The following is a 54,949-nucleotide window of genomic DNA, read 5'->3' as shown; positions in this document are numbered from 1 at the left end:
GTGACCCGGACCACGAGATCAGGCCCGGTCGGATTCGCGACCGGGATCCGGCTTCCCTCCTTGGAACGTGCCCGCGAAATGAGATGAGTCACATGTACGAGATGAACCGTGCCGAAGACCACCAGGACGAGGCCGCCGAGGCCGTTCAGATAGCGCTGGACCGCCGCGACAACGGCGGCGCCCCGCAGAACTCCGGCCGGTAGGGACTCCGGCCGGTAGGGACTCCGGACGCCGGACGAGCGGCCCCGCCGTGAGACGGGGCCGCTCCCGGTGCTCTCAGAGGGTGGCCGTGAGCGTCGTCGGCGCGGGCTCCCGGACCTCCTTGAGGTGCTTGGACCACTGGCGTACGCCCTTCGGGTCCGGCCGGACGGCGCCGACGAACGACTGCCGCCGCCAGCTCGATAGCTTCTCCTCCTTCACGACGTCGCCCGTGTGCGGCGCGTTCACCATGTAACCGGGCTTGGAGATCATCCCCACGTGGCCCAGGCCGCTGAAGAACACCAGGTCGCCGGGCTTGAGGTGGTTCCAGGCGATCTTTCTGGAGAACGCCCCGTACTGCTCGCTGGCGGTTCGCGGCAGTTCGATCCCCGCGGCCCCGTACGACCTGAGCATGAGCCCCGAGCAGTCGTAGCCGCTCTTGCTGGCCCCGCCCCATACGTACGGCGTGCCCTGCTTGTCCATGGCGTAGTGGAGTGCGACCTTCCAGGCGGGCTTGGGGGTCTGCTTGTCCTGGAGGCGCTTGATCTCGGCGCCGGTGAGAGTGGTGGTGTCGTCGTCGGTGGCGGCCTGCGCGGCCTGACCGGTCAGGATGAGCCCGGCGGCACCGGCCGCCAGGGCTATGGCAATGCGAGACAGAACGATGCGCGACAAAGCATTGTCCTTCCATACGGCCGGCCGGGTTAGCTGACGGGCTCGGGCCTGGAAGACGGCCCTACGGCGATGCCGATTCGCCCCAGAGGGAAAAGTGGGTCCCCGGCTCCACACAGCGGCTGTGTGGATTAGGCCCGATGGACTCTAACGAATCGGTCAAAAGGTCGCAAACACCACAAAATCGGACGTCCGAGAGGTGAGATGGTGTGTTCGTCAGTCGAGACGAGCCGGTAAGGTACCGCCCATGGAGTCGCGTAACATCCGCCTGGCCGTCATCCCTGGGGATGGAATCGGCACCGAGGTCGTCGCCGAAGGACTCAAGGTCCTGGAGGCAGTAGGCACGAAGATCGAGCCCACACACTACGATCTGGGCGCCGCACGCTATCACCGCACCGGCGAGACCCTGCCGGACTCGGTGCTGGAGGAGCTGCGCGGCTATGACGCGATCCTGCTCGGCGCCGTGGGCGACCCCAGCGTGCCGCCCGGCATCCTTGAGCGCGACCTGCTGCTGCGGCTGCGGTTCGCGTTCGACCACTACGTGAACCTGCGGCCCGTCAAGCTGTTCCCCGGGGTCGAGACCCCGCTGGCCGACACCTCGCCCGAGGACATCGACATGATCGTCGTCCGCGAGGGCACCGAGGGCCTCTACGCCGGCACCGGCGGCGCCATGCGGCGCGGCACGCCGCACGAGATCGCCACCCAGGAGTCGCTCAACACCGCCTACGGCGTCGAGCGCGTGGTGCGCTACGCGTTCGAGAAGGCCAAGGCGCGCCCGCGCAAGAAGCTGACCCTCGTCCACAAGACGAACGTCCTCACCTTCGCCGGCGACCTGTGGCAGCGCACGGTCGACCAGGTGGCCGCCGACTACCCCGAGGTCACCACCGACTACTGCCACATCGACGCGGCCTCGATGTACTTCGTCAGCCAGCCCGAGCGCTTCGACGTGGTCGTCACCGACAACCTGTTCGGCGACATCATCACCGACCTCGGCGCCGCCATCGCCGGCGGCATCGGCCTGGCCGCCAGCGGCAACATCAACCCGGAGCGGTCGGCGCCCAGCATGTTCGAGCCGGTGCACGGCAGCGCCCCCGACATCGCCGGTCAGGGCAAGGCCGACCCCACCGCGACCATCCTGTCCGTCGCCATGCTCCTCGACCACCTCGGCCTGCACGCCGAGTCGGCCAGGGTCGAGCAGGCGGTCGCCGACGACATCGTGGAGCGCCTGGCCGGTTTCTCCGCCCGCACGACCGGCCAGGTCGGCGACGACATCACCACGCGAGTAGCCGGCTAGGACCGCCTAGCCCGGAAGCGTCTGGCGGTCCGAGGAGGACTGTCAGGCGCTTTTTCGCGTCCAGGCGGACTTATCCCCCCATTGACCGCTTGCCATCCCATATGGCGAGACAATAGGAAGTACGGACTGCCCTCGCTGGGCGCTGCCACAGGTTCGCGAATCCGCGAGCACTGGACAGGTTCCGGTAGATTTCGGTAGATCGCAGAGAGAAGGACCGCCGTCATGACCATCGCTCAGAAGCTCAGCTTCGACGTGCAGCTATCCGACCACGCTCGCACCGCGGCCGAGCGGGAGCAGGTACTGGCGAACCCCGGTTTCGGGCAGACCTTCACGGATCACATGATCTCGATCGACTACACCGAGGGCCAGGGCTGGCACGACGCCAGGCTCACGCCGTACGGGCCGCTCTCGCTCGACCCCGCCACCTCGGTCTTCCACTACGCGCAGGAGCTGTTCGAGGGCCTGAAGGCCTATCGCCAGGCCAGCGGCTCGATCGTGACGTTCCGCCCGTACGCGAACGCCGCCCGCTTCAACCGCTCGGCCCTGCGCATGGCCATGCCCGAACTGCCCGAGGAGACGTTCGTCGACTCGCTCGAGATCCTCGTCGAGACCGACAAGGACTGGGTGCCCACCACCGAGGGGCACAGCCTCTACCTGCGGCCCTTCATGATCGCCACTCAGGCGGGGCTGGGCGTCAACTACCCGTCGAAGTCGTACAGATACATGGTCATCGCCTCGCCGGCGGCCTCCTACTTCACCGGCGGCATCAAGCCCGTCTCCGTCTGGTTGTCCACCGAGTACACCCGCGCCGCCCCCGGCGGCACCGGCTTCGCCAAGTGCGGCGGCAACTACGCCGCGGCGTTCGTCGCGCAGCGGCAGGCCGTGGAGCACGGCTGCGACCAGGTGGTGTGGCTGGACGCCCACGAGCACCGCTACGTCGAGGAGATGGGCGGGATGAACCTGTTCTTCGTCTTCGGCGACAAGCTCGTCACCCCGGCGCTCACCGGCACCCTGCTGCCCGGCATCACCAGGGAGTCCATCCTCGAACTGGCCGGTGACCTGGGCCTGGAGACCGAGGAGCGGCTCATCACGGTGGACGAGTGGCAGGCCGGCTGCGAGTCGGGGGAGCTCACGGAGGTGTTCGCGTGCGGCACGGCCGCCGTGGTGACGCCGGTCGGCACGGTCAAGGGCGCCGACCGCTCCTGGAGCGTCGCCGACGGCACGCCGGGCCCCGTGACGATGCGGGTGCGCGAGGAGCTCGTGGGCATCCAGTACGGCGCCCGCCCCGACGCCCACAACTGGATCCACAAGATCGTCTGATGCCGGCCCCGTACGTCTCGTTCGCCTGAGCGCCTAAGCGCCGGCTCGCCCATCGGGGCCGAGCCGGCGCGGGCCCTTGATGCGGCCCGGTTTTGCGCGTCGGGTAAGGTCTGCGCGATCAATGACGCGAGAGTGGGCTGATGATGAAGCGGTTGATGGCGGTCGTGGCGGCATGCGTGGCGATCGCCGTGCTCGGGGTGCTGGCGTACGCGGAGCCTGGCGCGTCGTCCGACGGGGTGACGCTGACCCGGCAGGCGGACGGCTCGATGATCCTGGCCGACCTGGGGAGCGAGGCTCCCGTGCTCGACGTGTTCGAGGACTTCGACTGTCCCGTGTGCAAGGACATGCACACCAAGACCGACGCCACGATCCAGCGGCTGGCCAGGGAGGGGAAGGTCAAGGTCGTCTTCCACACCGTGACGATCTTCCAGGACGAGCCCATGCACTCCAACTCCATCCGCGCCGCCGCGGCCGCCCGCTGCGTCCCCGAGGCGAACTGGCTGGCCTTCAGGGACGCGGTGTACGCCATGCAGCCCGCCCCGCACGGCGTGGCCTCAGGCTTCACCGTCGAGGAGCTGGTCCAGGCCGCCAGGAAGGCGGGGGCGTCGGTGGACTCGTGTGTCACCTCGCAGTCGTACGCGAAGACGCACCTGGCCGAGACCGCGAAGATCCACCTTGAGGGCACGCCGACCGTGGTGCTGGACGGGCAGATGCTGGGCAACGAGGTGTTCGACCCCGCGGCGCTGGAGCAGGCCATCGCGGGCGGCGGCGGCGTACAGGTGTGACAGGCCGTGCGTCCCAAGAGGTGAGACCGGTGTGCCGACTGGTGAAATCATGTGGCAGACTGGGCGGCACCATGTTCTACGGTCTGCTCATTATCGGCAGGCGCGCTGGCTGACACTAGGGACACCGCCAGCGCGCAGACCTCTCACGTCCGTGAGGGGTCTTTTTGTTTTCCTGACACCGACCTTCCTCAGAGACGAGAGACTCATGGCCGACGACCGCTTCCACGTATACGACACGACGCTTCGTGACGGCGCGCAACAGGAGGGGCTCAACCTCACCGTCGCCGACAAGATCGCCGTAGCGCGCCACCTGGACGGCCTGGGCGTCGGCTTCATCGAGGGGGGATGGCCGGGCGCCAACCCCAAGGACACAGAGTTCTTCAGGCTGGCTCGAACAGAGCTCGACCTGAAGCACGCGCAACTCGCCGCGTTCGGCGCGACCCGCCGGGCAGGTGTGAAGGCAGCCGACGACCCATTGGTGGCCGCATTGCGCGAATCCGGCGCGCCGGTCGTGACCCTTGTCGCCAAGAGCCACGACCGGCACGTGGAGCTGGCCCTCCGCACGACTCTCCAGGAGAACCTCGCGATGATCCGCGACACGGTCTCCCACCTTCGTGCGGGGGGACAGCGAGTCTTCCTCGACGCCGAGCACTTCTTCGACGGTTACAAGTCCAACCCAGCCTACGCGCTGGAGGTCCTGCGGACCGCCGCCGAGGCCGGGGCCGACGTCATCGCCCTGTGCGACACGAACGGCGGCATGCTCCCCGACGAACTGGCCGAGATCGTCCTCGACGCGGCGGGCACCGGCGCCCGCGTCGGCATCCACTGCCACGACGACACGGGCTGCGCCGTGGCCAACACCCTGGCCGCGGTCAAGGCGGGGGCCACGCACGTGCAGGGCTGCGCCAACGGCTACGGCGAGCGCTCCGGCAACGCCAACCTCTTCACGGTCGTGGCGAACCTGCAGCTCAAGCGCGGCTTCGACCTGGTGCCCCAGGACGCGCTCGCCGACATGACCCGCATCGCGCACGCGATCACCGAGGTCACCAACGTCACCCCCAACTCCCACGCGCCCTACGTCGGCACCTCCGCCTTCGCCCACAAGGCCGGCCTGCACGCCAGCGCCATCAAGGTGGACCCCAACCTCTACCAGCACATCGAGCCCGCCCAGGTGGGCAACGACATGCGCATGCTCGTCTCCGACATGGCGGGCCGCGCGTCGGTGGAGCTCAAGGGCCGCGAGCTGGGCTACGAGCTGACCCCCGAGCACACCAAGTCGCTCGTGGAGCGGGTCAAGGACCTGGAGTCGAAGGGCTACACGTTCGAGGCCGCCGACGCCTCCTTCGAACTCCTGCTGCGCGACACCGTGGAAGGGACGCGCAAGCGCCACTTCGAGGTCGAGTCCTGGCGCGTCATCGTCGAGCGCACCAAGGGCGGCGAACTGGTCAGCGAGGCCACGGTCAAGCTGCACGCCAAGGGCGAGCGCATCGTGGCCACCGGCGAGGGCAACGGCCCCGTGAACGCCCTGGACAAGGCCGTGCGGCTGGCGCTCGAGCAGCTCTACCCCGAGCTGGCCAACCTGGAGCTGGTGGACTTCAAGGTCCGCATACTGGAGGGCACCCACGGCTCGGACGCCATCACCCGGGTGCTCATCACCTCCAGCGACGACACGGCGGAGTGGGCCACGGTGGGGGTGGCCGAGAACATCATCGACGCCTCGTGGCAGGCCCTTGAGCAGGCGGTCACGTACGGCCTCCTGCGCGCGGGCCACGACTTCTCGTAGGAAGCCCGTCCTGGACGGGGGGTCTCAGAGCAGTCCGGCCGAGAACGACACCCCGTCCACCGAGACCTTCCCCCCGGAACACGACACCTTGGGGGAGTCGGTCCCCGGCACGATCACCGTCAGCAGCGACTTCGCCGCCGGGGACACCACCACGTTCGTCGCCGTCTTCGACAGGTACGTCGGCGACACCCACCCGAGCTTGCCGCCCCGCGACACCTTCTGCCCGCCGACCTTGTCGCACGACGACAGCTGCAGCAGCGTGACCTTGAACTTCCCGTCGGCCAGCACCACCTTGCCCCCGCTCTTGGAGACGACCTTGAGCGAGGGGGCGAAGCGCCAGATGTTGCTGACCTTCTTCCCGCCCGACGCCGTGTCCAGCACCGCCATCAGGTCCTGGCCGTGGTTCACCAGCACCGACCGGGTGCGGCTCACCCCGTAGGCCTTGTCGGTCAGCCTGAACGCCTGGCGGTCCTTGCCGTAGGAGGTCTTGATGAGCTTGCTGGCCGTGCGCGGCCGGAATTTGGCGCCCACCACGGTCGGCACGTTGTGCGCCTCGGGCGAGAGCGTCCAGTAGCGGTAGGAGCTCTTCTCGTAGGAGTGGAAGCCGCCGTCCATCAGGATGTCGTGCCCCTGTGCGTAGTACGTCACGCCCAGGTGGTCCTCGTGGCCGTGGAACTTCGTTCCGGGGCCGTACCTGATCGAGTAGTACGCCGACTCCGGCTTGTCCCAGGCGGTCCGCCCGAACACGTAGCCCGCCCGGTACGCCTTGACCTCCTGCTTCGGCGTGCCCGTCTCGATCTTGGGCTCGGTCTCCGCGCTGCCGTCGCCGATGGGCACCATGTAGCCGTTCGGCATGGTGGAGTGGGCGACGAAGTCCTTCAGGGCCGCGGCGCGCCTGGCGATCTCGCCGGGCACCTTGCGGCCGCACTCCTTCATGTTGGTCATGGCGACCTGGAGGCGGTCGTACACGTAGACCGCGTAGCGGGGCGCCTGCTCCATCAGCGCGCCCTGCGCGTCCACGTCGAGCTTCACCGTGCCCGTGAGGCGGCCGGTGGCCAGGCTGACCCAGTCCTTGCGGCCGTACCTGCAGCCGATGCCCATGAGCGCGATGTCCTGGTCGATGCCGTGGTTGTGGCCCTTCTTGTACAGGCGCGCGTTCGACAGGAGCTTGGCGTGCGTGGCCAGGCTGTCCTTGAGCCAGCTCGCGTTGACGTGCTTGCTCAGGCAGAGCAGCGGCTGGGTGCGCAGGGAGACCGGGTGGTCCTTCCAGACGTAGGAGGGGGTGCCGCGGGCGCCGTACTTGTTGCTCGCCACCCAGTCCTTGGCGATCTCGGTGGCGCGGTCCAGGTAGCGCTGCTCGCCGGTGTTCTCGTACTCGACGACGAGCGACCCCATCCAGCGCAGCGACTGGAAGACGAACTCCCACGACCGGTTTTTGTACGGGCTCGCGGCCCAGTTGACGTCCTTGCCCAGCTTGTACGCCGGCAGCCCCACCAGCGAGATCTCGCCGTTCATGACGTCCGTGACCGTCGGCGTGCCGGGCAGCCAGTCACCCTGGCACTCCGCGGAACGGGTCACCTTGTCGGCGGCCTGCGCCGGGCTTCCCAAAGCTCCGAGTGCGAGCATGAGGGCAAGAGGGATCGCGAGCCGGCGCACGCCAGTTCCTTCCGGACAAAAAGATGAGGGCGGGACATGCTTTCGGAATCGCGATCAACTGGTCAAGTCGAATGTTCGATTCGTGATACTGGTGAATGTGAACTTCGACGACCTGGTGATCCCCGACACACCCGCCTGCCGAGGCGCGCTGGAGGTGGCCGCCCGCTACCACACGCCCTCGCTGCTCAACCACTCGATCCGGGCCTACCTGTGGGCGGCGGCCTACGCCCGGGGCAACGGCATCGCGTTCGACGCCGAGCTCCTGTACGTGTCGGCCATGCTGCACGACATCGGGCTGGTGGCCGAGTTCGACAGCCACACGTTCCCGTACGAGGAGGCCGGCGGGCACGTGGCCTGGGCCTTCTGCGCCGGCGCCGGCTGGTCACCCGAGCGGCGGGCCCGCGCCTGCGAGGTGATCATCAGGCACATGTGGGAAGAGGTGCCCCTGGAGGAGGACCCCGAGGGACACCTGCTCGAACTCTCGACGGGCATGGACATCTCGGGCCGCCGGACCGAAGAGATCCCCGCCGCGGTGCGGCAGGAGGTGCTGGAGCGTCATCCGCGGCTGGACCTCGCCAAGGAGTTCAGCGTGTGCGTCGCGGACCAGGGCGCGCGCAAGCCGGAGAGCTTCGCGGCCGGGTTCGTGCGGAATGGGATCGTGGACCGCATCCTGCGCAACCCGCTCGACGCCTGAGAGTCCGCTAGGACTTGGGGCCGGTGCTCTCGGCGACCTCGAACGACCACAGCTCGGAGCCCGTCGCCGCGGGCCCCTGCCCATGACCGTGCCCCTGACCTGGGCCCTGCGCCTGGGCCGCGGCCTGCGCGTGACCGCGCTGGAACGCCTCGCCCTGCTGCCACGTCTGGAAGTCCTCCTCGCTGCGCCAGCGCGTGTAGACGAGGTAGCGCTCGGTGCCCTCCACCGGCCGCAGCAGCTCGAACCACTCGAACCCGTCGGCCGACTCCACCATCCCCGCCCGGCTGGCGAAGCGCTTCTCGAGCACCTCGCGCATCTCGGCGGGCACGGTCAGCACGTTGATCTTCACGACGGACAACAGAGGACCCCTCTCGTCAGCGCACGGCTCGGTGCGGCGAAGGTGAGGGCTCCAGGCTAACGCGGGCCACCGCCGGCACCTGATCCCGGTCCAGCGCGTCGCGCATGTGCGGCAGCGTCACGGTGGACAGATGCCGGCTCAGCTCGCCCATCGGCACCGACTCGTCGGCGACCACGCGCAGCCGTACCGAGGGGTGTCCCCGCGTGCCGGCCAGGTCCGCGTGGGCGCTCAGCACGGCGGGGCTCGACGCCACGTCGGAGGCCACCGCCTGCGCCATCCCGTCCGTCGACACCTCCGTGACGCCGCCGGGGCCGCTCTCCAGACGCAGCGTCCTGTGCGTCTCCCTGCGCCCCTGTACGAACAGCCACCGCAACGCCAGCACCGCCACGACGAGCGAGGCCAGGGCCACCAGCCACCAGATCCACGGGCTGTAGCGCGCGAAGAACCCGGTCACGTTGCCGTCCACGATCGGCGTCTCCGCGGCGGCCCAGTCGTGCGAGAACGCCCCCAGCCCCCGGGCCAGCGCCGAACCGCCCAGGAGCGTCAGCGCGAGCCCGACGATCGCGAGGCCCCACCGGTTCCCCCGCCCTGTCCGCCTGTTCACGTGCGCTCCTTCACGTCCACCCGGTACGGCTCCACCAGGTCCAGCCCCGCCAGCCTGGCCAGCACGGCGCCGCGCACCTCCTCGCCGAACCCGTCAGGCCCGTGCGCGACGGGCGTCACGGCGACGGTGTGGCCACGCATGGTCGCCCTGGCCGAGCGCACGCCGGGCACCTCCTCGGCCGCGTGCGCCAGGGCCCGGGTGACGCTCTTGGGACGCAGGCCGATGATCAGGTCGGGGTCGCCGCTGCGTACCGGGACCATGTTCGGCCGCCCCGGCACCAGCGCCGTGACCAGCAGCGCCAGGCCCAGCAACGTCACGATCGCCGAGCCGAGCAGGAACAGCGGATTCGACCACAGGGTCGAGGCGGCCCAGGCCAGCAGGCCGTCGTACGGGATCCAGCGCAGCGGGCGCCCGACCAGGCCCGAGATCGTCTCGATGGCGACCAGCAGGCCCAGCAGCGTGAGCAGGAGGGCGACCACGATGGCGGGAATCCTCCGGTGCGGCCGGAACGCCCGCACCGCCGCCCGATCGGCGGCCCTGGACCGCGTCGGCGTCTCCGCGGGCGCCCGATGCGCGCCAGAAGGCTCGGGGCACACGTCGTTCGCGGTCATGTCGGGTCACCGCCCAGGTCGGTGATGGTGATGTCGAGGCGGGTCACGTCCAGCCCCGTCTGCACGGCGACGCGCCGCGTCACGTGCTCCCTGAGCCGCGCCGCCACCGTGTGCAGCGGCGACGGGTAGGCCACGCTCACGTTCAGCCGCACGGTGGCCTGCGCACCGTGCACCTCCCCGCTCGTCGGCCGCGACCACGGCAGCCCGTGCAGGTGCACCTCACGCACCTCGGGAACCTCCAGGGCGGCACAACGCGCGATCTTGGTGACCACCCGGTCGGCGATCTCCGTGTACCCGCGCCGCTCAGGAGCCGGCAGGGGAGCGGGACGCTGCGCGGGCACGGTGGTCATGGTGGTCATTTACGCCTCGACAGGCCGGACAGGTTGATCTCGCCGGTCTCGACGATCCACCCGACGAGGAAGCCGACCGCGCCGAGCACGAGGACGAGCAGGAACGCGCCCAGCCCCCCGAACGCCCCTGCCAGCCCCAGGATGATGCCGACGGCCATGCCGACCAGCGGCATCCAGCGGATGTTGTTCATGATCCCTCCACGATGATGTCGTCGATGCGCACGTTCACCGGGCGGTCCCCGGCCAGGCCCGCCACTGCCCGCCGCACCTCCTCGGCGGTCTCCGGCAGCGGGCGGTCCAGCGTGGCGACGATGGCGATCTCCACCTCGCGCGCGTCCGTGGACACGCCCGTGAGCCGCTCACCCGGCAGGTACGTGGCCACCGTCCCGAACCGCCCGCCGGACAGCCCGGCCACCCCCGCGCAGGCGCGCGCCCGCTCGGCGATCGCCAGCGCCTCACTCACGGCGCCGTCCACGCCGGCACCGGAACCGGCGCTGGACCGGGCCTCCGCGCCGGCACTCGGCTCGGCGCTGGACCGGGCCTCCGCGCCGGCAGTGGTCTCCGCGCTGGAACCGGCATCGGCGCTGGAACCGATCTCCGCACCGGCACCGGAACCGGCGCTGGAACCGGCCTCGGCGCGTGCGCTGTCCGGGCCGCCGGCCGTCATCGGACCCGGGACTCCTGTTCCGCGTCCCTGCGGTGCCCGTCGGACCCCCGATCCCGGTCGCTGTCCCGGTCCCGGTCCTGGTCGGGCAGGTGGACGTCGTCCACCCGGATGTTGACCTCGGTCACCTCGAGCCCGCACATCCGCTCGACCGCCCCGATCACGTTCTTGCGCACGGCCGCGGCCAGGTCCGGGATCGCGGTCCCGTACTCGGCCACCAGGTCGAGGTCCACGGCCGCCTGCCGCTCGCCCACCTCCACCGACACGCCCTGGGAGACGCTCGGGTCGCCGCCGACCATCCCCCGCATGCTGCCCAGGGCCCGCGCCGCGCCGGCGCCCATGGCGTGTACGCCGGACACCTCCCGCGCCGCCAGTCCGGCGATCTTGGCGACGACTCCGTCGTCGATGCTCGTGGTGCCCTTGTCCGTGACCAGCGAGGTCGCCGAGCCGGCGCCCTCCTGGGTACGGGCCCGCGGCACGGTACCGGTCGCACCGGTCCCCGCGGGCCGGTTGGACATCGTGTCCGACATGATCCGTCACCCTCCTTCGCTGTCTCCTCAATAGGCAGAGCTAACCGCTACAACACGGCCGAAGCCCAACAAAACGGACTCTGGGCCCATTAATGGACAGTTCGTGACCTGTGCGGGGCAGCCCACGCCGTAAATGGGCGGACCCCTCCGACGGCGGCGATAGCCTTGTCAGGTGCGTATAGCGAGGTTCTCCACAGGCGAAGGCGTCACGTTCGGCGTGGTCGAGGGCGGCCCGGGTGAGGAGTTCATCTCCGCGATCTCCGGCCACCCGTTCAGCCAGGTGCAGTTCACCGGCGAGCGTTTCCCGCTGTCCCAGGTGAAGCTGCTCGCCCCGATGTTGCCGACCAAGGTCGTCGCCATCGGCAGAAACTACGCCGAGCACGCGGCCGAGCTGGGCAACGAGGTGCCGGACGAGCCGCTCATCTTCATGAAGCCCTCCACCACGGTGATCGGCCACGGCGAGAACATCGCCTATCCCACGTCGTTGTCCGACCGCGTCGACTACGAGGGAGAGCTGGCCGTGGTGATCGGTAGGCTCTGCCGGGAGGTGCCGGTCGAGCGGGTCAAGGACGTCATCTTCGGCTACACCTGCGCCAACGACGTCACCGCGCGTGACCTGCAGAAGAAGGACGTGCAGTTCACCCGCGCGAAGGGGTTCGACACGTTCTGCCCGCTGGGGCCGTGGATCCAGACCGATCTCGACGCCAGCGACCTGGCGCTGACGACCACGGTCAACGGCGAGATCCGGCAGAGCGGGCGCACGAGCCAGCTCGTCAACGACATTCCCGCGCTGGTGGCCTACGTCAGCGCCGTCATGACGCTGATCCCCGGCGACGTCATCCTCACCGGCACTCCGGCGGGCGTAGGCCCGCTCGAGATCGGCGACGAGGTCAGCGTCGGCATCGAAGGCATCGGCACACTCACGAACAAGGTGGTCTCCCGTGACTGACGTACGGGTGCGGTTCGCCCCGTCCCCAACCGGCATGTTCCATGTGGGCAGCGCCCGCGCCGCGCTGTTCAACTGGGCGGTGGCCGAGGGGTCCAAGGGACGGTTCATCCTGCGCATCGAGGACACCGATGCCACCCGCAACCGGCCGGAGTGGACCGAGGGCATCATCTCGGCGCTCGACTGGATCGGCATCAACGGCACCAACCCGGTGTTCGAGGGCCCCTACTTCCAGTCGGCCTACGAGCCGCAGCACCGCGAGGCCGTGGCCAAACTGCTGGCCGACGGCAAGGCCTACTACTGCGACTGCACCCGCGAGCAGGTCCAGGAGCGCACCGGTTCCAAGGAGAAGGGCTACGACGGGCACTGCCGCGATCGCGGGCTGAGCGCGGGCGCCGCCCGCTTCCGCACGCCCGACGAGGGCGTCACGGTGGTCGACGACCTGGTGCGCGGCCGGGTGGAGTTCCCCAACAACGCGCAGGAAGACTTCGTCATCGCGCGTAGCGACGGCTCGCCCCTCTACGTGCTGGCCAACGCCGTGGACGACATCACCCAGGGCATCACCCACGTGGCCCGCGGCGAGGAGCACCTGCCCAACGCCGCCCGTCAGGAGCTGCTCTGGCCCGCGCTGGGCGCGAACCCGCCGGTCTGGGCGCACCTGCCGGTGATCGTCAACGAGCAGCGCAAGAAGTTGTCCAAGCGCCGCGACAAGGTGGCGCTGGAGGACTACCGGGCGGAGGGCTACCTGCCCGAGGCCATGGTCAACTACCTCATGCTGCTCGGCTGGGGCCCCGGCGAGGACCGCGAGATCCTGCCGTGGTCGGAGATGGTGCCGCTGTTCCGGCTGGCGGACGTCAACCCGTCCAACGCCTTCTTCGACGAGAAGAAGCTGCGGGCGTTCAACGGCGAATACATCAGGGCGCTGCCGCTGGAGACGTTCGAGGAGCGCTGCGCGCCCTACCTCGACCCCTCCTGGGACCGCGAGTTGTTCAGCAAGGTCGCGGCGCTGGCCCAGACCCGCATCGCGGTGCTCTCGGAGATCCGCCAGAACGTCGACTTCCTCTTCCTCACCGAGCCGGTCTTCGACCAGGTGTCCTGGGACAAGGCCATGAAGAACTCCCCCGAGGAGATCCTCACCGGCTACCTCGACCGCCTGGAGGCCGTGAGCTGGGACCCGGAGTCGCTCAAGCAGGCGCTGGAGGAGGTCGGCACGGCCCACGGGCTCAAGCTGGGCAAGGCCCAGGCCCCCGTGCGGGTGGCGATCACCGGCCGCACGGTCGGCCTGCCGCTGTTCGAGTCGATCGAGGTGCTGGGCCGCGAGCGCGCTCAGGACCGCCTGCGCGCCGCGCTGACGCGCCTGCGAGGCTGATCGTAAGAAACAGACCGGCGGCCCACCGTGGCGGGCCGCCGGATCGTTCAGCTGAGACCGTCCGGTCGTTCAGCTGAGATCGTCGGGTCGTTCAGCTGAGGCCGCGGCGGGCGAGCAGCGGCCCGATGCCCGCCTCGCGCCCCCGGAAGTTGCGGAAGGCCGTCAGCGGGTCGATGCTGCCGCCGCGGGAGAGCAGCTCGCCGCGGAAGTGGTCGCCGTTCGCCCTGGTGAGCCCGCCGTTCTCCTTGAACCACTCCACGCTCTCCGCGTCGAGCACCTCGCTCCAGATGTAGGAGTAGTAGCCGGCGCTGTAGCCGCCGGCGTAGATGTGCGCGAAGTAGTTGGTCCGGTAACGCGGCCTGACCAGCGGGAAGGCGATCTGGGCCGCCTCCAGGGCGCCCGCCTCGAACGCCTCGGGGTCGGCCACGCTCTCGCCGGCGGCCAGCTTGTGCCAGGACCAGTCGAGCAGCGTGGCGGCCAGGTATTCGACGGTCTTGAAGCCCTGGTTGAACTTCTCGGCCGCCTTCAGCTTCTCCACCAGCTCGGCCGGCATCGGCTCGCCCGTCTCGTGGTGCTTGGCGTAGTTGGCCAGCACCTCGGGCCAGGTCACCCACATCTCGTTGACCTGCGACGGGTACTCGACGAAGTCACGCGGCACACTGGTGCCCGACACCCGCGGGAAGCGTACCTGCGAGAACAATCCGTGCAGCGCGTGCCCGAACTCGTGGAAGGCCGTGTTGACCTCCTCGTACGTCAGCAGCGTCGGCCCCGAGGCCGGCTTGGTGACGTTGAGGTTGTTCATCACCACCGGCCGCAGCCCGAACAGGAACGACTGGTCGACCAGGTTGTTCATCCACGCCCCGCCGCGCTTGGTGGCCCGCGCGTAAGGGTCGAGCACGAACAGCCCCAACCGGCTCCCGTCCCCGTCGAGCACCTCGAACACGGTCACGTCGGGGTGGTAGCCGCCCAGGTCGGACCGCTCGGCGAAGGTGACCCCGTACAGCTTGGTGGCGGCGAAGAAGACGCCGTCGCGGTAGACGCGGTTCAGCTCGAAGTATGGTCGCATCGCCGAGCCGTCGAAGTCGTAGCGGGCCTGGCGCACCTTCTCGGAGTAGTAGGGCCAGTCCCACGGCTCGATCGCGAACCCGGCCTGCTCCGCCAGCGCCTCGGCCTCCTTCTTGGCGTTGCGCACGGCGGGGCCGACGAGCTGGCCGAGCATCTCCTCGACCGCCTCGACGGTCTTGGCCGTCTGGTTGGCCACCGTGTACGCGGCGTGGCTGGGGAACCCGAGCAGCGCCGCCCGCTCCGCCCGCAGCCCCGCCATCTTGGCCGCCACGCCGAAGTTGCCCGGCGCCCGGCCGACGCTCAGCTCGTAGAGCCGCCGGCGCACGTCACGGTCGGTGAGCTGGGCCAGGCCGGGCTGGGCGGTGAAGTTCAGCAGCGGCAGGACGTAGGTGCCGTCGTCCTTGCGCAGCGACTCGATCTTGGCCTCGTCGAGCCCGTCGAGCTCCTTCGGGTCCGTCACCACCAGCGCCGACTCGGTCGAGGCCTTCAGCAGGCTCTGCGAGAACGCGGTGGAGAGCGTCGACAGCTCCTCGTTGAGCGCCCGCAGCCGGTCCTGCTCCGGCTCCGACAGGTCGGCCCCGGCCCTGACGAAGTCGTCGCGGTACTTCTCCAGCAGCCACGACTCCTCGGCGTCCTCCGTGCTGACCTGCTTGATCCTGGCCCACAGCGCCCGGTTGAGCCGGATCGCGTCGCTGTGCCGGGTGAGCTGGGGAGAGACCTCCTTCTCGATCTCCATGATGCCGTCGGTCGAGTTGGACGCGGCGATGCTGAAGAAGACCGTGGCCGTGCGGTCGAGGATCCGGCCCGACCGCTCGAGCGCGGCGATGGTGTTCGCGAACGTCGGCGGCTCGGTGCCGCTCGCGATCGCGTCCACCTCGGCGAGCTGCTCGGCCATGCCGCGCTCGAACGCCGGCAGGTAGTGCTCCTCGCGGATGTCCGCGAAGGGCGGCAGCTCGTACGGCAGGTCGCTAGGGGCGAAGAACGGATTCTCGGCCAACGCTTCGGCTCCTCCACGTGGTGTTTTGTCCCCATCAGCTTGGCACGACCGGGCATGTGCTGGGGGCGGCGGAGGGCCGGTTCGCTAATCGTTTTGGTCTTAGCCCCCGAGCTGGGCTATTCTTTCGGAGGTCGCCAGGCGAGCTCCAAGAAGGAGCCCGTTTCGGTGGGGTATGGTGTAATTGGCAGCACGACTGATTCTGGTTCAGTTAGTCTAGGTTCGAGTCCTGGTACCCCAGCATTTAACGGATGTCTCCTCACGGAGACATCCGTTTTTCATTTCGCCAGCCGATGCAGAATTTCCGTGATCTGGGCGTACGCCTTCGCCGTCGGCGCGTGCGACGCCTCCACCGAGAAGATCGTGAACTTGTTGCCCGGCGTCGCCTCGTCCGCCTCCCTGATCATGCGGTCCTGCAGGGCGAGCGGAATCGTGCGGTCCTTGGTATGCCTGATGTACACCCGCGGCACCCGTCCCCACCTGTCCTTCCGCCCCCTGGCGTCGGCGCTGCCCACCTGCATGCTCTCGTCCGGCAGCAGGGTGTTCAGCAGGGCGAGAAACTCGCCCTCGCTCGCCTCCGCCATGAACGCCGCCTTGGCCGCCTTCAGGAACTTCTTGTCGTTCGTCCGCCAGTTGATCCTGACGGCCCCGATCGCGGTCGGGTCGCCCACGATTCCGCTGAGCAGCTCCGGCGTCAGACTCGACTGTCCCTCCGGGCTGCCGACGTAGTCGTTGGGGGAGCGCAGCTTCGTGCAGCAGAACGCGGAGGCGTACACGAGCCGATCGATCAGCTCCGGCACCACGTCGGCCACCTTGGTGATGGTCGCCCCGCCCAGACTGCCGCCCACCAGGATCACCGGCCCGTGCTCGGAGACCCTGCGCACGACGTTCACCGTGGCTTCCACGTGGTCGTCCAGCGTCACCCCCGCCACCGGCGACGGCAGCGTGGCCAGCTTCGCCAGGTCCTGCGGCGCCTGGTAGGCGAGACGGAACTGCTCCTCGGGGCCATGCCCGGGCAGGGTCACCCCCACGGTGCGGTGCCCGCGCAGGGTCAGCTCCGAATCCGCCGCGGCCGCGCCGTTGGACCCGGACACGAAGACGTACGTGGTCACTTTCTTCTTCCTCTCAGGCTTCTGAAGGGCCGAGGCGGCGACTGCTCCCGCACCGGCGGCGGCGAACTGGAGGGCGGTTCTTCGGGTCGGTTCGTTCATGCCTCCGATGTTCGCCGAGGTCAGGCAGGACGCACATCGGCCGCGGGGCTGGAGAAGCGGTTGACCCCGGGCATCCACCGATCGGTTGATGCCGTGCCAGGCTTGACCCCATGAGGTGGCCCGACGGACGCGAGCGCTGGATCTACGCGGCGCTTCCGTACGCACTGCTCGCGATCTCCACAGGTGTGGCCGCGACCTCAGGCGCCCCCACCGGCGCGCTGCCGGCCTGGCTGGCGGGGCCCGTCGCCGCGTGGCTGGACTCATCGGCGGCCGAGCCGGACGGATCAGCATGGCCCGCCGCCTGGTTCAGTGTGCCCTGGCCCCTTCTGGCCGTGGCGGCGGCCATCTGGCTGGCGCCCATCGCCTGGCTCTTCCCTCGCCGCGACACGCACCGGACACTCATCGTGGCCCACTACCTCGTCCTTCTCGCCCTCGCCGGCGGCCTGGCCGTCCAGAACACGGCTTTCGTCTTGTTCGTCTCTGCCGGCTACCCGCTGGCCATCGGCATGCTCCCGGCCCGGCTCGTCATGGCCGGCGTCGCGCTCACGGCCCTCGCCAACGTGATCCCCCAGGCGGGCCCGGGGGCGCGGACGACCCTGCTCGCCGCCATCGCCGGGATGGCCGTGCCGCTGATCGTGGCCGGCTGGTACGTCACCGCCGAACACGACAAACGCCGCCGCCTGGTCGAACGCCTGCGTACCGCCATGGACGAGAACGCCGACCTCAACGCCAGGCTCCTCGACCAGGCCAGACGGGCGGGCGTACTCGACGAGCGGCACCGCGTGGCCGGCGAGATCCACGACACCGTGGCACAGGACCTCGTCGCCCTGATCGGCCAGCTCGACGCCGCCGGCCGCTCCCCCCAGGACGAGACCCGCCGCCGCCACCTCGACCGAGCCGCCGAACTGGCCCGCCGCGGCCTGACGGAGACCCGCAGATCGGTACGAGCCCTGCGCCCCGGGCCGCTGGAGGACACGAGCCTGCCCGAGGCGATCACCCACCTGGCCAGGTCATGGGCCGAGGCCGCCGACGTAAACCTCCGCCTCGAGATCACCGGCACACCTGTCGCCGTGTCCGCTGACGTGGAGACGACCCTGTTCCGCGTCGCCCAGGAGGCCCTGTCCAACGTGGCCAAGCACGCCCAAGCCACCAGGACGGGGCTCACCCTGACGTACACGGACGAACTCATCCTCCTGGACGTCCGCGACGACGGTCTGGGTTTCGACCCGCAGGAGCGCGCTGACGGCTTCGGGCTGGACGGCATGCGGCAGCGGGTGCGCGGTGCCGGCGGCACCCTGGACATCGAATCCACCCCCGGCCACGGCACAGCCATCGCCGCCGCCATCCCCGCCATCCCACCCAGCACCGATCGGTGAGACGCTGATGAACAACAGCGATCACCTTTGGGGCTGCCGCCTTGGAAGGGCCCGCCTTGGGAGGGCCCGCTTTGCGACGGTCGTCACGGCGCGGTCGCCACGGGACGGTCGCCATGGGACGGGCGTCACGGGACGGGCGTCACGGGACGGGCGTCACGGGACGGGCGCCACAGGACGGGCGTCACGGGAGGGCCATCTGGGGATGATCGCCTTGAATCGGCCGCCTGGGGAGGGCCCTTTGAGATGGTCGCCGTTGGGGGCAACTCGGGAAGGCCGCCTTGGCCGACTGCCTTCCGACGGTCACCTGGGCCGAGTTCCCCTCGGATGGTCACCTGGGACCGAGTTCCCCTCGGATGGTCACCTGGGCCGAGTTCCCCTCGGACGGTCACCTGGGACCGAGCTCCCCTCGGACGTTCGCCTTCAGATGGATGGGCCACCGTTCGGGCGGCCACCTTCAGACGGGAGGACCTATGCCATTGCGGCTCCTGATAGCCGACGATCATCCGATCGTGCGTGACGGCTTGCGCGCGGCCCTAGGCAGCGAGTCCGATATGGAGATCGTCGGTGAGGCGGCGGACGGAGAGGAGGCCATACGCCTGGCCGCAGAACTGGCCCCAGACATCATCCTCATGGACCTGCGCATGCCCAGCCTGGACGGGGTGAGCGCCATCCGCCGACTCCGCGGTACGGGGCCGAGGGTTCTGGTGCTCACCACGTTCGACACCGACGTCCTGCCCGCGCTCGAAGCGGGCGCAAGCGGCTACCTGCTCAAGGACGCCCCACCGGAGGAACTGGCCCGCGCCGTCCGAGCCACCCACCGCGGCGAGACCGTCCTCGCCCCCGCCGTAGCCGGCCGCCTGGCCGACCACCTTCGCAAACCCGCGAGGGGCAGGCTGAGCAAACGCGAACTGGAGGTCCTGCGCCTGGTGGCCGGAGGATCCACGAACAAGGAAGCCGCGGCCGGCCTCTTCATCAGCGAGGCCAGCATCAAAACCCACCTCCTGCACATCTACACCAAACTCGACGTCCGCGACCGCGCCGCCGCCGTCGGCGAGGCCTACCGCCGCGGCCTACTCACCGACTGACCCCGCCGTGGCCTACTCTCACCGACTGGCACCAGCGGGGTCTACTTACCGGCTGACACCGGCGTGGCCTGCTCGCCGGCTGGCCCTGCCACGGCTTACCCCTCAACTGGCACCGGCACTGGCGCGGCCTACTGACCGACTGGCACTGGCGCGTATCGGTTGGTGAGGGTGCACCGCTGTGACCTGCGTGCTGAGCGGTGGATATCGGGGGCAGCCCCGCCCCGCATGTTGGATATCAGGTAGAGTCCCGCCCCACTTATGGCTGAATTTCGTATTCGCGCGGGCAGTTTCCCGCGCATCCTCGCACCCTTCATCGCCCCGCTCGTAATCTTCTTCGCCGTCTGCCTCCTCCTCGGCGCCATCTTCACCGGCAGCACCCCACTCGGCATCCTCCTCGGCGCACTGGCCACCGGCGTGCTGGTCGCCGTTCTCGCGGCCAAGCACCGCCGCCTGGCCTCGGGCACCGTCGCCCGCTTCTCCGCCGACGGGGTCGAGCTGACCGACTCCTACGGTTTCCGCGTCCGCCTCCGCTGGCCCGACATCACCAGGATCGACATCGTGGACACCCAGCTCGCCGACCCCCGCCGCGTCGGCCGTCCGGGAGGGGTGCGGGCGCGCGTCCAGCCGTTGCGTTCGGTCGGCCTGGTCGGCTGGGGGGAGCGTACGGTGCCGCCCCGGATACCCGGATGGATGCGGGAACGCCTGGCCCGTGTACCCGTGGATCCAGCCACCGGCAGGCCGGAGGTGGCGATCCCCCTTGGAGAGTTCGATCCGCTGTGGGAAAGGGGCCCGATGGGGGACTGGGTACGCCGCTACAGAGCCGATCTGATGGGCTGATAAGCGGTTTGGTGTGGTCTTCCGGGTGCGGTAGAGTTACCTGCGTTGCCGGGGAGGCCCGGCACACCAGCTTGTGGACAAGGTCCCGTCGTCTAGTGGCCCAGGACGCCGCCCTCTCAAGGCGGTAGCGCCGGTTCGAATCCGGTCGGGACTACCACGGTCACAAGCTTACGAAGGTCCCGTCGTCTAGTGGCCCAGGACGCCGCCCTCTCAAGGCGGTAGCGCCGGTTCGAATCCGGTCGGGACTACGTCTACATCAACCGCTCCGGCGCCCACAGCCCGGAGCGTTTTCATTTCCCCGGCCCCGACCTTCTGGTCCCTCACCGGTTCTCACGGTTCCTCGCGGGCTCCGACCTCTCACGCTGTCCTGGCCGGTTCCCGGCTCCTCACGCTGTCCTGGCCGGCCTGGTCTCCGACCCCTCACCTTTCCTGGTCGGTTTCCCCACCCTCACGCCTTCCAGCCGGTTCCCACCCTCACCCCTTCCAGCCGGTTCCCGTCTCCTCAGGCTTTCCTGGCCGGTCCGGTCATCGACTCCTCACCCTCCCGGTGGGGTTCCCGGCCTTCACCCGTCCTGGTGGGGTTCCCGCCTTCTCACGCCCTCCTGATCGGTTCCCGACTCTCACGCTGACGGCCCACGGCGCGCACGTGACGGTGCCCGGCCCCGTGAACCGGAGGAGCGTTTCCCTGGATGGAGGCCGGCCATGTGTGGTGGGTGGGGTTGCCCGCCGTCAGCGTAAAGGCGGGGATGTCTTGGGAATGGCACCCCGCCGTCGGCGTAAAAGCTGGCTGCCAGATTGTGCGGCGGGAAAGGGAACGCCCCCGCCAGCTGGCGGGGGCGTTCCGCGCAAAGCGCACTACAACACGCAAAGCTCATAAAACGCAACAAATGACTGCCTACAGGGACCGAGCCTTGAACAGGGCGCGGCGGGCGGTCTTGGCGACCTGTTTGTCCGGGTGGACCTGGGAGATCAGGTCGAGCAGTTCTTCCACATGCGCATGCGGAATCTTCCACACCACCTCAAGCAGGCTGTTGACCATATCGGGCCCGATGTCCTGCAGGCTGCTCACGAATTCCGACCGGCCCAGCCCGGCCGAGATCGTCCACATGTCCAGGATGAGCCAGTGCGTGTCGTCCTGGGTGGGCTCGGGCGCCCCCTCCACTTCGAGCTGGCTCAGGTGCGTCGCCGCGTACGGCCGGAGCGAGGGCTGCTTGAGCGCGGCCTGCCAGGCGGGGACGGCGGACTCCCCGAGCGTGCCGACGACGCTGGCCGCCTGCACCCTGATCAGCGCGTCGCTGTCGTCCTCGGAGGCCGCCTCCAGCAGCTCCTCGGCCGCCTTGGCCGGCTCGCGCAGTTGCATCCAGGCGGCGAACTCCGCGTCGGCCTCCTCCTCGGGAAGCTCGGCGCTCAGCGCGAGCAACTCGTGGGCGCTCATGGACTCGATCGCCGGCCGCGCGTCCACCTCGATGTCGGCGTCGTCCACCAGGTGGATGACGCCCTCGGTGCCGAGCGGCGTGAGGCGGAGCGTTCCTTCGGCGAGCTCGACCATGCCGTAGCCGGTCAGCCACTCGATCGCGGGCGCCAGCGGGTCGCCCGCCGCCTCCCACGCGTCGGCCCCGATCTCGTCGAGGTCGGCGGCGGCCTCCGACAGATCCCGCGTCAGCTCGTCGAGGTCGCGCGAGCCGCCCGCGAGCAGCAGCCGGACCAGCACACCCCGCGTCAGGCCCGCCAGGGCCATCGTGAGGTCGTCGTCGTCCAGCTCAGGGTCACCGTAGTCGACCGAGTGCAGCCCGAGCATCCACGCGTCGAGCACGTCCTCGTCGTCGTCGAACGGCCACTCGGCGGTGTCGTCCTGCACCGCCACCGTGCCGCCCTCGCCCGGTTCGAGGAACTCGAGGTCGACGGCCAGGTTCCAGATGTTCCAGAGCTGGGGCACGGCCTCGGCGATGGGGCCGTCGGTCTCCGGCCTGGGCAGCCCCGTGGCCGCCAGCGCCTCCTCCACCTCGGCGTCGGTGAGCAGGGTGTCCTCGCCCACCCGGCGCCCTGAGCCCACCCACACGGCCAGATCGCGGGCCTTGGCGACCAGCGGCACCTCGCGGGCCGCGGCGGCCAGCTCGGAGTCGGGCCGCAGCCTGATCGTGTCGAGCTCGGCCAGCTCGTCGGCGAACGGCTCGAAGTCGCCCAGATCGCCGGTCTCGTCCTCCTCCTCGTCGCCCTCGGCGTCGTCGAGCAGCTCCTCCATGAGATCGACGAACTCGTCTTCGACGTCGTCGAGCTCGGCCTGCAGATCGGCGAGGGAGTCGGAGCCCTCGGCCAACCGGCCGGTCTGAGAGAGGAACGTCAGGTACGCGTCCACGGCGGGGAGCATCCCGTCGGCGGCGGCGTCGGGATCCTCCACGACCTTGGGCATCCGGTCGAGCAGAAGGTTACGCAGGTCGGCGCGCTTCCACGTGCCGAGGTCCTGCGAGAAGGCGAGACGGTGCCACAGAGCTGGCGGCCCTACGAGCTCGGGGTCGCTTCCGGGGGCGTTCACACGCGCCCACATGATGAACTCTTCGAGCAGGGGTCGCAGCTCAGTGGCGGCTACCTCGATGCGATCTGTCACGCACTCAGGCTAGTGTGCCCGCGAGGCAGTCGGCTCCCCAAATACCTGGTTTGGCTGATCATGACGTGCGACGCATCGCCTCGGTGATCCGTTCGGCCGCCGCCATGACGGGCACCGCGTGGAGTCGCCCGGGAGCGCGCGTCAGCCGTTCGATGGGTCCGGAGACGGACACGGCCGCGATCACCTTGCCGCCGCTGCCCCTTATGGGAGCCGACACGCTGGCCACCCCCTGCTCGCGTTCTCCCACGCTGTGGGCCCAGGCCCGGCGGCGTACCGAGGCGAGGGTGGCGGCGGTGAACTTGGCCCCGCGCAACCCGCGGTGCAGCCGGTCGGGCTCCTCCCAGGCCAGCAGGATCTGCGCCGCCGAACCTGCCGTCATAGGCAGCGCCGATCCCACCGGGACCGTGTCACGCAGTCCGCTGGACCGTTCGGCCGCGGCCACGCACACGCGTTCGTCACCCTGGCGGCGATAGAGTTGCGCACTCTCCCCGGTGAGATCCCTGAGCTGCATCAGCACAGGCGCGGCCACCGCCAGCAACCGGTCCTCACCGGCCGCGGTGGACAACTCGGAAAGCCGGGGCCCGAGGACGAATCTGCCCTGCGTGTCACGACTCACAATGCGGTGATGCTCGAGGGCGACGGCCAACCGGTGGGCCGTGGGTCGGGCCAGGCCGGTGGCCTGGACGAGCTGAGCAAGTGAAGCGGGGCCCGCTTCCAGGGCATTGAGTACAAGAACCGCCTTGTCGAGTACTCCGACTCCGCTAGAGTTGTCCATACACCGATACTGCCGTCTCGACATATGAGAAAGCAAGTCGGAGGATTCTCAAGGAGGAGATCATGGGCCGCACACTGGCCGAGAAGGTCTGGGAGCAACACGTAGTCCGTCGCGCGGAGGGCGAACCGGATCTGCTCTATATCGACCTGCACCTCATTCACGAGGTGACCAGCCCGCAGGCGTTCGACGGGCTCCGTCTCGCCGGCCGGAAGGTGCGACGCCCTGATCTCACCATCGCGACCGAGGACCACAACGTCCCGACCGTGCTCGGCCCGATCGCCGACCCGGTGTCGAAGAAGCAGGTCGAGACGCTGCGCAAGAACTCCGCCGAGTTCGGCATCCGGCTCTATCCGATGGGCGACGCCGGGCAGGGCGTCGTGCACATCATCGGCCCGCAGTTCGGCCTGACGCAGCCGGGCATGACGATCGTGTGTGGCGACTCTCACACCTCCACGCACGGCGCGTTCGGCGGCATCGCCTTCGGCATCGGCACCTCCGAGGTCGAGCACGTGCTCGCCACGCAGACGCTGCCCGCCTACCGGCCCAAGACGATGGCCATCGAGGTCTCCGGCGAACTGCCCCCCGGCGTCACGGCCAAGGACCTGATCCTGGCCATCATCGCCAAGATCGGCACCGGCGGCGGCCAGGGCTACATCGTCGAGTACCGCGGCGAGGCCGTGCGCAAGCTCTCCATGGAGGGCCGCATGACCGTCTGCAACATGTCCATCGAGGCAGGCGCGCGCGCCGGGATGATCGCGCCCGACGAGACCACGTTCGCCTACCTGAAGGGCCGCAAGCACGCGCCCGAGGGCGAGGCGTGGGATCAGGCCGTCGAATACTGGAAGTCGCTGCGCACCGACGACGACGCCGCGTTCGACAAGGTCGTGGAGATCGACGCCTCGACGCTGACCCCGTACGTCACGTGGGGCACCAACCCGGGCCAGGGCCTGCCGCTGGGCGAGTCCGTGCCGACCCCCGACTCCTTCGCCGACCCGGTCGCCCGCTCGGCCGCCGAGCGCGCCCTGGAGTACATGGGACTGACCGCCGGCACGCCGCTGCGTGAGATCGAGGTCGACACGGTGTTCGTCGGCTCGTGCACCAACGGCCGCATCGAGGACCTGCGCTCGGCCGCCGAGATCCTGCGCGGACGCCAGGTCAAGACCCGCACGCTGATCGTGCCCGGCTCGATGATGGTCAAGCGGCAGGCCGAGCAGGAGGGCCTGGACGAGGTGTTCAGGGCCGCCGGCGCCGAGTGGCGCGAGGCCGGTTGCTCGATGTGCCTGGGCATGAACCCCGACACGCTCAAGCCCGGCGAGCGCAGCGCCTCCACCTCCAACCGCAACTTCGAGGGCCGCCAGGGCAAGGGTGGCCGCACCCACCTGGTGTCGCCGCAGGTCGCCGCCGCGACCGCCGTCACCGGCCGCCTGACCGCGCCCGCCGACCTGTAAGGAGAAGACTCAGATGGACGCTTTCACCACCCACACCGGTACGGCGGTGCCGCTGCGCCGCAGCAACGTCGACACCGACCAGATCATCCCGGCCGTCTGGCTCAAGCAGGTCAGCCGCACCGGCTTCGAGAAGGGCCTGTTCGCCGCCTGGCGCGAGGACCCGACCTTCGTCCTGAACGACCCCGTCTACGAGGGCGGCTCGGTCCTGGTCTCCGGCCCCGACTTCGGCACCGGCTCCTCCCGCGAGCACGCGGTCTGGGCGCTGCAGCAGTACGGGTTCCGCGCCGTGATCGCCGCCCGCTTCGGCGACATCTTCCGCAACAACTCCACCAAGATGGGCCTGCTGCCCGTCATCCTGCCCGACGACAAGGTGGAGGCCCTGCAGACGGCCGTCGAGGCGGACCCGAAGCTGGAAGTGACCGTCGACCTGGTGGAACGCCAGGTTCGCTGGGCCGATGAGGTCGTCCCGTTCGAGATCGACGACTACACCCGCTGGCGGCTGTTGGAGGGGCTCGACGACATCGGGCTGACCCTGCGTCACGCCGAAGAGGTGGGCACGTACGAGAATGGTCGGCAGCCATGGCTGCCGACCACCGTCTAGAAGACGACGAACTGGCGCGGCGGTTGCGCGAGGCGCACCGCCGCGTCCGCATGCTGCCCGCCGCCGAGCCCGCCACCGAGTCCGCTCTCGAGAAGGAACGCCTGGCGCGCCGCTATCTCGCGATCTGCGACCTGGCCAAGCGTGATCCGGAAAGGGCCGCGGTGCGCCTGGAAGCGTTTCTGGCCTCCCTTGACGACGCTTTCGACACGCCACGCGAGGGGGAAAACACGCTGGGTGATTGAGTTCCCTCGCGATCCCGCCTACTTTCGAGCGCGTAAGGGGTTTCTACGTCGAACTCCCGAGCCGTAACTGGGGGAGCAGGACTTTCATGAACAAGCGTGAACTCGTCGAGGCCATCGCGGATCGGGTGGGCGACAGGAAGACGGCCACCGAGGCCGTCAATGCGGTTATCGACGCCATCCAGAAGGCCGTGGCCGGCGGCGACAAGGTTTCGATCACGGGCTTCGGCGCGTTCGAGATGGTGAACAAGCCCGCCCGCACGGCGCGCAATCCGTCGACCGGTGCGGAAATCAACGTCGCGGAGAGCTGGGGACCCAAGTTCCGTCCCGGCTCCGATTTCAAAGAGCTGGTGAACGCGGGCGGCAAGAAAATCGGCAAGAGGAAGTAAATCCAGCGGACCAGCACGCCCGGGCCCCGGCCCGGGCGTCCGTTTTCTCAGGCGTCCGGCACCGGGAAAGTCGACAGCGTGATGTAGCTGATCCGCCCGCCGGACATCGCCAGGTTCACCCGCTGGCCCGAGCGCAGCAGGAGCAGCGGCCCCGCGTCGAAGGCGGGTGTGCCGAACTCCAGCACGGTCCCGTCGTCGAGGAAGACCGTGCCCGAGCGAGTGGCCTCGTCGAAAGTGCGTACCGTCGCCTGCACGCGATCAGCGTAATCGGTTGATGCGCGCTGGACGAGCATCCACGATCACGTCATGAATCTCCGGGGGGATTTCTGGCGCTTCGTCTGCTCCAACTGGGTCACCGTCCTCGGCACTCAGATCACGATCGTCGCCCTGCCGCTGACCGCCGTGCTGGCTCTCCACGCCGGCGCCTTCCAGCTCGGCCTGCTGAACGTGGTCCAGACGGCCGCGTTCCTGCTGATCGGCCTGCCCGCCGGAGTCTGGGTGGACCGCCGCCCACGCCGCCCGATCCTCGTCTGGGCCGACCTGGTCAGGGGCTTCGCGCTGCTGACGGTCCCCGCCGCCGCCTGGCTGGGCGTGCTGACCCTGCCCCATCTGTACGCGGTCGCGCTCGTGCTGGGCGTGGGCACCGTGTTCTTCGACGTGGCCCAGATGAGCTTCCTGCCCGCGATCGTGCCCAGGCAGGGCCTCGAACGCGCCAACGGGCGTCTGGAGGTCACCCGGCAGGTCTCCGTACTGACGGGGCCCGGGCTGGGCGGCTGGCTGGTCGCCACGATCACGGCCCCGTTCGCGCTCCTGGCCGACGCCTTCGGCTACCTGGTCTCGGCGCACCTGCTGTCCGGCATCCGGGCGGGGGAACGACCGGAGTCCAGGCCGAAACGGCGGCCGCGGCCTGATGAGCGGCTGGATGAGCGGCCGGAGTCCGGGCCGAAGCGGCGGCTGCGGGCGGAGGTGGCGGAGGGGATCGCGTTCGTGGTCCAGGACCAGGTCCTGCGCAGGGTGGCCATCGGCGGCGCGCTCACCCGGATCGCCCTCGGCATCACCGCCGTCGGCTACCCGCTCTACCTCGTCGTGGACCTGCACGTCGAAGCCACCGCCTACGGCCTGCTCCTGTCGGCCTCGGCCGTCGGCGCCCTCCTGGGCGCGCCGCTGGTGGGCGGGCTGACGGCCCGGTTCGGGATCGGCGCCACCCTGTACGGCTCCGCGGTCCTCGTCGCCGTCCTCCAACTGCCCGCTCTGGCCACGGGCCCCGGCTGGCGGCTACTGGCCTTCCCCGTGGCATCGGCCCTGGCCTCCGCCGCCGGGGTGATCTTCAACGTGGTCCAGCTCAGCTACCGCCAGCGCATCACCCCGGAACACCTGCTGGGCCGCGTCAACGCCAGCATGCGCTTCATCATGTGGGGCACGACCCCGCTGGGCGGCCTGGCGGGCGGCCTGCTGGGGGAGTGGCTGGGCGGCTACGCGGTCTTCGCCGCCGGCGTCATCATGCTCGCCCTGTCGTACCTGGCCGTAGTCACCGCCCCCGGCATCAGGCTGACGAAGGCAGGATGACGCCCGGCCGCACACCAGACGCACTACCTCAGACCACATGCCTTGCCACACATCACGCGCCCTGCCACACATCGGAGGGCGGGGTGTCGTCCGGCCACAGGTCCCTGACCACCGCCGCCGTGTGCCTGCCCAGCCCCAGCCGGATGGCCGCGCGCAGATCGTCCGGCGTGTCCACGTCGCGCCTGACCGAGTCGATCCCCGGCACGCACAACTCCTTGGCCCCGCCCGCCAGGTGCTTGGCCCGCGACTCCCCGCCGAACCTCGGCGCGAACGTCCGCCCAGGGCGTACACCGTAGAACGTCGTCCCCACGTCCAGCGCGTCCGGCACGAACGACTGGTCGAACTCCGCCGCCGCCTCCAGCGCCAGAGCCAGCTCCGCCGGCCGCAGGGCGGGCAGGTCGGCCTGGAGCGCGCCCACCCCGTCGCCGGGCGCCACCAGCACGGCATGCGCCGCCCCCGTGCGCAACGCCGTGTTCAGCCCCCGGTCGGGATCGGGCACCACGTCGGCGCCGAGCGCGGCCAGAGGCCCCGCCGCGGCGGGATCGGCCGTCACCACGATGACCCGCGCGACCGGCGGGCACGAGAGTGCGGCGGCCACGGTGTCGCTGGCCACGGCCACCGCCAGCCGGGTGCGGTGGGGGCCTGTCGCGGCGGCCAGGCGGGTCTTCGCCGCGACCAGCGTCTTCACCGGAATGACCAGGGACCAGCTGATGCTCATAGGCTAAGCATCGCGCCTCGACATCCCGCGCGGCCAACCGGGAGACTTGGGGCGCATCCCGTACGTGTTGGAGGAGACCATGAGCCGCCCCACGCGACCATCGCGTTCCTGGGAGACCTTTGCCGTCGCGGTGGTGAAACCTCTGTCCCGGCTCCTGGTCAAGAAAGACTGGCGCAGGGGGGAGCGCCTGCCCAGGACCGGCGGCGTGATCATCGCCGCCAACCACCTGTCCTGGGCCGATCCCGTCCTGCTGTCCCACTTCCTGTACAACAACGGCCGCTGGCCGGTGATCCTGGCGAAGTCGGGGCTGTTCAGGGTGCCGCTCCTGGGGCGGGCCGTGAAGGGGCTGCTGGCGATCCCGGTCGACCGGGGCAGCGCCGAGGCGGCCAGGTCGCTGAGCATGTCGTCACAGCGGCTGGCCGACGGGTGCGCGATCCTGTTCTACCCGGAGGGCACCTGCACCCGCGATCCCGACCTGTGGCCCATGGTGGGCAAGACGGGCGCGGCCCGGCTGGCGCTGGAGAGCGGCGCGCCGGTCATCCCGGTGGCCCATTGGGGGGCACAGGAGTTGCTGCCGTACGGTGAGAAGAGGCCCAGGTTGTTCCCGCGCAAGACGTTCCACGTGATCGTGGGGCCGCCTGTGGACCTGTCGAAGTACGCGGGCCAGGAGCCGCAGGCCGACGTGCTGCGCGAGATGACGGCCGACATCATGGCGGCCGTCACCGCGCAACTCGCCGAGCTGCGCGGCAAGAAGGCCCCGGAGACTCCCTACGATCCCGCCGGACGGTGATGGCATGACAAAGGTGGCCGTTTTCGGGTCGGGCTCGTGGGGCACCACGTTCGCCATGATCCTCACCGAGGCGGGCAACGCGACGACGTTGTGGGGCCGGAGGCAGGAGGTGGCCGACGCGATCAACGGCGACCACGCCAACCCCGACTACCTGCCCGGCGTGCGGCTGCCCGACGGGCTGCGGGCCACGACCGACCCCGCCGAGGCGCTCGACGAGGCCGAGTTCGTGGTGCTGGCCGTGCCTTCCCAGACGTTGCGGGCCAACCTGGGTGCCTGGCGCGACCTGATCCCGCCGCGTGCGATCCTGGTGAGCCTGATGAAGGGCATCGAGGTCGGCACCACCAAGCGTATGAGCGAGGTGATCCGCGAGGTGGCCGAGGTGCCCGAGGAGCGGGTCGCGGTCGTCTCGGGGCCCAACCTGGTCCCCGAGATCGCCCATCGCCAGCCCGCCGCCACCGTGGTCGCCTGCACCGACGAGTCCGTCGCCGGGCGGCTCCAGGCGATCTGTCACCTGCCGCCGTGGTTTCGGCCCTACACCAACCCCGACGTGATCGGGGTCGAGCTGGGCGGCGCGGTGAAGAACGTGATCGCGCTCGCCGTCGGCGTCTCGGCGGGCATGGGCATGGGCGACAACGTCAGCGCCATGCTCATCACGAGAGGGCTGGCCGAGATCTCCCGCCTGGGGGCGGCGCTCGGGGCCGACGCGCACACGTTCGCCGGGCTCGCGGGCATGGGCGACCTGGTCGCGACCTGCACCTCCCCGCTCTCGCGCAACCGCACGTTCGGGGAGAACCTGGGCAGGGGCATGACCCTGGCCGAGGTCGTCGCGGCCACCAAGCAGACCGCGGAGGGCGTGAAGTCCTGCGAGTCCGTCCTCGAACTGGCCAGGAAGCACGACGTCGAGATGCCGATCACCGAGGTCGTCGTCGCCGTCGTCCACGACGGCATGTCACCGTCCGAGGCGGGCATGCTGCTCATGTCCCGCTCACCCAAACCGGAACGCTACGGCGTGTGAGAAACACCTGACTACGGCGTGCTCAGCTCGCTGTGACACGGACACCCCGGTAGATTCGGACACCATGAGCAAGCCACGCGTCGCCGTCGTTTTCGGAGGCCGCAATTCCGAGCATGCCGTTTCCCTCATGGGGGCGGGCAGCGTGCTGGATGCGATCGACAGGACCAAGTACGAGGTGATCCCCATCGGGATCGCCCAGGACGGCAGATGGGTGCTGGGCACGTCCGACCAGCGGTACGCCATCGAATCCGGCGAACTTCCGGTCGTCGACACCACGGGCGCGTCGCTGGCCCTGCCCTCCGGCGGCAGCTCACTGGTGGCCTACGACCCCGGCAGCATCCCCGTGGAGCTCGGGGCGGTCGACGTGGTGTTCCCCGTGATGCACGGGCCGTTCGCCGAGGACGGCACGATCCAGGGGCTGCTGGAGATGGCCGGGGTGCGTTACGTCGGCTCGGGTGTGCTGGCCAGTGCCGTGGGCATGGACAAGGCCCACATGAAGACCGTGATGAGCGCCGCGGGCCTGCCGACGGGCCCCTATGTCGCCGTGCGCGACCGCGAGTGGCGGCTCAACCGCGAATGCGTGCTCAAGGAGGCCGAGGAGCTCGGCTATCCCGTGTTCGTCAAGCCGGCGCGGGCGGGCTCCTCCCAGGGCATCTCCAAGGCCTCCGACCGCGCCGAGCTGGAGGCGGCCGTGGAGGTCGCCAGGCAGCACGACCCCAAGGTGCTCATCGAGGCCGCGATCGTCGGCCGCGAGATCGAGTGCGCGGTGCTGCAGTCGCTCGGCGACGAGCCGGCCGCCGCGTCGATGCCCGGCGAGGTGCGCGTCGAGGGCGGGCAGGAGTTCTTCGACTTCGCGGCGAAGTACTACCCCGACCAGATGTCGCTCACCGTGCCCGCCGACATCCCGCAGGAGACGGCCGAGGAGCTGCGCGCGATGGCCGTGAGCGCGTTCGAGGCGCTCGAGTGCGAGGGGCTCGCGCGGGTCGACTTCTTCTACACCCCTGACGGCAGGCTGGTCTTCAACGAGATCAACACGATGCCCGGGTTCACGGCCCTGTCGGTGGCGCCCCAGCTCTGGGCCGCCTCGGGGCTGCCCTACCCGGCACTGGTGGACCGGCTCATCCAGCTCGCCCTGTCGCGTTCACCGGGCCTGCGTTGAGATCTGGGGGAGGTCTGCGGGTCATCGGGCCTGCGGTGAGACCTGCGCGATCGGCTTCGACAGGTCGGCCAGCACCTCGGCGGCGACGTGCTCGCCGCCGACCGTGACCTCCACGTAGGCGATGTCGGTCACGGCCGTGAACAACGCGGGCTTGTCCGGGTCGGCGAACCACCCCACCCCGCCGATCTCCTGCAGCTGGTCGGTGGGGGCCATCCTGACCGGCCGGGGCACGCCGCACCGCAACGCGATGGTGCCCGGGCCCCAGACGGCCACGTACGGCGACTCGGGCGTGGACGTGCCACGCTCGTCGCCGTCGAGCTTCGAGGGCAGCAGGGTGGCCAGCTTGCCGCAGGCCGCGACCGCGTCACCCTGTGGAGTAGGCGGCTCTACCTGTACGGTGCCGCCGCAACCGGCGAGTGCGAGGAGAACGAGCAGGACGGCGGCGGCACGCATGCGACGAGTACGACCTTCAGATGTGGACGATCGGACACGTAAGGGTACGCGTGATTCCCTCCACCGCCTGAATCTGCGCCACGACGAGCTTGCCCAGCTCATCGACGTTGTTGGCCTCCGCACGCACGATCACGTCGTAGGGGCCCGTCACGTCCTCGGCCTGCGTGACCCCCGGAATCCCGGAGATCTCTTCGGCCACGGCGGCGGCCTTGCCGACCTCGGTCTGGATAAGGATGTAGGCCTGCACCATCACGTCCTCCCGGGCGATTCGATCACGCCGAAGGGCCACCGTACCCTGTGTGCGTCAGGAGGTGCGTCATCACAGTCGGAGATCTCGGCGAATTCGGTGTGGTAAATCGTATTACCGGACGTCTGCCCCATAGTAGGGCGGTAATCCTCGGCCCGGGTGACGACGCCGCCATGGTCAGCGCGCCGGACGGGCGTGTCGTGGTCTCGACGGACTTGTTGCTCGAGGGTAGGCATTTCCGCCGCGATTGGTCCAGCGGCTACGACGTGGGCCGTAAGGCCGCCGCCCAGAACCTCGCGGACGTGGCCGCCATGGGCGCGACGCCCACGTCCATCGTGGTCGGGCTGGGCCTGCCCGCCGACCTGTCCCTCGCCTGGCTGGACGCGCTGACGGACGGGTTCGGCGACGAGTGCGCGACGGTCGGCGCGAGCGTGGCCGGGGGCGACGTCACCCGCTGCGACCTGGTCGTCCTCGGGGTGACCGCGCTGGGCGACCTGGGCGGGCGCTCCCCGGTGCTCCGCTCAGGGGCCAGGCCAGGGCACGTGGTGGCGGTGGCGGGCCGGCTCGGGTACGCCGCCGCCGGGTGGGCGCTGCTGGAGGCGGGCGCGCGGGTGGACACCCCGCCCCTCCAGGAGGCCGTGGCCGGGCACCGCCGGCCGTGTCCTCCTTATGCGATGGGGCCCCAGGCGGCCGAGCTGGGCGCGAGCGCGATGCTGGACGTGAGTGACGGCCTGCTCCAGGACCTCGGCCACGTCGCCGAGGCCAGTGGTGTACGCGTGGAGCTGGATCCCCAGGCGTTCGCCGTGGGCGAGCCGGTGGCGGCGGCGGCCAAGGAACTGGGGGCCGATCCGCTGGAATGGGTGCTCACGGGTGGCGAAGATCACGCTCTCGCTGCCGTGTTCCCGCCAGAGGTACGGCTGCCGTCGGCGTGGCAGGTCGTGGGCCGAGTGGTCGAAGGTGATGGCGTTCTGGTGTATGGGCGAGAAATCGGACGTCGCGGGTGGGATCACTTTCGGTGATGAGTTGTCCCGATTTAAGTGATATTTTCCCGTTTTGGGGTATGACTAGCGGGATTACTGTGACAGGGGCGTAGCAAAGGTGTTATGAAGATTGGCGGCCACTGTAACCGGGAGAAAGGGCAGCCATGGGCCGCCACGGCACAGGTGGATCCGACGACGGGGATGAATTGGGGAACGGCAGCGCATTTTGGGGTCCTGACGAGCAGGCTGAGCCGCCCGGCTGGCCTTCGCTGCCGGACCAGCCCGAGGTGACGGGCCAGTGGGCCCCCATGCCACGGCGTACCGATGGGCCGCCTTCGCGCGCGCCCCAGTCGGAGCCGTTCGAGACCACCGGGGCTTTCGCGCTACCCAACGACTCCGCCGGCGGTTTGCCACCGGCCAACGACCCTGGGGCCGCCTTCCCGCCCCGCAGGGGTGAAGAGGCAACACCGTTCGAGACGACGGGCGCGTTCGCCCGTCCGCCCGAGTGGAGCTCGCCCCCAGGCCCCTCCGACCCCCCGAACGGTTTCTTCGGCGGACCGGGCATCGACGACGACGAGCCCGGGTTCTTCGGCAGACCGGAGTCTTTCGACGGCCGTGCTCCCTTCAACGGCCCCCCAGACCAGTACAACGGCCCCCCAGACCAGTACAACGGCCCTCCAGGCCCGTACAACGGCCCCGCCGACCAGACGGCCGTCTTCAACGCCCGTCACGGCCAGCCCGGCCCCGGCCAGCCCGGTCCCGGCCCCGGCCAGCCCGGTCCCGGCGCTCAGGGCCCTGGAGAGCAGGGCTTCTTCGGCGGCCCGCCGTCAGGGCCGTTCGACCGTCCGGGCCCCTTCGGCGGGCCTGACGGCCGCCCGTTCGATGGATCAGGCGATCGTCCCGGGCCGTTCGACGCCGATCGCCCCTTCGGCTCCTTCGAGGAGGGGCCCGCGGACCGTACCGCCAGGTTCGACAGCCCCTCGGGCCCCGTCTTCGGCAGCCCGCCCGAGCCGGGTGACATCAAGGTGGCCGGCGAGCCGACGGCCGTGCAGGCCCCGGCCTGGGCGGACGCCGAGACCGGCTTCCTCGGCTCCGGCTGGTCGAACGACGAGCAGGAAGAGCCGGTCAAAAGGCGCGGCGGCCGTCGCAAGTCCGGACGCGGTGGCGGCGGTGGCGGTGGCGGCGACGTGCTGGCCGCTCCCACAGGAGCGGGCAAGGGCCGGGTCGCGCTGCTCTCGGTAGCGGCCGTGGCCGTCGTGCTCGGCGGCACCGTGGCGGGCGTCAAGTTCATGAGCTCGCCGGGCGGCAAGTGCGAGGGCGCGACCTGCGCCGCCGTACAGGCGACCAGCAGCCAGCCCGGGCCCGCGGTCTCCGAGCCCGCCGAGGAGGAGTCGCCCGAGGAGGAGCCGTCGGAGACGGAGGAGGAGAGCACTCCCTCCAAGACCCCGACGCCGACCGCCTCGTACAGTGCGCGCACGCCGCGCAGGACCGCCTCTCCCACGCCGACGCCCACCAAGACCAAGGTCAAGAAGTCGGCGCCCGCGGAGGACCCCGCGGAGGATCCGCCGGTCGAGGACACCGTGTCGGAGTCCCCGTCCGAGACGGTCTCGAGTCTGGGCAGCGACAGCGAGGTGGCCGAGCCCGACGGCGCCACTCCCGCCCCCACCGAGGAGCAGGGGCCGTTCGGCTCCTCGTCCAGTGGCAGCGGGGTGAACGTCCAGCAGACGATCCAGCAGCGCCTGACCACCTACAAGGCCGAGCTGACGGTCTCGAACAGCTCCGCGCAGACGTTGCGGAACCCCACGGTCTCCGTGCCCGTTGACGGCAAGGTCGTGAACGTGAACGGCGCCGAGTGGACGCAGGACGGCGACCTGCTGATCCTGGACGTGTCCACGTCGCTGGCGGCGGGGGCCTCGATCAACGTCTCGTTCACGGCCACCGGCAGGGGCTCCAAGGCCCAGAACTGCGGGATGGTCGCCGGGGAGTGCGCCGTCACCTGAGTGGTTGGATGGGGTACATGACGGTTTTGACCCCTCCACGCGTGCTGACCGTGGCCGGCTCCGATTCTGGGGGCGGCGCGGGTATCCAGGCGGACCTGAAGACCATGCTGGCCCTGGGCGTCCACGGGATGAGCGTCATCGCCGCGGTGACGGCGCAGAACTCGGTGGGCGTCCAGGGCTACTGGGAGCTGCCGCCCGAGGCCGTACGCGCGCAGCTCGAATCCGTGCTGGGCGACATCGGCGCGCAGGCGGTGAAGACCGGCATGCTGGCCTCTCCCGTGCTCGTGGAGACGGTCGCCGACGTGCTCGGCTCCTACGCCGCCCCCGTGGTCGTCGATCCGGTCGGGGTGTCCAAGCACGGCGACGCGCTGCTCGCGCCCGAGGCCGTGGAGACCATGCGGACCCGCCTGCTGCCCGTGGCCACCGTGGTGACGCCGAACCTGTGGGAGGTGGAGCAGCTCACCTCGGTCAAGGTGGAGGACGAGAGCGGGCTGAGGCGGGCCGCGGACGCCGTGCTGGAGCTGGGGCCCACCTGGGCGCTGATCAAGGGCGGTCACCTGCCGGGCCCGCCGGTGGACCTGCTCACGGACGGCGTCACCGAGCACCGCTTCGCCGCCGAACGCCTCGACAACCGCCACACCCACGGCACCGGCTGCACGCTCGCCTCCGCCATCGCCTCCCGCCTCGCCCTGGGCGACGACGTGCCGGCGGCCGTGGGCGCGGCCAAGGACTACGTCACGGGCGCGATCGCCCGCGGCTTCCCCCTGGGCGCCGGCATCGGCCCGGTGGACCACGCCTGGCGCTGGCGCTCCTAGGAAGGCCCGCCGGCATGACGAAGGCCCGCCGGCATGACGAAGGCCCGCTGCTCCCTGAGGGGGCAGGCGGGCCTTCGTGAAAGTTGAGAACTAGCGGGTGACCTTGCCCGCCTTGATGCACGAGGTGCACACGTTCAGCTTCTTCGGCGTGCCGCCGATGACCGCGCGAACCGTCTGGATGTTGGGGTTCCAACGACGACGGGTACGGCGGTGGGAGTGGGACACGTTGTTGCCGAAGGTCGGTCCCTTGCGGCAGACATCGCAGACGGAAGCCACGGTATCGCTCCTTAAAACAGTCGATGTAGCCCTGTCCGCTGATGCTTTCCGGGCGGAGGGCATGCCGGGACAACCGGCTAGCCTGTCGAGAGTATCCGATGCACACCGATGGACGCGAACCAGAGCACCTGGATCGCACCCCGGGCGGGGATAGTCTCCTCGACAACGGTAGCGCATCCAGCCCAGCAGGTCGGTCGTAGCCGACCGGTTGGGGGATACGGAGGCCGGTCGGGGCAGATGAGCCGGATGTCTCGGAGGGCGCACTTTGAAGATCCTCGACCCGCCCGCGGTGCGGCGCTGGGCCCGCCTGGCCGCCGACGCGCTCGGCCAGGCCAGGACGGAGATCGACGCGCTCAACGTGTTCCCCGTGGCCGACGGCGACACCGGCACCAATCTGCACCTGACCATGTTGTCCGCGGCCGAGGCCGTCGAGTCGTTGCCCGAGGACGTGGACGCGGCCGTGGTGTGGCAGACGCTTTCGTACGGGGCCCTGGTGGGGGCGCGCGGCAACTCGGGGGTGATCGTCAGCCAGGCGCTGCGCGGGCTGGCCGAGGTGCTGAAGGACGGGCAAGACCTGCGCGCCGGGCTGCTCAGGGCGGCCGTGCTGGCCAGGGAGGCCGTGGCCAGGCCGGTGGAGGGCACGGTGCTGAGCGTGCTGGAGTCGGCGGCTCAGGCCGTTCAGGGGGTGGAGGGCGACCTGCCCGAGGTGGCCAGGCAGGCGGCGGGGGAGGCGCGGGCGGCGCTGCGCCGTACGCCCGACCAGCTCGACGTGCTGGCCCGCAGCGGCGTCGTGGACGCGGGCGGGGCCGGGGCGGCGATCGTGCTGGAGACACTGGCCGAGGCGATCACGGGCGCCCATCCCGGCCACTACGACGTGCCCGCGCCCACCTCGCGGGTGTCGCCGATGACGGAGGTGGGGGCGGGGTACGAGGTGATGTACCTGCTGGACGCCGACGACCGGGCGGTGGCCGCGCTGCGGCGTGAGCTCGACGTCATGGGCGAGTCGCTGGTCGTGATCGGCGGCGAGGGCCTGTGGAACGTGCACGTCCACGTGCCCGAGGCGGGTCCGGCCGTCGAGGCGGGGATACGGGCGGGCCGGCCGTACCGGATCCGGATCACCTACCTGGCCGAGCGCACCCACCGGGGCAGCGCGGGCCGCGGCGTCGTGGCGGTCGCCGCGGGGGACGGGATCGCGGCGTTGTTCGAGGAGTGCGGCGCGGTCGTCGTACGGCGCGATCCCGGCACCAGGCCGGGTCTTCCCGCCCTGCTGGCCGCGATCAGGCAGGCGGGCAGCGAGGTCGCGGTCCTGCCCAACGACGACGGCGTGCGCTCGGTGGCCGCCGCGGCGGCGGAGATCGCCCGCGAGGACGGCGTCGCCGTCAGCGTGCTGCCCACGAAGGCGACCGTGCAGGGCTTGGCCGCGCTGGCCGTGCACGACCCGCTGCGCCGCTTCGACGACGACGTGGTGGCGATGACGGACGCGGCGGGGCACACGAGGTACGGGCATGTGACGGTGGCCGACAGAGAGGCGTTCACGAGCGCCGGGGTGTGCCGGCCGGGGGACGTGCTCGGCATGATCGACGGGGACGTGGCGGTGATCGGCGCCTCGATCGACGGCGTGGCCACCACGGTGGTGGACCGGATGCTGGCGGGCGGCGGCGAGCTGGTCACGCTGGTCACGGGCGAGCGGGCGCCTGAGGGGCTGGCCGGGCGCGTGGAGGAACATCTGGGGCGTACGCGGCCGGACGCGGACCTGGTGGTGTACGACGGCGAACAGGGCGGCTACCCCCTCCTGATCGGCGTCGAGTGACCCACGACCGGGGAGCCCCCGTGGCGTCGGCGGGATTCCTGTCGGCCGGAGGCGGTAGAACTTAATGCCGTGAGCCGTTTCGACGAGCCTCTGACGAAGGCGCTCGACCCGAAGACCGCAAAGCTGCTGCACAGCGTGCTCGGCCTGGAGACGGTCGGCGACCTGCTGCGCCACTACCCGCGGCGTTACGCCGAGCGCGGCGAGCTGACCTCGCTGGACGCGCTGGAGGCCGACGAGCACGTCACCGTGGTCGGCGAGGTGACCAGGCTCATGCGCAAACCGATGCGCAACCGCGGCGGCACCTGGCTGGAGGTCGAGGTCGTCGACGGCAACGGCAAGAGGATCTACCTGTCGTTCTTCGGCAAGGGCTCGCACGTCGCCGAGTCGCGGCTCAAGCCGGGGCGGAGGGGGATGTTCGCCGGCAAGGTGGGGCTGTTCGGGTCGCGTACGAGCCCGCGCTGGCAACTCGCGCACCCCGAGTTCGAGCTGTTCGAGGAGAACGAGGCGAGCGCCGAGGAGTTCGCGGCGGCGCCGGTGCCGATCTATCCGGCGGGCAAGGACCTGACGCCGTGGGCGATCAGGCGGGCGGTCGGCATGGTGCTCGACACGCTCGGCCCGCTGGACGACCCGCTGCCCGCCGCCCTGCGGGCCCGCCACGGGCTGCAGGACCTCGGTGAGGCGCTCGTGTCCATCCACCGGCCGAAGGACTTCGCCGAGATGGGGCGGGCGCGCAAGAGGCTGAAGTTCGACGAGGCGTTCGTGTTGCAGGCCGTGCTGCTCCAGCGGCGCCAGGCCGCCACCGCCTGGCCCGCCAAGGCCAGGCCCAGGCGCTCCGACGGGATGCTGGCCGACTTCGACACGCGGCTGCCGTTCTCGCTGACGGAGGGTCAGGCGCAGGTGGGCGAGGAGCTCGCCGCCGACCTGGCGCTTGAGCACCCCATGCACCGGCTGCTGCAGGGCGAGGTCGGCGCGGGCAAGACGGTGGTGGCGCTGCGGGCGATGCTCCAGGTGGTCGACGCAGGGGGCCAGGCGGCGCTGCTTGCGCCCACGGAGGTGCTGGCCCAGCAGCATCATCGCTCGATCACGAACATGCTCGGCGACCTGGCGCAGGGGGGCATGTTCGGGGGCACGGCGGTGACGCTGCTGACCGGTTCGATGAACGCCGCCTCCCGCCGCTCCGCCCTGCTCGACGCGGCCTCGGGCACGGCGGGGATCGTCGTCGGCACCCACGCGCTGCTCCAGGAGCACGTGCAGTTCGCCGACCTGGGCCTGGTCGTGGTGGACGAGCAGCACCGGTTCGGGGTGGAGCAGCGTGACGCGCTGCGCGAGAAGGCGGGCGGCGGGCGGCCGCACGTCCTGGTCATGACGGCCACCCCGATCCCGCGCACGGTGGCCATGACGGTCTTCGGCGACCTGGAGGTCTCGACGCTGTCGCAGCTCCCGTCGGGCCGCGCCCCCATCACCACCCACGTCGTGCCGGCCGCCGAGAAGCCCCACTACCTCGAACGCACCTGGCAGCGGGTCAGGGAGGAGGTGGGGCTGGGCCGGCAGGCTTACATCGTGTGTCCCCGCATCGGCGACCTGGAGGGCGACGAGGGCGACCTGGCGACGCCGTCGGACGACGACCGCCGCCCGCCGCTCGCGGTCCTCGACGTGGCCGAACTCCTCACCGAGGGCCCCTTCCACGACCTGCGCGTGGCCACGCTGCACGGCAAGCTGCCGCCGGAGGAGAAGGACGCGATCATGCGCTCGTTCACCCGGGGCGAGCTCGACGTCCTGGTGGCCACGACGGTCATCGAGGTCGGCGTCGACGTGCCCAACGCCTCCGTCATGATCATCATGGACGCCGACCGCTTCGGCGTCTCCCAGCTCCACCAGCTTCGCGGCCGCGTCGGCCGCGGCGGCCTGCCCGGCCTCTGTCTCCTGGTCTCCGACTTCCCCGAGGGCACCCCGGCGCGGGCCCGGCTGGACGCGGTGGCGACCACCCTGGACGGCTTCGAGCTCTCACGGGTGGACCTGGAGCAACGGCGCGAGGGCGACGTGCTGGGGGCCGCGCAGTCGGGCAAACGGTCGTCGCTGAAGCTGCTGCAACTCCTGCGCGACGAGGAAGTGATCGAGACGGCCAGGGAAGAGGCCGCCGCCCTGCTGACGGACGACCCCGAGCTGACGGCCCACACGGGGCTGCGAGCGGAGATCGACCGGCTCCTGGCAGACGAACGGGCGGAATACCTGGAAAAGACCTGAGAAGGCATCTGAGCGGCCGGGAAGGCCAAACGAGCGCACGGAACTCGGTGAACAGGCGCCGTTGCGGCGGCCGGCCATGTGCGGGCGTCAGAAGCGTCTTCCTGGAGGCCGTCGGCCACGTGCGGCGGGTGGGGCCTGCTCGGCTCTGCCGTAAGAGAAGATCCTGATCTTTGAAGAGAACCCAGCCGCGGGGACGGCCTCCCCCCGAATGCCGTCCCCGGCTGGGCCCACCCTCGGGTCAGGTGCCGAGGGAACCGGCGTGCGGAAGGGCTCACGATCACGCCGGTCGGCCTTCATGTGGGTCACCTTGAAGGCCGCAGACTCATCATGCGGGCCCGAACCCCCGATGCCAATCACCCTTGCGCAGTCGAGGCAGACACTTGTCCACTCTTGACCTGCGTGAACATGCGGAACAATGGGTCACATGACGCGGATCATCGCAGGCACAGCGGGTGGACGGCGGTTGGCCGTGCCGCCGGGGCGCGGAACGAGGCCCACCAGCGACAGGGCGCGAGAAGGCATCTTCTTGACGCTCGATTCACTTTACGGACTCCACGGGGCCCGCGTCCTGGACCTGTACGCCGGTTCGGGGGCGATCGGCCTGGAATCGCTGTCGCGGGGGGCGGCCGAGGCCGTGCTGGTCGAGTCCGATCCCAAGGCGGTCCGCACGATCAAGGCCAATGTCGGGTCGCTCGGCCTCGAAGGCGCCCGTGTGGTGGCGGGCAAGGTGGAGCGGGTGCTGGCGGAGGAGCCGGGCGAGCCGTACGACATCGTCTTCGCCGACCCGCCCTACGCCGTGCCGGACGACGAGGTGCAGACGGTGCTTGAGCTGCTGCGCGGCAACGGCTGGTTGGTTGATGCGGGGTTGGTGGCGTTCGAGAGGGAAAGCAGGGGAAAGCCCCTGATGTGGCCAAAAGGTTACGTTGAGGAGAGGGTCCGTCGTTATGGCGAAGCGTCCGTTTGGTACGGTCGCGCCGCCGGGAACCCGTAGACCTGGGAGGCGTCTTGCGCCGCGTAGTCTGCCCGGGGTCGTTCGACCCCATCACCAATGGCCATCTCGACATCATCGGCCGAGCAGCACGGCTGTATGACGAGGTGACCGTGGCAGTCCTCATCAACGTCGAGAAAAGCAGCCTGTTCACGGTGGATGAACGGATCGAAATCCTGCAGACCGTGACGAAGGAATATCAGAACGTCAAGGTGCGGAAATTTCATGGGCTGCTGGTCGATTTCTGCAGAGACAACAACATCCCCGCCATCGTCAAGGGCATCCGCGTGGTCAGCGACTTCGACTACGAGTTGCAGATGGCGCAGCTCAACTACCGCCTGTCGGGAGTCGAGACCCTGTTCATGCCCACCAATCCCGAATACTCGTTCCTGTCCTCCTCCAGGGTGAAGGAGATCGCCCGGTATGGCGGGGACGTCTCCGGACTCGTGCCCGATCTCGTCCACACGCTCCTCATCGAGCGGCTCAGGGGCTGACCGCGACCTGCTATCCTTTCATTTCGGCCTTGTACGACGGCGATCATTTTCGCCATGCCTAATGAGAGCAGGATGACTCAGCACCTCGACCCCCGCTCGCCTTGGGTGATATCCACTCACGACCTGGGAAAGCGGCCGGGGACGATGCGGCAGATGACCCTGACCCTCCCGGCACCGGTGGACCTCGGCGTTGACATGATCGGTGTCGCCAAAGACGCCGAAGTCGAGCTGGAACTCCGGCTCGAAGCAGTGATGGAAGGCGTGCTCGTCTCAGGCACGGCGCAGGCCCCGCTCTCCGGGGAGTGCGCGCGGTGCCTCGATCCGGTCTCCTCCGAGATCGAGGTCGGTCTGCAGGAGCTGTTCTTCTACTCCGACGAGGATGCCTCGGAGGAGGATTCACTGCTCGACGGAGAGCTGTTCGACCTCGAACCGACCTTCCGCGACGCGGTGGTGCTCGCACTGCCGTTGAGCCCGGTCTGCGGTGAAGACTGCGCGGGGCTCTGCACGGAGTGCGGGGTCAAGCTGGCCGAGGCCGGCGACGATCACCGGCACGAGAAGATCGACGCCCGCTGGGCGTCGTTGCAAGGTCTGATTTCCGACAAAGATAACGATCAGGAGAAGTGACGTGGCCGTCCCGAAGCGAAAGATGTCGCGGAGCAACACCCGCGCCCGTCGCTCCCAGTGGAAGACGACTGCTGTCGCCCTGGTGAGCTGCCCGCAGTGCCGTTCGCCGAAGCAGCCGCACATCGCCTGCCCCACCTGCGGCACCTACAACCGTCGTCAGGTCATCGAGCCGTCCGCCTGATCCGCGAGCAGTTGACGTGATGCCGACCGGGTGCCAAAGTGCCCCGGTCGGCGTTACCGTTTCAGATGCGTGCGGTGGCGGTTCGCCCGCGGCCGTGGTGGACGCCGGGGCTACGCGTTACCCCGACGCCCACCACGTTTTCGGGCATCATTCGCAGCCGACGCGCCATGTGAAGATGTCCGAGGAGGAAGCACGTGGGCGCAGGTCCTAAGCCGGTGGCCGTGGAGGTCGCCAGAGACGAGCTGGAGCGGGTCCTGAAGGTCGGCCTGGACCCCGACATTCTCGAGCGGGCGCTGACGCACCGCTCCTACGCGTATGAGAACGGCGGCCTGCCCACCAACGAGCGCCTGGAGTTCCTGGGCGACTCGGTGCTGGGCCTGGTGGTCACCGACACTCTCTACCGCAACCATCCCGACCTGCCCGAGGGCCAGCTCGCGAAGCTGCGCGCCGCGGTGGTCAACATGCGCGCGCTGGCCGACGTGGCCCGTGGCCTGGTGCTGGGCCGGTTCCTGCGGCTCGGCAGGGGCGAGGAGGGCACCGGCGGGCGCGACAAGTCCTCCATCCTGGCCGACACCCTTGAGGCCCTGATCGGCGCGGTCTACGTCGACAAGGGCCTCGGCGAGGCCTTCCGGGTCGTGCACCTGCTGTTCGACCCGCTGATCGTGCGCTCGGCCTCGCTCGGCGCCGGGCTCGACTGGAAGACCTCCCTGCAGGAGCTGACCGCCTCCGAGGCGCTCGGGGTGCCCGAATACCACGTGGAGGAGAGCGGACCCGACCACGCCAAGTCGTTCACGGCGATGGTGCGGGTCGGCGGCGAGTCCTACGGCTCGGGCACCGGGCGCAGCAAGAAGGAGGCCGAGCAGCAGGCGGCCGAGGCGGCCTGGACGCGCATCCGGGCCCGGCGGGAGCAGCGCGAGAGCCAGCCCGCGAGCTGACGCTCGGCCCACCCGGCGGGAAGCGTCGCCGGGGGTTTCGGTGTTGTCCAAATGGTGAGAGTTACGTTTCCCCAGCGTTTGGAGGGCGAGGTCCGAAATGCCTGAGCTGCCGGAGGTCGAGGTCGTCAGGCGCGGTCTCGCGCAATGGGTGACAGGGCGCGAGATCGCCGCCGCGGAGGTGCTGCACCCCCGGGCCATCAGGCGTCACGTGCCCGGCGCCGACGAGTTCGCCGCGCGGCTGAAGGGCCGCGCGGTGCTGTCGGCCGAGCGCCGCGGCAAATACCTGTGGCTGCCGCTGTCGGGCGACGGCGAGGCGCTCATGGCCCACCTGGGGATGAGCGGCCAGCTCCTGGTCGTGGACCCCGACTCGCCGCTGGAGAAACATCTGCGGGTACGCCTGAGCTTCGAGGACGGCGGCCCCGACCTGCGCTTCGTCGACCAGCGCACATTCGGCCACATCATGCTCAGCCCCCTGGTGGCGGGGGTGCCCGCGCCGATCTCGCACATCGCTCCCGACCCGTTCGAGGCGGCGTTCGACGAGGCCGTGTTCACCAGCAGGCTCAGGGCGAAGCGCACCGAGGTCAAGCGGGCCCTGCTCGACCAGTCGCTGATCAGCGGCGTCGGCAACATCTACGCCGACGAGGCCCTGTGGATCGCCAGGCTCCACTGGGCCCGTCCCACGGAGACGCTCACCCGGCCCAAGGTGGCCGAGCTGCTCGGCGCCGTCCGCACGGTCATGGGCGCCGCGCTGGAGCAGGGCGGCACGTCGTTCGACAGCCTGTACGTCAACGTCAACGGCGAGAGCGGATACTTCGAGCGCTCGCTGGAGGCGTACGGCCGCCGTGATCTGCCCTGCTCGCGCTGCGGCACCGCCATCAGGCGGGAGGCGTTCATGAACCGGTCGTCCTATTCCTGCCCCAGATGCCAGCGACGGCCGCGCTGACCACGGCCAGACCGGTCCCCGCCCACATGACGGCAGAGACGGACACGCCGTCCGCGATCCGGCCTCCGGCGAACGCGCCGAGCGCGATCGAGACGTTGAAGGCGGAGACGAACAGTGCCGTGCCGAGCTCGCCACCGCCCTCGCGCATGATCCACAGTTGCAGGGTCACCCCGACGCCGCCGTAGCCCAGGCCCCACACGACGAGCGCGACCAGGGGAGGCAGGCCGGTCAGCGCGAGGGCCGCCATGGACAGCGCCATGAGCACGGCCAGCGTGATCAGCGTGGACCTGGGGTTCCTGGCCGCCCGCGCCCCGGCGGCGAAGTTGCCCGCGACGCCCGCGGCCCCGTACAGGAGCAGCGCGGTGCTGACGAGGGCGGGACCGGCGAGTGAGACCTCCTCCAGGAACGGGCGGAGGTAGGTGTAGGCCGCGAAATGGCCGGAGACGGTCAGCGCGGTCAGGGCCAGGACGACCGTGAGAGGCCCTGAGAGCCACGAGAAGCGCTTGTCCCGCGCCGGGGCCGCCACGGGCGCGGCCGGCGGCCGCAAGGGCGGCAGCGTCGCGGCCAGCAGCACGAGCAGGGCGACGGCCAGCACCCCCGTGGCCACGAAGGTGCTGCGCCACCCCGCGAACGACGACACGAACGTCCCCGCGGGCACCCCCAGCACCGAGGCCACCGACACCCCGCCCAAGATGATCGACGTGGCACGCCCGACGGCCCGTTCAGGCACCAGCCGCGCCCCGATCCCGGCCGCGAAGGCCCAGAAGCCGCCGATGCTCACCCCGGTCAGCACCCTGGCGGCCAGCATGACGGGGTACGTCGGCGCGGACGCGGCCACCAGGTTGGCCACCGCCAGCAGCGCCATCAGGCCGAGCAGGACGTGGCGCCGGTCGAGCCGGCGCGTGGTGACCGCCAGCACGGGTGCGGCGATCGCGGCCACCAGCCCGGGAGCCGTCATCGTCAGCCCGGCCGTGCCCGCCGACACGCCGAGGTCGGAGGCGATCGAGGTCAGGAGGCCGACCGGCAACATCTCGCTGGTCACGATGGTGAAGGTGCCCAGCGCGACCGAGGCCACGGCGAGCCGGCGCGCCCGAACGGGCGCGGAAACGTCAGTCTGGGTCATGCCGTTCAGCCTCTTGCGGCACGCTACGCGGAACAATGGCGAAGATCGAAGGCTTGGTTTAGGCAGGCTAAGCGATCGGAGGCCAGGAAATGGAGTTCAGGGAGCTGGAGTGCTTCATCGTGCTCAGCGAGGAGCTGCACTTCGCGCGTACGGCGGAGCGGCTCTACCTGTCGCCGGGGCGGGTGAGCCAGCTCATGCGCTCCTTGGAGCACCGGATCGGCGGGCGGCTCTTCGACCGGTCGAGCAGGCGGGTGCGGCTCACGCGGCTGGGGGAGCGGTTCCTGGCGGATCTGCGGCCCGCGTACGACGGCATGGCCGGCGCCGTGAGCCGGGCCAGGGCGGCGGCCAGGGAGGTCACCGGGGTGATCAGGGTCGGGTTCCTGGCCACGCCGACGGATGTGGTGACGGGCAGTGTGGAGGCGTTCGAGCGGCGCAACCCCGGCTGCCGCGTCGAGCTGGTGGAGATCCCGCTCGCCGACCCCTTCAGCAGGCTCCGGGCCGGGCAGGTGGACATCGCGTTCACGCTGCTGCCCGTGGACGAGCCGGACCTGGCCACCGGCGAGGCCCTGAACAACGTCTCCCACCGGCTCGGCGTCTCCGTACGCCACCCCCTCGCGAACCGGCCCGGCATCAGCGTGGAGGAGCTGGCCTCCATCGCCCTGATCGGGCTGGACGGCCCGGCCCCGCGCGCGTGGCAGGAGCGGATCGCACCCACCGCCACCCCTTCCGGGCGGGTGATTCCGCAGGCCGGTAAGGTGGCCACGACCCAGGAGGGCCTGACGCAGGTGGCGCTCAACAGGGGCGGCATGTTGTTCTGCACGCCCTCGGCCGACCAGCACAACCGTCCCGACATCAGTTTCGTGCCGGTCGCCGGACTGCCCGCCTCGATCTTCGGCCTGGCCTGGGTGAAGGCGGGGGAGACGGCGGCCATCCGGGCGTTCAACGAGGCGGCCGTCGGTCAGGTGGCCCTTGAGGCGCTGGTGGCGTGAGGAGACGAGATGCCGGAGAGCGGGGAGAGCGCCCGGCTGACCGCGTGGGTGCGGGGGCGGGTCCAGGGTGTGGGCTTCCGTTGGTGGACCCGGGCGCGGGCACTGGAGCTCGGCCTCGCGGGCTGGGCGCGTAACACCGAGGACGGCCGCGTCGAGGTCGTCGCGGAGGGCCCGCGAGAGGCGTGCGTCAAGTTGCTGGACCTGCTCAGAGGTTGCGACACGCCGGGCAGGGTGGATGGAGTAGTGGAACGTTGGAGCGAACCACGAGGTAGTTTGACTGGGTTTGCGGAGAGGTAGCGGCTTTTGTCAAACAGCTCAAATGGGGTATAGTTGTATGTCGGGAGTGCCCATCAGTAGGGCGCAGCGGTTCGTTCGACTTGACCGCCCACACTGCCGGTGCGACTCTTGTTAGGTACCACGCGCACCCCTCCCGCGGAATAGAAGTGCGCGAACCAGTCTGGTCACTCAGCGTGGAGGACCCTTTACCATGGCGAAGGCTCTACTCGGCCACGTCGGCGGTCCTGACCCTCGAATGGTTTCGGAGATGCGCCGTTTGCAGCAGCGCATCCGAGACCTGGAGGCAGAACTCATCCGACTTCAGGCCACCAATGACGCTCTTGCGGCGCAAACCCGCGACGAGGCGATTAGTCGCATGCAAGAGCGCGAGCCGGCACTCACCTGAGAGTGATCGGAGCGCAAGACCCAGGGACGTCTCTGAGAGGCGTCCCTTGTTATTTTCCCGAACGAACAAAGCACTGGTCAAACATGTCCAGGACTGCAGATGCCCACGTGGGGCAGTGAGGACCAGTAGGCTTTTCCGAAGTCCGTTCAGGGAGAAGGGGGCCGCGCTTGTATTTGAAGACCCTCACCCTGCGCGGCTTCAAGTCTTTCGCCTCCGCGACCGCCCTGCGCTTCGAGCCGGGCATCACCTGCGTGGTCGGCCCCAACGGCTCCGGCAAGTCCAACGTCGTCGACGCGCTGGCCTGGGTCATGGGCGAGCACAGCGCCAAGTCGTTGCGCGGCGGCAAGATGGAGGACGTCATCTTCGCCGGCACCTCCAACCGGCCGCCGCTCGGCCGCGCCGAGGTGACGCTGACCATCGACAACTCCGACGGCGCGCTGCCGATCGACTACACCGAGGTCACGATCAGCCGGCTGATGTTCAGGTCGGGGCAGAGCGAATACGCGATCAACGGTGACACCTGCCGCCTGCTCGACATCCAGGAGTTGTTGTCCGACTCGGGCATCGGCCGCGAGATGCACGTGATCGTCGGGCAGGGCCAGCTCGACGCCGTGCTGCACGCGGGGCCCGAGGACCGGCGGGCGTTCATCGAAGAGGCCGCGGGCGTGCTCAAGCACCGCAAGCGCAAGGAGAAGGCGCTGCGCAAGCTCGACGCGATGCAGGCCAACCTGACCCGCGTCCAGGACCTCGCGACCGAGCTGCGCCGCCAGCTCAAGCCGCTGGGCCGCCAGGCGGAGATCGCCCGCAAGGCCGCCGTCATCCAGGCCGATCTCCGTGACGCCAGACTCCGGTTGCTGGCCGACGACATGTGTATCCTGCGCGCCACCCTCGAACGCGAGGCCGCCGACGAGGCCGCGATCACGTCCAGGCGGCAGCAGGTGGAGAGCGAGCTGAGCGAGGGGCAGCAGCGCGAGTCCGCCCTGGAGGCCGCCGAGGCCGAGACCCAGCCGCGCCTGGCCGCCGCCCAGGAGACCTACTTCCGGCTGTCCTCCCTGCGCGAGCGCATCTCGGGCCTGGAGCAGCTCGCCGCCGAACGCCACCGGCACGCGCTCGACGCCGCCGCCATCGAGCGCCGCGGGCGCGACCCCGAAGACCTGGAGCGCGAGGCGGCCGAGGTCCGTGAGCGGGAGCTGCTCCTGCGGGCCGAGCTCGAACAGGCGCAGGAGTTGCTCGACGAGGCCGTCCAGCGGCGGGCCGAGGCAGAGGCCGGGCTGAGCACCGAGGAGCAGCGGCTCGCGCTGGCCGCCAGGGCCGCCGCCGACCGCCGCGAGGGGCTGGCCCGGCTGCGTGGCCAGGTCGATTCCGTACGCAGCCGCGCCCGCGCCGCCGACGAGGAGATCGGCCGCCTCCGGCAGGCCGTGGCCGGCGCCGGCGATCGCGAAGGCCGGGCCAGGGAGGACCTGGAGGCCCAGCGGCTGGAGGAACCCGCCGTCGATCCCGCGCTGGCCGAGGAGCTGGCCGCCGCGCAGGCCGCCGTCGAGGAGGCCAGAGCGGTGGCCGACGAGGCGCGGGCGGCCGTGGAAGAGGCCAAGTCCGCCCTCGACGCGCCTCGCGCCGCCCTCCAGTCCGCCAAGGCAGGGGTGGGCGCCGCCCGCGCCACCGACCAGCAGGCACAACGCTCGGTTGCCGCCCTGGCCGCCCGCCGCGACGCCCTCGAACTGGGCCTGGCCAAGGGCGACGGCGGCACCGCCCTCTTGGACGCCGACCTGGGCGGGGTCGTGGGCCCGCTGGCCGCATCGATGCAGGTGACACCCGGCGCCGAACTGGCCGTCGCCGCCGTGCTGGGCCCGGTCGCCGAGGCGATCGCCGTCAAGACCCTGGACACCGCCGTAGAGGCCCTGGAGCTGCTCCGCGCCCGGAGCGCAGGCCAGGCGACCCTTCTGGTGACAGGCAACGGGTTCAGCGGCGACGCGGAGCGAGTGAGCCCCGCGCTCGCCGCCGGGCCCACCGAGCACGGCGGGGACCGGCGCCCGCGGGCGGCGGCTCCTGGCGGCGGCCGGTGGGTGGCGGACCTGGTGACGGTGCCCGATCACCTCCGTCCCGCCCTGGAGCACGTGCTGGCGGATGTCGTGCTCGTGGACGACCTGGAGACGGCCCGAGCCGTCGTAGAACGCCACCTCCACCTCCGAGCGGTCACCAAGGCGGGCGACCTCGTCAGCGCCCACCTGGCCGCGGGCGGGTCTGAGGGCGGCACGTCCGTGCTCCAGGTCCGGGCGGCGCTGGACGAGGCGGTCAGAGACCTGGAGGCGGCCGAGGCCAGGGCCGAGGAGAGCGCCGAGGCGCTGGACCAGGCGGTCGCGGGCGAACAGGCCGCGCAGACCGCGCTGGAGGAGGCCCAGGCACACGTCAACGAGGCGCAGACGGCCGTCAGCACGGCCCAGGCGGGGGTGAGCGCCGCCCAGGGCATGCTCGACCAGGTCAGGGGACGGCAGCGGGAGGCCGACCAGCGCAACGCGGCGGCGGCCAGGCGGCTGGCCCAGCTGGAGGCCGCCGCCAACGCGGCCCGCGACGAGGCCGAGCGCCTGGCGGGCAGCGTGACGAAGGCGGAGGAGGCTCGTGCGGAGGGGCTGGAGGAGCTGGCCGAGCTGGAGGTCCGCCTGGCCGAGGCCGAATACGCCCAGGAGCTGGAGTCCGAGCCCACCACCGACCGGCGCGACGACCTGGCGAGCGCCTGCGAGGCCGCCAGGCAGCGCGAGATGGACACCCGCCTGCAGGTGCGCACCGCCGAGGAGCGCGTCAAGGGCATCGAGGGCCGCGCCGACGGCCTGCTCAGTGCCGCCAGGCGGGAGCGCGAGGAACGCGCCCAGGCGGCCGCTCAGCGTGCCAGGCGCAGGCGGCAGGCCGCCGTGGCGGAGGCCGTCAGCAAGGGCGCCAAGCGGGTGCTCGGGGCGCTGGGGGCCTCCGTCCAGCTCGCCGCCAGGGAGCGCGACGACGCCGACCTGGCCAGGGTGGCCGTGGACGCCGAGCTCAAGCAGGTACGCGTGCGCGTGCGCGAACTCGGCCAGGAGCTGGACAAGCTGGTCAACCGCGTGCACGGCAACGAGATGGCCCGCACAGAGCAGCGGCTGCGGCTGGAGCAGATGGAGCAGCGGGCCCTGGAGGAATACGGGGTCGAGACCGAGAGCCTCCTGTCCGAATACGGGCCGCAGGCGCCGGTGCCGGGTGAGCCGCCCGTCCCCTACGTGCGCGAGGAGCAGGAGAAGCGGGCCAGGGCGGCCGAGCGGCAGATGAACCAGCTCGGCAAGGTCAACCCGCTGGCGCTGGAGGAGTTCGCGGCCCTGGAGGAGCGGCACGCGTTCCTCAACTCCCAGCTCGAAGACCTCAAGAAGACCAGGCGCGACCTGATGACCGTGGTCAAGGAGGTCGACGACCGGGTGGAGCAGATGTTCTCCTCGGCCTACGAGGACGTGGCCCGCGAGTTCGAGCAGATCTTCACCAGGGTCTTCCCCGGCGGCGACGGCCGGTTGGTGCTGACCGACCCGAGCGACATGCTGACCACCGGCATCGAGGTCGAGGCCAGGCCGCCGGGCAAGAAGGTCAAGCGGCTGTCGCTGCTGTCGGGCGGTGAGCGGTCGCTGACGGCGGTGGCGTTCCTGATCTCGATCTTCAAGGCGCGGCCGTCGCCGTTCTACGTGATGGACGAGGTCGAGGCCGCGCTCGACGACACGAACACGCAGCGGCTGCTGAGGTTGTTCGAGGAGCTGCGGCAGAGCTCACAGCTCATCGTGATCACCCACAACAAGCGCACGATGGAGATCGCCGACGCCCTCTACGGCGTGTCGATGCGTGGTGACGGCGTGACCCAGGTGGTCAGCCAGCGGCTCAGGGAGCGCGAGTCCGCCTGATCGGTGTGGCCTTGGGCGTGACCATGGTGGTCGATCTGGAAAACTGACATCTTGTGGATGGTTACCTCGGCGTCATCGTGATCGTGGCCGTCGTCGCCCTGTTGGCGGCCGGCGGTCTCTTCCTGCTGTTCAGGCCGGGTCGCAAGGCGGCCCCGCCGGTCAAGCCGCCAGAGGCCCCCGTTCTTCCCGAGGAGGAGCGGCCAGCAGCCGACGTGGGCGAGGAGGGCGAGGGCGCGACCACCACGCTCCCACCGCCCGCCAAACCGGCCGAGCCGGTCGTCGTCGAGCCCGAGGTGGAGGTTCCGCCGCCGTCGGCGGGCCGGATGGTGCGGCTGCGCTCGCGCCTGGCCCGCTCGCAGAACGCGCTCGGCCGCGGGCTGCTGGAGCTGCTGTCCCGCGACCGCCTCGACGACGACGCGTGGGACGAGATCGAGGAGCGGCTCATCACCGCCGACGTGGGCGTCGCGCCGACTCGCGCCATGGTGGAGGAGCTGCGCACCAAGGTCAAGGTGCTGGGCAGCCGCACCCCGGGCGAGGTGCGCGGCCTGCTCAAGGAGCAGTTGCTCGCCCAGATCAACCCCGACCTCGACCGTACGCTGCACGTCCAGAAGCACGGGGAGCGTCCCGCGGTCGTCCTGGTCGTGGGCGTCAACGGCACCGGCAAGACCACCACCACCGGCAAGCTCGCCCGCTCCCTCATCGGCGACGGCAAGAAGGTGGTGCTCGGCGCGGCCGACACCTTCCGCGCCGCCGCCGCCGACCAGCTCCAGACGTGGGGCGATCGGGTCGGGGCCGAAACCGTGCGGGGGCCCGAGGGGGGCGACCCGGCCTCCGTGGCCTTCGACGCGGTCGCCAAGGGCATCGAGGAGAAGGCCGACACCGTCATCGTCGACACCGCGGGCCGCCTGCACACCAAGACCGGACTCATGGACGAGCTGGGCAAGGTCAAGCGGGTCATCGAGAAGAAGGCCACGGTCGACGAGGTACTGCTGGTCCTCGACGCCACCACGGGCCAGAACGGCATGCGCCAGGCCCAGGTGTTCGCCGAGGTGGTCAACATCACCGGCATCGCGCTGACCAAGCTCGACGGCACCGCCAAGGGCGGCATCGTGATCTCGGTGCAGCGGGAGCTGGGGGTCCCGGTCAAGCTGGTGGGGCTGGGCGAGGGGCCCGACGACCTGGCGCCGTTCGACCCCGAGGTGTTCGTGGACGCGATCCTCGGCGACTGAGTTTCGGCCCCGCCGTAATCTCCGGCGGACCGGCCCTTACCAGATAAATATTGATGGGCACTTTTCGATGTGCTGACATGTATCGGTCATCAATGATCGTTCGGTCCCACATGAACGTGAAAGGCCCGCGCATGAAGAAGATCGTCGTTCACCGGCCAGGAATCGTGAAGCCGACCGCCGCGGCGGCGCCGAGGCACAACGCCTGAGCCGCCCGGCCGGCGTCTCATGAGGCGCCGGCCGCGTCGGACCTCGCCGTGGACACGATCCTCCTCGACGCCGACCGCCGGATCGGCGGGCCCTACACCCTGGGCGCGGCCCTGCTCGGCCACCTGGTGCCGATCGCGCTGGAGCGCGAACCCGCCCTGGTCGCCGCGCACGACATCGAGATCCGGGCCGCCGCGCCCCGATTACGCGATCTCGTGCCCGCCCGCAGGCGATCGCTGGCCGACGACCTGCCCAGGGAGCAGCGCGTGCTGGTGCCGGGCGCGCGCCGCAGCCTGCGGATCGCCAACGGGCTGGCGGAGTTCGTCGCCGGCCTGGCACATCCGCTGACCATGAAGGTCGCGAACCTGGGCGAGGCCGACCACACCGACGCCGAGCTGGTGGCCGTGCTGCGCCGCCGCCTCGGCCCCGGCCTGCTGCGGATCGAGGAAGGGCCGTCCGCCCCCGGCGCGGGATCGTTGCCGGCCGACTTCGACCGCTACCGCGACGAGGGCTTCCATCACGCCATGGCCGAGTCGGGGCTGGAGGAGTTGCGCGGGCTGGCGTACGAGGACGATCCGGAGCGCTGGCAGCGGCTGCTGCAGCGGGTGGCCGCGTCGCTGGAGGCCGTCGAGCGCGAGGACGAGGCCCGCGAGCTCTACGACCGGCTCAGGCGTGAGAGCACCGACCCGAAACAGCGGGCCACCGCCGCCTACGCCACGGCCATGATCCTCGTACGCCACCACGACCCCGCCCGCCGCGACCCCGAACAGGCCCTGGCCTGGATCAACGAGGCCGTCACGATCACCTCCCTGCTGCCCGTCGCCCGCGAACGCGCCTTCCACCTCGGTTTCGACCTCAACGGCAAGGCCCTGGTGGAGGTGCGCAGGGGCCGCCACGACGCCGCCATGGCCCTGGTGCGCCAGGCCATCGAGCTGGCCGAGACCCACCTGCCGGACGAGCACCCCATCCACCGCCTCGTGTTGTACGTCAACAGGGCCCGCCTCCTGACCATGGCCGGGCTGCGGGAGCCGGCGCTGGCGGACTACACGCGCGCCATCGAGGCCGACCCCGGCTACCCCGACCACTACCTCGACCGCGGCAACCTCCTGTACGAACTGAACCGTCATGAGGAGGCCCTGGCCGACTACGAGAGCGTCATGCGGCTCAGCCCGCCCTTCCCTGAGGCGTACTACAACCGCTCGGAGCTGCGCTACACCGCCGGCGACCTGGACGGGGCCCGCGCCGACCTGGACCACACGCTGGAGCTGGACCCGGAGTTCGCGCCCGCGTACGTCAACCGCTGCGGCCTCCACGTGGCGGCGGGCGACTACGCGCTGGCCAGGCGGGATGTGGAGCGCGGCCTGGCACTCGCGCCCGGCGAGCCCCACCTGCTGTGCGTGCTCGGTCAGGTGGAGCTGGCCGAGGAGCGTTTCCCCGAGTCCCGCGCCGCCTTCGACCGGGCGCTGGAGCTCGATCCCGAGCTGGTGGCGGCCTGGGCGGGCCGGGCGGAGCTGGCCTTCGAGCGCGGCGACCACGAGGCGGCGCTGTCCGACCTGACGCGGGCGTTGAAGCTGGAGGAGACGGCGGAGCTGCTGTACAACCGGTCGCTGGCGTACCGGGCGGCGGGGCTGACAGGGCAGGCGCGCCAGGACCTGGTCAGGGCCGCCGAGCTGGCCCCGGAGGACGGGGACATCCGGCGGACGCTGTCCGACATATAACGGGACGAAGGGGGCCGGACGCTGTCCGACATATAACTGGAGGAAGGGGCCGGACGTCGTCCGGCGGATAAGGTCAGCCGCGGGAGAGCGGCCTGATCGGGACGACCAGGGGAGTCCCCGCCACCGGATCCGCGATGATCTTGGCGTCCAGCTCGAACACCTCGCGCAGCAGGTCCTCGGTCAGCACCTCGTGCGGCGTGCCGGAGGCGATCACCCGGCCGTCGCGCATGGCGACCAGGCGGTCGGCGTAGCGGGCGGCCAGGTTGAGGTCGTGCAGGACCATGACGACCGTGCGGCCGGCCTCCTCGTGCAGGTGCCGTACGAGCTCCAGCACCTCCACCTGGTGCGCCAGGTCCAGGAACGTGGTCGGCTCGTCGAGCAACAACAGGTCCGTGCCCTGGGCCA

General features: G+C 70.3%; 55 protein-coding genes, 3 tRNA genes and 1 riboswitch. Of the genes, 38 read left to right on the top strand and 20 right to left on the bottom strand.

Translation table 11 applies throughout. From position 1 onward, the window contains the following. Positions 1-276: 276 nt before the first annotated feature. Complete coding sequence (locus ACFPZ3_RS40790) at positions 277-870, bottom strand: C40 family peptidase (protein ID WP_379519715.1); 594 nt, start codon at positions 868-870, stop codon at positions 277-279. Positions 871-873: 3 nt separating this feature from the next. Further along, a riboswitch (cyclic di-AMP (ydaO/yuaA leader) is annotated at positions 874-1,015 on the bottom strand. Between the two features lie 99 nt (positions 1,016-1,114). Here ACFPZ3_RS40790 and ACFPZ3_RS40785 point away from each other — a divergent pair. The 4 genes from ACFPZ3_RS40785 to cimA all read left to right on the top strand — a co-directional run bounded on the left by ACFPZ3_RS40785 (position 1,115) and on the right by cimA (position 6,049). Beyond that, positions 1,115-2,161 carry a 3-isopropylmalate dehydrogenase gene (locus tag ACFPZ3_RS40785; RefSeq protein WP_379519714.1) on the top strand — a complete coding sequence of 349 codons (1,047 nt, stop codon included), beginning with the start codon at positions 1,115-1,117 and terminating at the stop codon, positions 2,159-2,161. A gap of 222 nt (positions 2,162-2,383) precedes the next feature. Continuing rightward, on the top strand, positions 2,384-3,481 hold the full coding sequence (locus tag ACFPZ3_RS40780; RefSeq protein WP_379519713.1) for a branched-chain amino acid aminotransferase: 1,098 nt from the start codon (positions 2,384-2,386) through the stop codon (positions 3,479-3,481). Between the two features lie 140 nt (positions 3,482-3,621). Then, complete coding sequence (locus tag ACFPZ3_RS40775) at positions 3,622-4,266, top strand: DsbA family protein (protein WP_379519712.1); 645 nt, start codon at positions 3,622-3,624, stop codon at positions 4,264-4,266. A 205-nt stretch (positions 4,267-4,471) separates the two neighbouring features. Next, the gene (cimA, locus tag ACFPZ3_RS40770; protein WP_379519711.1) at positions 4,472-6,049 is read left to right on the top strand and encodes a citramalate synthase; all 1,578 of its coding nucleotides are present in this window, start codon (positions 4,472-4,474) and stop codon (positions 6,047-6,049) included. 24 nt (positions 6,050-6,073) lie between these two features. Here cimA and ACFPZ3_RS40765 read toward each other — a convergent pair whose 3' ends face one another. Then, complete coding sequence (locus ACFPZ3_RS40765) at positions 6,074-7,705, bottom strand: heparinase II/III family protein (protein WP_379519710.1); 1,632 nt, start codon at positions 7,703-7,705, stop codon at positions 6,074-6,076. Between the two features lie 97 nt (positions 7,706-7,802). Between ACFPZ3_RS40765 and ACFPZ3_RS40760 the strand changes: the two genes are divergently transcribed. Beyond that, positions 7,803-8,399: an HD domain-containing protein gene (locus tag ACFPZ3_RS40760; RefSeq protein WP_379519709.1), complete on the top strand. Its 597-nt coding sequence runs from the start codon at positions 7,803-7,805 to the stop codon at positions 8,397-8,399. A 7-nt stretch (positions 8,400-8,406) separates the two neighbouring features. Here the strand turns inward: ACFPZ3_RS40760 and ACFPZ3_RS40755 are convergent, their stop codons facing one another. The 7 genes from ACFPZ3_RS40755 to ACFPZ3_RS40725 are packed head-to-tail and all read right to left on the bottom strand — an operon-like array spanning position 8,407 to position 11,516. Next, positions 8,407-8,757, bottom strand: coding sequence for an antibiotic biosynthesis monooxygenase family protein (locus ACFPZ3_RS40755; protein ID WP_379519708.1), 351 nt, complete (start codon positions 8,755-8,757; stop codon positions 8,407-8,409). A 16-nt stretch (positions 8,758-8,773) separates the two neighbouring features. Next, positions 8,774-9,361, bottom strand: a complete 588-nt coding sequence (locus ACFPZ3_RS40750) for an Asp23/Gls24 family envelope stress response protein (protein WP_379519707.1) — start codon at positions 9,359-9,361, stop codon at positions 8,774-8,776. After that, a complete protein-coding gene (locus ACFPZ3_RS40745) occupies positions 9,358-9,972 on the bottom strand; it encodes a DUF6286 domain-containing protein (RefSeq protein WP_379519706.1) in 615 nt (204 codons plus the stop codon). The genes ACFPZ3_RS40750 and ACFPZ3_RS40745 overlap by 4 nt, the downstream gene beginning before the upstream one ends. Beyond that, entirely contained in the window at positions 9,969-10,331 is a 363-nt protein-coding gene (locus ACFPZ3_RS40740; protein ID WP_379519705.1) for an Asp23/Gls24 family envelope stress response protein, read from the bottom strand. Before ACFPZ3_RS40740 ends, ACFPZ3_RS40745 begins: the two co-directional genes overlap by 4 nt. After that, entirely contained in the window at positions 10,328-10,513 is a 186-nt protein-coding gene (locus ACFPZ3_RS40735) for a hypothetical protein (protein ID WP_379519704.1), read from the bottom strand. The genes ACFPZ3_RS40740 and ACFPZ3_RS40735 overlap by 4 nt, the downstream gene beginning before the upstream one ends. After that, complete coding sequence (locus ACFPZ3_RS40730) at positions 10,510-10,989, bottom strand: hypothetical protein (RefSeq protein ID WP_379519703.1); 480 nt, start codon at positions 10,987-10,989, stop codon at positions 10,510-10,512. The genes ACFPZ3_RS40735 and ACFPZ3_RS40730 overlap by 4 nt, the downstream gene beginning before the upstream one ends. After that, positions 10,986-11,516 (bottom strand): Asp23/Gls24 family envelope stress response protein, encoded by a 531-nt coding sequence (locus tag ACFPZ3_RS40725; RefSeq protein ID WP_379519702.1) that lies wholly within the window; start codon positions 11,514-11,516, stop codon positions 10,986-10,988. Before ACFPZ3_RS40725 ends, ACFPZ3_RS40730 begins: the two co-directional genes overlap by 4 nt. A 172-nt stretch (positions 11,517-11,688) precedes the next feature. On the opposite strand from ACFPZ3_RS40725, the gene ACFPZ3_RS40720 reads away from it, so the two are divergent. Together ACFPZ3_RS40720 and gltX are read left to right on the top strand one after the other, a co-directional pair. Next, on the top strand, positions 11,689-12,465 hold the full coding sequence (locus ACFPZ3_RS40720) for a fumarylacetoacetate hydrolase family protein (protein WP_379519701.1): 777 nt from the start codon (positions 11,689-11,691) through the stop codon (positions 12,463-12,465). Beyond that, a complete protein-coding gene (gltX, locus tag ACFPZ3_RS40715) occupies positions 12,458-13,831 on the top strand; it encodes a glutamate--tRNA ligase (protein WP_379519700.1) in 1,374 nt (457 codons plus the stop codon). The genes ACFPZ3_RS40720 and gltX overlap by 8 nt, the downstream gene beginning before the upstream one ends. Before the next feature lie 91 nt (positions 13,832-13,922). On the opposite strand, the gene ACFPZ3_RS40710 is transcribed toward gltX, so the two are convergent. Beyond that, positions 13,923-15,893 carry a M3 family metallopeptidase gene (locus tag ACFPZ3_RS40710; protein WP_379519699.1) on the bottom strand — a complete coding sequence of 657 codons (1,971 nt, stop codon included), beginning with the start codon at positions 15,891-15,893 and terminating at the stop codon, positions 13,923-13,925. 166 nt (positions 15,894-16,059) lie between these two features. Between ACFPZ3_RS40710 and ACFPZ3_RS40705 the strand changes: the two genes are divergently transcribed. Beyond that, positions 16,060-16,131 (top strand) — tRNA-Gln (locus ACFPZ3_RS40705). A 37-nt stretch (positions 16,132-16,168) separates the two neighbouring features. Here the strand turns inward: ACFPZ3_RS40705 and ACFPZ3_RS40700 are convergent. Continuing rightward, positions 16,169-17,101 (bottom strand): alpha/beta fold hydrolase, encoded by a 933-nt coding sequence (locus ACFPZ3_RS40700; RefSeq protein ID WP_379519698.1) that lies wholly within the window; start codon positions 17,099-17,101, stop codon positions 16,169-16,171. Positions 17,102-17,211: 110 nt separating this feature from the next. On the opposite strand from ACFPZ3_RS40700, the gene ACFPZ3_RS40695 reads away from it, so the two are divergent. From ACFPZ3_RS40695 to ACFPZ3_RS40675, 5 genes are all read left to right on the top strand, one after another. Beyond that, the gene (locus tag ACFPZ3_RS40695; RefSeq protein ID WP_379519697.1) at positions 17,212-18,477 is read left to right on the top strand and encodes a sensor histidine kinase; all 1,266 of its coding nucleotides are present in this window, start codon (positions 17,212-17,214) and stop codon (positions 18,475-18,477) included. A gap of 470 nt (positions 18,478-18,947) precedes the next feature. Continuing rightward, positions 18,948-19,562, top strand: coding sequence for a response regulator (locus ACFPZ3_RS40690; RefSeq protein ID WP_379519696.1), 615 nt, complete (start codon positions 18,948-18,950; stop codon positions 19,560-19,562). 258 nt (positions 19,563-19,820) lie between these two features. Next, positions 19,821-20,399 carry a 6TM ABC transporter family protein gene (locus ACFPZ3_RS40685; RefSeq protein ID WP_379519695.1) on the top strand — a complete coding sequence of 193 codons (579 nt, stop codon included), beginning with the start codon at positions 19,821-19,823 and terminating at the stop codon, positions 20,397-20,399. Positions 20,400-20,480: 81 nt separating this feature from the next. Beyond that, positions 20,481-20,556 (top strand) — tRNA-Glu (locus ACFPZ3_RS40680). 18 nt (positions 20,557-20,574) lie between these two features. Next, positions 20,575-20,647: transfer RNA gene (locus ACFPZ3_RS40675), tRNA-Glu, on the top strand. 647 nt (positions 20,648-21,294) lie between these two features. Here ACFPZ3_RS40675 and ACFPZ3_RS40670 read toward each other — a convergent pair. Then, entirely contained in the window at positions 21,295-23,004 is a 1,710-nt protein-coding gene (locus ACFPZ3_RS40670) for a hypothetical protein (protein WP_379519694.1), read from the bottom strand. A 58-nt stretch (positions 23,005-23,062) separates the two neighbouring features. Then, a complete protein-coding gene (locus tag ACFPZ3_RS40665) occupies positions 23,063-23,779 on the bottom strand; it encodes an IclR family transcriptional regulator (protein WP_379519693.1) in 717 nt (238 codons plus the stop codon). A gap of 62 nt (positions 23,780-23,841) precedes the next feature. Here ACFPZ3_RS40665 and leuC point away from each other — a divergent pair, with 62 nt between their 5' ends. From leuC to ACFPZ3_RS40645, 4 genes are all read left to right on the top strand, one after another. Continuing rightward, positions 23,842-25,227: a 3-isopropylmalate dehydratase large subunit gene (gene leuC, locus ACFPZ3_RS40660; protein ID WP_379519692.1), complete on the top strand. Its 1,386-nt coding sequence runs from the start codon at positions 23,842-23,844 to the stop codon at positions 25,225-25,227. Positions 25,228-25,240: 13 nt separating this feature from the next. Next, positions 25,241-25,828: a 3-isopropylmalate dehydratase small subunit gene (gene leuD / locus ACFPZ3_RS40655; RefSeq protein ID WP_379519691.1), complete on the top strand. Its 588-nt coding sequence runs from the start codon at positions 25,241-25,243 to the stop codon at positions 25,826-25,828. Then, the gene (locus tag ACFPZ3_RS40650; protein ID WP_379519690.1) at positions 25,807-26,070 is read left to right on the top strand and encodes an SCO5555 family protein; all 264 of its coding nucleotides are present in this window, start codon (positions 25,807-25,809) and stop codon (positions 26,068-26,070) included. Before leuD ends, ACFPZ3_RS40650 begins: the two co-directional genes overlap by 22 nt. A gap of 86 nt (positions 26,071-26,156) precedes the next feature. Next, on the top strand, positions 26,157-26,456 hold the full coding sequence (locus tag ACFPZ3_RS40645; protein ID WP_379519689.1) for an HU family DNA-binding protein: 300 nt from the start codon (positions 26,157-26,159) through the stop codon (positions 26,454-26,456). A 47-nt stretch (positions 26,457-26,503) separates the two neighbouring features. Here ACFPZ3_RS40645 and ACFPZ3_RS40640 read toward each other — a convergent pair whose 3' ends face one another. After that, on the bottom strand, positions 26,504-26,710 hold the full coding sequence (locus tag ACFPZ3_RS40640; RefSeq protein WP_379519688.1) for a hypothetical protein: 207 nt from the start codon (positions 26,708-26,710) through the stop codon (positions 26,504-26,506). Positions 26,711-26,762: 52 nt separating this feature from the next. Between ACFPZ3_RS40640 and ACFPZ3_RS40635 the strand changes: the two genes are divergently transcribed. Then, a complete protein-coding gene (locus tag ACFPZ3_RS40635) occupies positions 26,763-28,022 on the top strand; it encodes an MFS transporter (RefSeq protein ID WP_379519687.1) in 1,260 nt (419 codons plus the stop codon). A 52-nt stretch (positions 28,023-28,074) separates the two neighbouring features. Here ACFPZ3_RS40635 and cofC read toward each other — a convergent pair whose 3' ends face one another. Beyond that, the gene (gene cofC / locus ACFPZ3_RS40630) at positions 28,075-28,740 is read right to left on the bottom strand and encodes a 2-phospho-L-lactate guanylyltransferase (RefSeq protein WP_379519686.1); all 666 of its coding nucleotides are present in this window, start codon (positions 28,738-28,740) and stop codon (positions 28,075-28,077) included. A 133-nt stretch (positions 28,741-28,873) separates the two neighbouring features. Between cofC and ACFPZ3_RS40625 the strand changes: the two genes are divergently transcribed. The 3 genes from ACFPZ3_RS40625 to ACFPZ3_RS40615 all read left to right on the top strand — a co-directional run bounded on the left by ACFPZ3_RS40625 (position 28,874) and on the right by ACFPZ3_RS40615 (position 31,704). Further along, positions 28,874-29,530 (top strand): lysophospholipid acyltransferase family protein, encoded by a 657-nt coding sequence (locus ACFPZ3_RS40625; RefSeq protein ID WP_379519685.1) that lies wholly within the window; start codon positions 28,874-28,876, stop codon positions 29,528-29,530. Positions 29,531-29,534: 4 nt separating this feature from the next. After that, positions 29,535-30,545 carry an NAD(P)H-dependent glycerol-3-phosphate dehydrogenase gene (locus ACFPZ3_RS40620; RefSeq protein ID WP_379519684.1) on the top strand — a complete coding sequence of 337 codons (1,011 nt, stop codon included), beginning with the start codon at positions 29,535-29,537 and terminating at the stop codon, positions 30,543-30,545. Positions 30,546-30,609: 64 nt separating this feature from the next. Then, positions 30,610-31,704: a D-alanine--D-alanine ligase family protein gene (locus tag ACFPZ3_RS40615; protein ID WP_379519683.1), complete on the top strand. Its 1,095-nt coding sequence runs from the start codon at positions 30,610-30,612 to the stop codon at positions 31,702-31,704. Positions 31,705-31,725: 21 nt separating this feature from the next. Here the strand turns inward: ACFPZ3_RS40615 and ACFPZ3_RS40610 are convergent, their stop codons facing one another. Together ACFPZ3_RS40610 and ACFPZ3_RS40605 are read right to left on the bottom strand one after the other, a co-directional pair. Continuing rightward, positions 31,726-32,157 carry a DUF3515 family protein gene (locus tag ACFPZ3_RS40610; protein ID WP_379519682.1) on the bottom strand — a complete coding sequence of 144 codons (432 nt, stop codon included), beginning with the start codon at positions 32,155-32,157 and terminating at the stop codon, positions 31,726-31,728. Positions 32,158-32,173: 16 nt separating this feature from the next. Next, positions 32,174-32,407: an Lrp/AsnC family transcriptional regulator gene (locus ACFPZ3_RS40605; RefSeq protein WP_379519681.1), complete on the bottom strand. Its 234-nt coding sequence runs from the start codon at positions 32,405-32,407 to the stop codon at positions 32,174-32,176. A 47-nt stretch (positions 32,408-32,454) separates the two neighbouring features. Between ACFPZ3_RS40605 and ACFPZ3_RS40600 the strand changes: the two genes are divergently transcribed. The 3 genes from ACFPZ3_RS40600 (at position 32,455) to thiD (ending at position 36,199) form a co-directional block, all read left to right on the top strand. Continuing rightward, the gene (locus ACFPZ3_RS40600; protein ID WP_379519680.1) at positions 32,455-33,423 is read left to right on the top strand and encodes a thiamine-phosphate kinase; all 969 of its coding nucleotides are present in this window, start codon (positions 32,455-32,457) and stop codon (positions 33,421-33,423) included. A gap of 269 nt (positions 33,424-33,692) precedes the next feature. Next, entirely contained in the window at positions 33,693-35,384 is a 1,692-nt protein-coding gene (locus tag ACFPZ3_RS40595; RefSeq protein WP_379519679.1) for a flagellar basal body-associated FliL family protein, read from the top strand. 8 nt (positions 35,385-35,392) lie between these two features. After that, on the top strand, positions 35,393-36,199 hold the full coding sequence (gene thiD, locus ACFPZ3_RS40590) for a bifunctional hydroxymethylpyrimidine kinase/phosphomethylpyrimidine kinase (RefSeq protein ID WP_379519678.1): 807 nt from the start codon (positions 35,393-35,395) through the stop codon (positions 36,197-36,199). Positions 36,200-36,289: 90 nt separating this feature from the next. Here thiD and rpmB read toward each other — a convergent pair whose 3' ends face one another. Continuing rightward, entirely contained in the window at positions 36,290-36,475 is a 186-nt protein-coding gene (gene rpmB, locus ACFPZ3_RS40585; protein ID WP_049556934.1) for a 50S ribosomal protein L28, read from the bottom strand. 265 nt (positions 36,476-36,740) lie between these two features. Between rpmB and ACFPZ3_RS40580 the strand changes: the two genes are divergently transcribed. From ACFPZ3_RS40580 to mutM, 8 genes are all read left to right on the top strand, one after another. Then, positions 36,741-38,285: a DAK2 domain-containing protein gene (locus ACFPZ3_RS40580; protein WP_379519677.1), complete on the top strand. Its 1,545-nt coding sequence runs from the start codon at positions 36,741-36,743 to the stop codon at positions 38,283-38,285. A gap of 69 nt (positions 38,286-38,354) precedes the next feature. Then, the gene (recG, locus tag ACFPZ3_RS40575) at positions 38,355-40,529 is read left to right on the top strand and encodes an ATP-dependent DNA helicase RecG (protein ID WP_379519676.1); all 2,175 of its coding nucleotides are present in this window, start codon (positions 38,355-38,357) and stop codon (positions 40,527-40,529) included. Between the two features lie 424 nt (positions 40,530-40,953). Beyond that, positions 40,954-41,520: a 16S rRNA (guanine(966)-N(2))-methyltransferase RsmD gene (gene rsmD / locus ACFPZ3_RS40570; protein WP_379519675.1), complete on the top strand. Its 567-nt coding sequence runs from the start codon at positions 40,954-40,956 to the stop codon at positions 41,518-41,520. A 14-nt stretch (positions 41,521-41,534) separates the two neighbouring features. After that, a complete protein-coding gene (gene coaD, locus ACFPZ3_RS40565) occupies positions 41,535-42,011 on the top strand; it encodes a pantetheine-phosphate adenylyltransferase (RefSeq protein ID WP_379519674.1) in 477 nt (158 codons plus the stop codon). 54 nt (positions 42,012-42,065) lie between these two features. After that, positions 42,066-42,635 carry a YceD family protein gene (locus tag ACFPZ3_RS40560; protein ID WP_379519673.1) on the top strand — a complete coding sequence of 190 codons (570 nt, stop codon included), beginning with the start codon at positions 42,066-42,068 and terminating at the stop codon, positions 42,633-42,635. A 1-nt stretch (position 42,636) separates the two neighbouring features. After that, the gene (gene rpmF, locus ACFPZ3_RS40555; protein ID WP_033409409.1) at positions 42,637-42,816 is read left to right on the top strand and encodes a 50S ribosomal protein L32; all 180 of its coding nucleotides are present in this window, start codon (positions 42,637-42,639) and stop codon (positions 42,814-42,816) included. 215 nt (positions 42,817-43,031) lie between these two features. After that, complete coding sequence (rnc, locus tag ACFPZ3_RS40550) at positions 43,032-43,751, top strand: ribonuclease III (protein WP_379519828.1); 720 nt, start codon at positions 43,032-43,034, stop codon at positions 43,749-43,751. 97 nt (positions 43,752-43,848) lie between these two features. Next, the gene (mutM, locus tag ACFPZ3_RS40545) at positions 43,849-44,694 is read left to right on the top strand and encodes a bifunctional DNA-formamidopyrimidine glycosylase/DNA-(apurinic or apyrimidinic site) lyase (RefSeq protein ID WP_379519672.1); all 846 of its coding nucleotides are present in this window, start codon (positions 43,849-43,851) and stop codon (positions 44,692-44,694) included. Here mutM and ACFPZ3_RS40540 read toward each other — a convergent pair. Beyond that, entirely contained in the window at positions 44,642-45,817 is a 1,176-nt protein-coding gene (locus tag ACFPZ3_RS40540) for an MFS transporter (protein WP_379519671.1), read from the bottom strand. The two genes, mutM and ACFPZ3_RS40540, sit on opposite strands and share 53 nt — an antisense overlap. A gap of 89 nt (positions 45,818-45,906) precedes the next feature. Here ACFPZ3_RS40540 and ACFPZ3_RS40535 point away from each other — a divergent pair, with 89 nt between their 5' ends. The 6 genes from ACFPZ3_RS40535 to ACFPZ3_RS40510 all read left to right on the top strand — a co-directional run bounded on the left by ACFPZ3_RS40535 (position 45,907) and on the right by ACFPZ3_RS40510 (position 54,544). Next, positions 45,907-46,806 carry a LysR family transcriptional regulator gene (locus tag ACFPZ3_RS40535; protein ID WP_379519670.1) on the top strand — a complete coding sequence of 300 codons (900 nt, stop codon included), beginning with the start codon at positions 45,907-45,909 and terminating at the stop codon, positions 46,804-46,806. Between the two features lie 9 nt (positions 46,807-46,815). Beyond that, positions 46,816-47,103, top strand: a complete 288-nt coding sequence (locus tag ACFPZ3_RS40530; protein WP_379519669.1) for an acylphosphatase — start codon at positions 46,816-46,818, stop codon at positions 47,101-47,103. 190 nt (positions 47,104-47,293) lie between these two features. After that, positions 47,294-47,488: a hypothetical protein gene (locus ACFPZ3_RS40525; protein WP_106249247.1), complete on the top strand. Its 195-nt coding sequence runs from the start codon at positions 47,294-47,296 to the stop codon at positions 47,486-47,488. A gap of 167 nt (positions 47,489-47,655) precedes the next feature. Then, positions 47,656-51,393 (top strand): chromosome segregation protein SMC, encoded by a 3,738-nt coding sequence (smc, locus tag ACFPZ3_RS40520; protein ID WP_379519668.1) that lies wholly within the window; start codon positions 47,656-47,658, stop codon positions 51,391-51,393. Between the two features lie 53 nt (positions 51,394-51,446). Continuing rightward, positions 51,447-52,622: a signal recognition particle-docking protein FtsY gene (gene ftsY, locus ACFPZ3_RS40515; RefSeq protein WP_379519667.1), complete on the top strand. Its 1,176-nt coding sequence runs from the start codon at positions 51,447-51,449 to the stop codon at positions 52,620-52,622. A 254-nt stretch (positions 52,623-52,876) separates the two neighbouring features. Beyond that, entirely contained in the window at positions 52,877-54,544 is a 1,668-nt protein-coding gene (locus tag ACFPZ3_RS40510) for a tetratricopeptide repeat protein (protein WP_379519666.1), read from the top strand. Between the two features lie 73 nt (positions 54,545-54,617). Here the strand turns inward: ACFPZ3_RS40510 and ACFPZ3_RS40505 are convergent. Next, positions 54,618-54,949 (bottom strand): ABC transporter ATP-binding protein (locus ACFPZ3_RS40505; RefSeq protein WP_379519665.1); only part of this gene is annotated, 332 nt, incomplete at its 5' end.

The sequence above is a fragment of the Nonomuraea insulae genome (assembly GCF_042656245.1).
This window is presented reverse-complemented; position numbering and strand designations above follow the sequence as displayed.

What these genes read in the sequence shown, in the direction of transcription:
- ACFPZ3_RS40730 (WP_379519703.1), bottom strand. Translation starts at nt 10,989, where the DNA reads ATGACGGCCGGCGGCCCGGACAGCGCACGCGCCGAGGCCGGTTCCAGC.
- ACFPZ3_RS40605 (WP_379519681.1), bottom strand. Translation starts at nt 32,407, where the DNA reads ATGGTGCAGGCCTACATCCTTATCCAGACCGAGGTCGGCAAGGCCGCC.
- cofC (WP_379519686.1), bottom strand. Translation starts at nt 28,740, where the DNA reads ATGAGCATCAGCTGGTCCCTGGTCATTCCGGTGAAGACGCTGGTCGCG.
- mutM (WP_379519672.1), top strand. Translation starts at nt 43,849, where the DNA reads ATGCCTGAGCTGCCGGAGGTCGAGGTCGTCAGGCGCGGTCTCGCGCAA.
- ACFPZ3_RS40775 (WP_379519712.1), top strand. Translation starts at nt 3,622, where the DNA reads ATGATGAAGCGGTTGATGGCGGTCGTGGCGGCATGCGTGGCGATCGCC.
- ACFPZ3_RS40780 (WP_379519713.1), top strand. Translation starts at nt 2,384, where the DNA reads ATGACCATCGCTCAGAAGCTCAGCTTCGACGTGCAGCTATCCGACCAC.
- ACFPZ3_RS40610 (WP_379519682.1), bottom strand. Translation starts at nt 32,157, where the DNA reads ATGCGTGCCGCCGCCGTCCTGCTCGTTCTCCTCGCACTCGCCGGTTGC.
- rsmD (WP_379519675.1), top strand. Translation starts at nt 40,954, where the DNA reads ATGACGCGGATCATCGCAGGCACAGCGGGTGGACGGCGGTTGGCCGTG.
- ACFPZ3_RS40690 (WP_379519696.1), top strand. Translation starts at nt 18,948, where the DNA reads ATGCCATTGCGGCTCCTGATAGCCGACGATCATCCGATCGTGCGTGAC.
- ACFPZ3_RS40645 (WP_379519689.1), top strand. Translation starts at nt 26,157, where the DNA reads ATGAACAAGCGTGAACTCGTCGAGGCCATCGCGGATCGGGTGGGCGAC.
- ACFPZ3_RS40615 (WP_379519683.1), top strand. Translation starts at nt 30,610, where the DNA reads ATGAGCAAGCCACGCGTCGCCGTCGTTTTCGGAGGCCGCAATTCCGAG.
- ACFPZ3_RS40695 (WP_379519697.1), top strand. Translation starts at nt 17,212, where the DNA reads ATGAGGTGGCCCGACGGACGCGAGCGCTGGATCTACGCGGCGCTTCCG.
- ACFPZ3_RS40535 (WP_379519670.1), top strand. Translation starts at nt 45,907, where the DNA reads ATGGAGTTCAGGGAGCTGGAGTGCTTCATCGTGCTCAGCGAGGAGCTG.
- ACFPZ3_RS40595 (WP_379519679.1), top strand. Translation starts at nt 33,693, where the DNA reads ATGCCACGGCGTACCGATGGGCCGCCTTCGCGCGCGCCCCAGTCGGAG.
- ACFPZ3_RS40700 (WP_379519698.1), bottom strand. Translation starts at nt 17,101, where the DNA reads ATGAACGAACCGACCCGAAGAACCGCCCTCCAGTTCGCCGCCGCCGGT.
- ACFPZ3_RS40650 (WP_379519690.1), top strand. Translation starts at nt 25,807, where the DNA reads ATGGCTGCCGACCACCGTCTAGAAGACGACGAACTGGCGCGGCGGTTG.
- ACFPZ3_RS40620 (WP_379519684.1), top strand. Translation starts at nt 29,535, where the DNA reads ATGACAAAGGTGGCCGTTTTCGGGTCGGGCTCGTGGGGCACCACGTTC.
- ACFPZ3_RS40785 (WP_379519714.1), top strand. Translation starts at nt 1,115, where the DNA reads ATGGAGTCGCGTAACATCCGCCTGGCCGTCATCCCTGGGGATGGAATC.
- cimA (WP_379519711.1), top strand. Translation starts at nt 4,472, where the DNA reads ATGGCCGACGACCGCTTCCACGTATACGACACGACGCTTCGTGACGGC.
- ACFPZ3_RS40525 (WP_106249247.1), top strand. Translation starts at nt 47,294, where the DNA reads ATGGCGAAGGCTCTACTCGGCCACGTCGGCGGTCCTGACCCTCGAATG.
- ACFPZ3_RS40735 (WP_379519704.1), bottom strand. Translation starts at nt 10,513, where the DNA reads ATGAACAACATCCGCTGGATGCCGCTGGTCGGCATGGCCGTCGGCATC.
- ACFPZ3_RS40725 (WP_379519702.1), bottom strand. Translation starts at nt 11,516, where the DNA reads ATGTCGGACACGATGTCCAACCGGCCCGCGGGGACCGGTGCGACCGGT.
- thiD (WP_379519678.1), top strand. Translation starts at nt 35,393, where the DNA reads ATGGGGTACATGACGGTTTTGACCCCTCCACGCGTGCTGACCGTGGCC.
- leuD (WP_379519691.1), top strand. Translation starts at nt 25,241, where the DNA reads ATGGACGCTTTCACCACCCACACCGGTACGGCGGTGCCGCTGCGCCGC.
- leuC (WP_379519692.1), top strand. Translation starts at nt 23,842, where the DNA reads ATGGGCCGCACACTGGCCGAGAAGGTCTGGGAGCAACACGTAGTCCGT.
- ACFPZ3_RS40745 (WP_379519706.1), bottom strand. Translation starts at nt 9,972, where the DNA reads ATGACCGCGAACGACGTGTGCCCCGAGCCTTCTGGCGCGCATCGGGCG.
- ACFPZ3_RS40665 (WP_379519693.1), bottom strand. Translation starts at nt 23,779, where the DNA reads ATGGACAACTCTAGCGGAGTCGGAGTACTCGACAAGGCGGTTCTTGTA.
- ACFPZ3_RS40540 (WP_379519671.1), bottom strand. Translation starts at nt 45,817, where the DNA reads ATGACCCAGACTGACGTTTCCGCGCCCGTTCGGGCGCGCCGGCTCGCC.
- ACFPZ3_RS40560 (WP_379519673.1), top strand. Translation starts at nt 42,066, where the DNA reads ATGCCTAATGAGAGCAGGATGACTCAGCACCTCGACCCCCGCTCGCCT.
- ACFPZ3_RS40530 (WP_379519669.1), top strand. Translation starts at nt 46,816, where the DNA reads ATGCCGGAGAGCGGGGAGAGCGCCCGGCTGACCGCGTGGGTGCGGGGG.
- ACFPZ3_RS40740 (WP_379519705.1), bottom strand. Translation starts at nt 10,331, where the DNA reads ATGACCACCATGACCACCGTGCCCGCGCAGCGTCCCGCTCCCCTGCCG.
- ACFPZ3_RS40635 (WP_379519687.1), top strand. Translation starts at nt 26,763, where the DNA reads ATGAATCTCCGGGGGGATTTCTGGCGCTTCGTCTGCTCCAACTGGGTC.
- ACFPZ3_RS40685 (WP_379519695.1), top strand. Translation starts at nt 19,821, where the DNA reads ATGGCTGAATTTCGTATTCGCGCGGGCAGTTTCCCGCGCATCCTCGCA.